Below are 51223 nucleotides of genomic sequence, written 5' to 3'. Positions count from 1 at the left end.
CCCCCGCGGCTCTCGCGTGTTTGCCGTTCCCGCTCGCGTGTTGGCCGCCCGCGTTGGTGTGTTGGTCCTTCCCGCGGGAGTGTTTGCCGTTCCGGGTCGTTGTGCCCGCCGCCGAGGGGCCAACACACGCACCCTGGCGGCCAACACACGCACCCTGGCGGCCAACACGCCGACGGGCGGGGCAAACACGCGCGCGGGAGGGGCAAACACGCGTGCGGGCTCGCGGGTTAAGCGACGATCGCCGGGAGCACCTCGCTCAGGGGATCGCGCAGCACGACATCCGCGACGTCGTCGTACGGCGTTTCGGAGGCGTTGCACACGATGACGCTCGCGCCCGCCGCGGCCGCGACATCGACGAGACCGGCGGCCGGGTGCACGCTCAGTGAACTCCCGACGGCCAGCATCAGGTCGCAGCTCAACGCCGCCAGCCGGGCGCGGTCGAGCACCTCGGCGTCCAGTGGCTGCCCGAAGGAAATCGTCGCGGACTTCAGGAGTCCGCCGCACACCTGGCAATCCGGGTCGGCCTCGCCGGCGCGCACCCGGTCCAGCGTCTCCTGCATGTCACGCCGGTCGCCGCAGGACAGGCAGATCGAATCGGCGATCGTGCCGTGCAGTTCGACGACCTTCGCGGGATCCGACCCCGCCTGCTGGTGCAACCCGTCGATGTTCTGGGTCAGCAACGTGTCCAGCCGCCCGGAACGCTCCAGGCTGACCAGCGCGAGGTGCGCCGCGTTCGGCTTCGCCTGCCACGCCGGGTGGTCCAGCCGCGCGCGCCAGGATTCCTCCCGCACTTCGCCGCTGGCCACGTACTCGTCGATGTGCGACTGCTTCTCCGCGGCCGGGTTCTTCGTCCACACGCCTTGCGGGCCACGGAAGTCCGGGATGCCCGAGTCCGTCGAAACCCCCGCGCCGGACAGCACCACCACCCGGCTCGCGTCCCGCAGCAGCTGCCGCGCCGTCTCCACCTCGCTCATACCCCCATCATGACGGCGCGGGGCGCCGCACACGGAGTTTTTCCGCGGCGACGCCCCGCACACGGGGGAGCCGGGTCACTTGAGGGCGGAACCCGCCTGCCACTGGGACCAGGACAACGCCCAGTCGCCGTAGAGGTCCCACACCGGCAGCTGCTTGCCGCCGGAGTTGCTCACTTCGACCACGTCACCGAGGCCGAGGTTGTTGTAGAACCATTCCGCGTTCTCGGCGTTGAGGTTGATACAGCCGTGCGACACGTTCGAACTGCCCTGCGCGCCGACGCTGTTCGGGTTCTCGTGCACGAACTCGCCGTCGTTGGACATTCGCTCGGTCCACTTCTCCTCGGAGCGATACCAGTTCGGATCGCCCTGGCAGACCCCGTAGGTGCACGAGTCCATCGTGTAGTTCTCGGCCTTGAACGAGATGACGTGCGCGCCGACGTGCGTCGGGGTGGCGTCCTTGCCCATCGAAATGGGCATGGTCTTGACCAGCTGTCCGTTGTGGAAGATCTGCATCTGCTCGGTGTTGCCGTCCGCCTTGGCGATCCACGAGTCGTGCACGTGGTAGGTCTCCGTGCGGTCCTCCGCGCCGTACACGCCGTTGCCGAAGTCGACGCCGTAGATCTTCGCGCTCACCGTCAGCGTGGTGCCCGGCTGCCAGTAGTCCTTGGGCCGGTAGTGCACGTTCTTGTCGTCGACCCAGTACCAGCTGCCCTCCTGCGCGGGGCTGGACTTGACCGAGAGCTGCTTTTCGACGTCGGCCTTGTTCTTCACCGCGTAGCTGAACTGGAAGACGATCGGCTGGCCGACGCCGACCCCCGTGGACGCGACCGCGGACGGCGCCGGGATCAGGTTCGCGTTGGCCTGCTTGGCCGGGCTCACCGTGGTGATCTTGCTCTGCTGCTCGGTGGCCTTGCCCGAGCTGTCCGCGCCCTTCGCGTCGATCTGGTACGTCGCGCCGTACCCCAGCACGTCCTTCGACGTCCACGTGGTCTTGTCGGAAGACAGCGTGCCGTCGACCTTCGTGCCCTTCGCGGTGTTGGTGACCGTCACGTCGGTGACCGTGCCGTTGGTCGCCTTCACGACGATCGGCGTGGTCGGGTTGACGTTCGTCGAGTCGGCGGCGGGCTCGATGGCCAGCGAAACGGCCGGGGCCGCCGACGTCTCGCCGCCGGTACCATTCGTTCCGTTGGTGCCACTTGTGCCCGAATTACCGGAACTGCACGCCGAAATCGCGAGTGCGACCGCCATGAGCCCGGCGACCAGGCCGGATCGAGTTCTGCCGGAGGACGGGAAAACCTTCTTCAACACCATGTCGTCTCTTTTTGGAGGTCTGGACGGGCACGCCTGACGTTCAAAACTACCGCGCTGGGAGAGACGCCCTGTCACCCGGTTTGTTGTGCCGGAGTGGCGTGCGTCACCCGGTATTCCTGGAGCTTCACGGGATTTTCACGCCAGGTCCGCCATAGAGTCCCGGCCCGTCGACGACGAGCCCTGCCAGGTATTCGCGGGCCGCTTCGCAAGCGCCGGCCGCGAGCTCTTCGGTGTGGCTGAAATCCAATGGGCTCAACCGTACCGGCGCCGGGCCGGGCAGGTAGACGACGGGTACCGACCCCGCCGCCAGCGGTGCTTCGAGGACGGCTTGGTTGCGCATACTCACCATTGCCGTGTACATCAGCACCTCCGCCATCGTCCGCGGCGGGGACGGGATCTGCCCCGGAAAAGCGCAATCCAGCACCACCAAGGATTTCGCGCCCATCGCGAGTGCCTGGCGCATCGGCACGTTCGCCACCAGCCCGCCGTCGTAGAGCAGTTTCCCGCCGTGCGAAACGGGCGGGTAAATACCCGGAATGGCCGAACTGGCGAGCAATGTGGGGTGCAGGTCACCGGAGGAGAACAACAGCGGCTCGGCGGTGTCCACATCGGTCGTCACGACGCCGAGCGGGATTTTCAGGTCTTCGAACGTCGTGTCCGCGCCGAGCTGTCCGGTGATGATCGTGGCCAGTCCGGAGTTGGGGAACAGATGCGTTTTCGCGTGCCGCAGCGTGCGTACCTGGCTGAAGACGCCGCCGGGGAACGCTTCGTGCCGCGTCATGTGCACCCAGGTCTCGCGCAGCCGGGGCACCGCGTCGGCCGGGTCGGCCGCGAGCACCGCCCCGTTGAGCGAGCCGACCGACGTGCCGACGACAAGGTCCGGGACCACCCCGGCCTCGGTGAGCGCGCGCAGCATGCCCACCTGCATCGCGCCGAGGCTGCCACCGCCACCGAGCACGAATCCGACCGGGCGGGGCAGGTTCACCTCGGGCATCGGCCGGCCTTTCGTGCGGGTGGCTTTCCGCTGCCATCGTGCCCCGGGCGTGCCGTCCCGGCCATTCCATGTGACGCGGCCGGAATCGGGACTTTTGCCGGACGCTACCGAGGGGTAACACTGGAGAGTAACGCGGGTCACATCAGCTCGACGAGGAGGCCGGCCGATGACTGTGCAACCGAAGGTGACGGAAAAGGAAGCTCGTGCCCTCGCCGAGGAGTCGAGGGAGGCCGACTGGCGGAAACCGTCTTTCGCCAAGGAGCTCTACCTCGGCCGGTTCCGCCTCGACCTGGTGCACCCGCATCCGCGTCCCACCCCCGAGGCCGGCGAGCGGGCCGAGCGGTTCCTCCACGCGCTGCGGGAGTACTGCGCGACTCTGGACGGCACGGTGATCGAACGCGAGTCACGGATCCCGGACGAGTACGTCAAGGGGCTGGCCGGGCTGGGCTGTTTCGGCATCAAGATCCCCGAGTCCTACGGCGGTCTCGGGCTCACGCAGGTCGCCTACAACCGGGCGCTGATGCTCGTCGGCTCGGTGCATCCCACGCTCGGCGTGCTGCTGTCCGCGCACCAGTCGATCGGCGTGCCCGAGCCGCTGAAGCTCGCGGGCACGCCCGAGCAGAAGGAGAAGTTCCTGCCGCGCTGCGCGAAAGGCGCGGTGACGGCGTTCCTGCTCACCGAGCCCGACGTCGGCTCGGACCCCGCGCGGCTGGCCACCACGGCGGTGCCGACCGAGGACGGCGAAGCCTACGAGCTGGACGGCGTGAAGCTGTGGACCACCAACGGGGTCGTGGCGGAGCTGGTCGTCGTGATGGCGCGGGTGCCGAAGTCCGAAGGGCACCGGGGCGGGGTGACGGCGTTCATCGTCGAGATGGACACCCCGGGCATCACGGTGGAGCGGCGCAACGCGTTCATGGGGCTGCGCGGGATCGAAAACGGAGTCACGCGGTTCCACCACGTGCGGGTGCCCAAGGAGAACGTCGTGGGTGGGGAAGGCAAGGGCCTCAAGATCGCGCTGGCGACGCTGAACACCGGGCGTTTGTCGATCCCGTCGATGTGCGCGGGCGCCGGCAAATGGTGCCTGAAGATCGCGCGGGAGTGGTCGGCGGAACGCGTGCAGTGGGGCAAGCCGCTCGCGCAGCATGCCGCGGTGGCGAACAAGATCGCGTTCATCGCGGCGACGACCTACGCGATGGAGAGCGTGCAGGAGCTGTCCGGGCACATGAGCGACGAGGGCCGCAACGACATCCGTATCGAGGCGGCGCTGGCGAAGCTGTGGGCGAGCGAGATGTCCTGCCAGGTCGCCGACGAGCTGATGCAGATCCGGGGCGGCCGCGGTTACGAGACGGCCGCTTCGCTGGCGGCGCGCGGCGAACGCGCCGTCGGGGTCGAGCAGCTGGTGCGGGACCTGCGGATCAACCGGATCTTCGAGGGTTCCACGGAGATCATGCACCTGCTGATCGCCCGCGAGGCCGTCGACGCGCACCTGTCCGCGGCGGGCGCGCTCGCCGACGCGGAAGCGGACCTGCAGGCGAAGGCCAAGGCGGCGGCGAAGGCGAGTGGTTTCTACGCGAAGTGGTTGCCGCAGCTGGTTTCCGGGCGCGGGCAGAACCCGGGCGCGTTCCGTGAGTTCGGCATGCTGGCGTCGCACGTGCGCTACATCGAGCGGACGGCGCGCAAGCTGGCGCGCTCGACGTTCTACGGGATGGCGCGGTGGCAGGCGGCGTTGGAGAAGCGGCAGGGGTTCCTGGGCCGCATCGTGGACATCGGCGCGGAGCTGTTCGCGATGTCGGCATGCTGCGTGCGGGCGGAGATGGAGGACACGGCGGCGGCGCGGGAGCTGGCCGACGTGTTCTGCCGCCAGTCGCGGCTGCGGATCGAAAACCTCTTCGATGCGTTGTGGGACAACACCGACGACGCCGACTACGAGCTGACGTCGCGCGTGCTCGACGGTCGGTATGGCTGGCTCGAGGAGGGGATCTTCGACCCGAGCGAAGGCACCGGGCCGTGGATCGCGGACTGGCGCGCGGGGGCTTCGGCGGAGCAAAGCGTGGCGCGGCGGATCCTCCGGTAGACAGGTGGGGTGAGGCTGCGTATCGAACTGAGCACGGACACCGTCGAGGGTGCCATCGCCGCGGACGGGTTGGGTGCGGACCGCATCGAGCTGTGCTCGGCGGGTGTGGTCGTCGGTGCGCTGACTCCCGAGGGCAAGCTCGACGAGGTGGTTCTCGGGGAGCTAATCCCGACACGCCCCCATGGCAACCGTGCGAGTCAAAAGCGAGATGCCCTGCTCCGCCCGAGCTGAGGATGCGGTGAAAGTCAAGCGTGCCAAGGGATTCCATCGCGGCGACGGGATCAGCGCACGCATCGACAGCGCGGTGGCCGGAGTTCGGGGCACACGCGGCGCTGGACGTGAAAACGGCGCGGGCGCTGGTCGCCCTCAGACGTTGACCTTTTCCTCGGCTTCCTCGGCCTTGTTTTTGGTGCGGCGCCTGAGGAAAACGAACACCCCGGCGGCGACCAGGACCCCGAGGACGATCAGGCCGCCCGTGTTGATCAGGCCCTCGATGCGCTTCGCGGCCTCGCCCAGTGCGACGCCGATGCTGATGTGCAACGCCGACCAGCACAGGGCCCCGGCGAGGGCGGCGGGCAGGAACTTCCGGTACGGCAGGCCCGACGCGCCCGCCGCTGCCGGTGTCAGCGTGCGGACCACCGGCAGGAACCGCGCGAAGAACACCGCCCACGCGCCGCGGCGGTGCAGGATCCCGGTGGCCTTGTCCCAGCCGTCGACCCCGTATTTCCGGATCAGCTTCGTTTCGCGCAGCCGCGGCCCCCAGCGCCTGCCGATGCCGTAGCCGATCGAATCCCCGGCCACCGCGCAGACCGTGACGACCGCCCAGAGGATCAGGAAGCGGGGCACGGTGTGCGCCGTCGTCGCCGCGATCAGCAGGCCCGACTCGCCCGGCGCCAGGAAGCCGAGGCCGATCGTGCACTCGAAGAACACCAGCGCGCCCGTCGCACCGACGAGGGCGGGCTGCGGCAGGCTCTGCAGCCAGTCCAGGACTTCCGTTACCAGTGCCACGCGATCCCCTGTCCGTTTTGCCCGTGTCGACTCGGCAACCGTAACGTGGGGAAGGGAAGGGGCGGCTCAGGGCAGCGCCCTGAGCGAACCCTGAATCGGCGTGGCGGACCCGCTCCGCCCCTGGCGTCAGCGGGTGAGCAGGCTGCTGGCCTCCTGCGCCGCGGGCCCGGCGGCCGCGAGGTGCGCCAGGTTCTCCGGGAGCTCCTCGCCGCGGTGCGCCTTCGTCTGCGCGTACAGCCGCCCGGCCCGGTACGACGAGCGGACCAGCGGGCCCGCCATCACACCAGCGAACCCGAGCGCCTCGGCCGCCTTCGAGTGCTCCACGAACTCCTCCGGCTTGACCCACCGGTCGACCGGGTGGTGGCGCACCGACGGGCGCAGGTACTGGGTGATCGTCAGGATCTCGCAGCCCGCGTTCACCAGGTCACGCATCGCGGGCTCGACCTCGTCCGGGGTCTCGCCCATGCCGAGGATCAGGTTCGACTTCGTGACCAGCCCGGCCTCGCGGGCCTTGGTGATCACCTCGAGCGAGCGCGCGTAGCGGAAGCCGGGGCGGATGCGCTTGAAGATCCGCGGCACGGTCTCCACGTTGTGCGCCAGCACCTCCGGCCGCGACGAGAACACCTCGGCCAGCTGGCCGGGGTCCGCGTTGAAGTCCGGGATCAGCAGCTCGACGCCGGTGCCCGGGTTCATCGCGTGGATCTGGCGGACCGTCTCGGCGTACAGCCAGGCGCCGCCGTCCTCCAGGTCGTCGCGGGCGACGCCGGTGACGGTCGAGTAGCGCAGGCCCATCGCCTGCACGCTCTCCGCCACCCGGCGCGGCTCCTCGACGTCCAGCTCGGCCGGCTTGCCGGTGTCGATCTGGCAGAAGTCACAGCGGCGCGTGCACTGGTCACCGCCGATGAGGAAGGTGGCCTCGCGGTCTTCCCAGCACTCGTAGATGTTGGGACAGCCGGCTTCCTCGCAGACCGTGTGCAGGCCTTCCCGTTTCACCAGGCCCTTCAGCTCGGTGAACTCCGGGCCCATCTTGGCCCTGGTCTTGATCCAGGAGGGCTTCTTCTCGATCGGGGTCTCGCTGTTCCGGACTTCCAGGCGCAGCAGTTTCCGACCTTCAGGCACAACAGTCACGCGCCCCAGCGTACGCCGGATGATCCGGAAACCAGGCCTATGCCGGGTCCGGGGTGATCCCCGTCAACTTCGCGGTCAGCTCCCACAACGCGACCCCGGCTTCGTGGTCCAGCGCGAGCTTCAACGGCTGCACGACGGCGGGCGTCCCGCGCATCTGGAAGAACTGCCCCGGGCCCACGTAGTCACCGCCGTTGACCCCCGGCATGGTGGACGCGTACAGCTGCGAAAGGGCGCCCATCTTGACGTCCTGCCCGATCAGGAAGTCACCGGCGGTGGTCACGCCGGCGATCACCGCGCGCAGCACCGGGTTCGGGTACGAGCGCGCCATCGACGCGTTCAGGTTGGTCGCCGTGTAACCGGGGTGCGCCGCGACGCTGATCACCCGCTCGCCCGCCGCGCGCAGCCTGCGGTCCAGCTCCAGGGCGAAAACCTGGTTCGCGATCTTGGACTGGCCGTAAGCGACGTTCGGCAGGTAGCGGCGGTGCTCGAAGTTCGGGTCCGCGAAATCGATGTGCCCGCCGATCGCGGCGAGGCTCGACATGGTGACCACGCGGGCGTCCTCGCCGCCGCGCAGCGCGGGCATGAGCAGCCAGGTCAGCGCCGCGTGCCCGAGGTGGTTGGTGCCGAACTGCAGCTCGAACCCGTCGGTGGTGAGGCCCTTGGGCGTGGCCATCAGCCCGGCGTTGTTCATCAGGACGTCCAGCGCGTCGCCGGTCAGTTCGCGGACCTCCGCGGCGGCGGCGCGGACCGAAGCGAGATCGGCCAGATCCAGCCGGACCAGCGCGGGCTCGGTCTTTGCGAACCGTTGGACGCTGTGCAGCGCCTCCTGGCCGCGCTCGGGCGAGCGGCAGGCCAGCAGCACTCTCGCGCCCTTGTGCGCCAATACTTGTGCGCTACGCAACCCGAGGCCGGAGTTGGCGCCCGTGATGAGCACCGTGCGGCCCGACTGGTCTGGAATGTCGGCGTCGGTCCACTTCATCCTGACACTTAACTACAGATCACGCGGTGGGCGCGAGCATCCTCAGCAAACCGCTCAAACCATTGCGGGCCTTCGGTTTGCCCCGCTCGTCGATCAGCGCGACGAACGCCGAACCGATCCTGGTGATCTCGTCCAGCGGCTCGCCCGGATCGGCGAGGCCGGCGCTCACGGCCAGCGTGCGCAGCTGTGTCTCGTGCACGCGCCGGAGTGATTCGTAGCGGCCGATGTTCGCGTCGAGGACTTCGTGCAGGTCGCGGTGCCGGGCGACGGCCTTGCGCCAGGCGTTGCGGGTGCCGTCGACGCTCTCGGTCTCGTCGCTCAGCTCGGCCCGCAGGTAGCCGCTGACCAGCTGGGCCCAGCGGTAGTGCAGGTACAGCAGGAGTTGCTCTTCGGTGCCGAAGGCCTGCTCGGCGCCACGGACCTCGGCGAAGGGCAGTGGGCCTTCGGGGTTGCTCGCGGCTTTGCGGAGTACGGAGTCGGCGATGTCTCGCCGCTGATGGAAGTCGTTCCAGCTCATGCGCGCACCTCGCTGACGCTCGGTGCGGCCTTCGCCGGAGGCGCAGCGTTGAATGATTCGCTCGCAAGCTCGCTCATGGGTCGTCCCCTCTGTGTGACCCTGGCCATACTCGGAGTTTCCGACATACCGGCGGTATGTCCAACACGCTCAACATACCACGGGTATGTGAAGCCCAAACCGGCGTAAGCTGTGAGCGTGGCGACAATGCGGTCCAGGCGGCTCGACTATTCGGAGTCCACTCGTTCGGCGCTGGTGGACAGCGCGGTCGAACTGTTCACCAAACGCGGATACGCCGGCACTTCGCTGGACGAGGTCGCCAAGCGCGCGCGGGTCACGAAAGGTGCCCTGTATCACCATTTCAGTGGTAAGCAGGCCCTTTTCGAGGCGGCTTTCGCGAAAGTCGAAAGCGCGGTGTTCGGGCGACTGGAAGAAATCATGCAGGGCCCGGAGAGCCCGTGGGATCGCGCTTTGCGCGGGCTGCGGGAATTCATTTCCAGCTGCCTCGATCCGGCCTATCAGCGGATAGCCATTCACGAGGGCCCGGTCGTAATGGGCTGGGAGCGCTGGCGCGAGGCGGAGGACAGGGCGAGCTTCGGGCTGATCCGCTCCAGCCTCGAGGACCTGATCGACGCCGGCGAGATCGAGCCGGTGCCCGTGGAGATCACCTCGCGACTGCTGTTCGGCGCGCTGTCCTCGGCGGCCACCGAAATCGCCGGCTCACCGGATCCGAAGAAGGTCGGCAGGCAGGTCGAAATGGTGATCGTGCAGCTGCTGACTCGGGTTCGTCGCGCGGGCTAGGGGGTGAGCCGCGCGGGCTAGGGTTCGCGGGCGTTGAGCCGGGCGGCTTGGCGGGTCAGGTGATCGCGCTCGGCGAGGTTCGTCGCTTTCGCCGCCGCTTCCGCGTAAAGCCTTGCCGCCATTGCCAAATCGCCGTCGCGCTCGTGGAGGTACGCGGCCACCGCGGTGTAGCGGGGCAGCGAGTCGTCCAATTCCGCCAGCGCCGCCAGACCCGCCCGCGCTCCGTCGGCCTCGCCGACGGCCACGGCGCGGTTGAGCCGCACGACGGGGCTGTCGGTCAGGCGCACGAGCTCGTCGTACCACTCGACGATCTGCACCCAATCGGTCTCTTCCGCCGTGAGCGCGTCCGCGTGGAGCGCCGCGATGGCCGCCTGCGCCTGGAACTCACCCAGCCGGTCGCGGGCGAGCGCCGCCTGCAGGATCTCGACCCCCTCGGCGATCGCCTTCGTGTCCCACCGGCTGCGATCCTGCTCCGCGAGCGGCACGAGACTCCCATCGGGCGCGGTGCGGGCCGCGCGCCGGGCGTGGTGCAGCAGCATGAGCGCGAGCAGCCCCGCCACTTCGGGATGGTCGATCACGGTCGCCAGCTGCCGGGTCAGCCGGATGGCCTCCGCGGCGAGGTCGAGATCGCCCGAGTAGCCCTCGTTGAACACCAGGTACAGCACGCGCACCACGGTGGCGACATCGCCGGCCTGGTCCAGTCGCACGCCGGAGACGGTGCGCTTGGCCCGGCTGATGCGCTGCGCCATCGTCGCCTCCGGCACCAGGTACGCCTGCGCGATCTGACGGGTGGTCAGGCCACCGACGGCCCGCAGGGTCAACGCGACCGCGGACGCCGGCGTCAACGACGGGTGCGCGCACAGGAAGTAGAGCTGGAGCGTGTCGTCCACTGTGGACGCCGGGCCCGCGGCGGGCTCGGCGTCCACAGTCAGTTCCCGCCCGCGCCGGGACGTCTCGGCGCGCGTGGCATCGAGGAACTTGCGCCACGCGGCCGCGACGAGCCACGCCTTCGGATCACGCGGCGGATCGTCCGGCCAGGTCTCCAGCGCCCGGATCAGCGCCTCCTGCACGGCGTCCTCGGCCGACGCGAAATCCGCTCCGCGCCGGACGAGGACGCCGATCACCGCGGGCACCAGCTCCCGCAGCAGGGACTCGTTCACTCCGTCACCGTGGGCATTTCGGTCAGGACCGGGCGCAGCTCGAGCCACTCGTGGATCGGCTCCCCGTTCTTGCCCGGCGCGGCCGAAAGCTCCGCCGCCAGCTCGAGCGCGCGCTCGTAGCTGTCGACGTCGATCACCATCCAGCCGGCGATGAGGTCCTTGGTCTCGGCGAACGGGCCGTCGGTGACCGGCGGCCGGCCTTCGCCGTCGTACTGGACCCACGTGCCCTCCGGGGCGAGCGCCTGCTCGCTGACGAACTCGCCGGTGCTTTCGAGTTTGGCCGCGAAGTCCTGCATGTACTGGATGTGGGCCGAGATCTCCTCGGGCGTCCACTGGTCCATCGGCACGAAACCGGCCGGGACGGGGGCGCCGCGGTAGTGCTTGAGAAGCAGGTACTTGGCCATGATGGCTCTCCCTCGGTTCTGGTGCGGTCCATTCTGGCCGCAGTCACCCCGGGGACGGAGCCGAAGACGGGTTCTCGACATCGCCCGCCGAGATTTTTTTCGGGCGCCGTTACCGATCCGACCGGAAGTAGGCGGAGACGGACCGCAACGGACCTGCATGCCGACACCCGTTTCCGCCGTGGCTGTAGTCGGATTGGTAACGAATTGGCGCAGTAGGGTGGCGCTGTGGACCTACGAATCTTCACCGAGCCCCAGCAGGGGGCCAGCTACGAAGACCTGCTCCGGGTCGCCAAAACCACCGAGGACGCCGGGTTCGACGCGTTCTTCCGGTCCGACCACTTCCTGAAGATGGGTTCGGTCTCCGGCCTGCCGGGGCCCACCGACGCCTGGGTCACCCTCGGCGCGCTCGCCCGCGAGACCTCCCGGGTCCGGCTGGGCACGCTGGTCACCGCGGCCACCTTCCGGCACCCCTCGGTGCTGGCCATCTCGGTCGCGCAGGTGGACCAGATGTCCGGCGGCCGCGTGGAGCTCGGCCTCGGTTCCGGCTGGTTCGACGCCGAGCACTCCGCCTATGGCATCGACCTGCCGCCGCTGAAGGAGCGGTTCGACCGCTACGCCGAGCAGCTGGAGATCATCACCGGCCTGTGGGAAACCCCGGAGGGGCAGACCTTCGACTTCGCCGGGCAGCACTACCGGCTCAAGGACGCGCCGGGCCTCCCGAAGCCCGCGCAGACCCCGCGCCCGCCGGTGATCATCGGCGGCCAGGGCAAGAAGCGCACCCCCGAGCTCGCCGCCCGGTTCGCCGACGAGTTCAACCTGCCGTTCGCGCCGGCGGACGCCGCCAAGGCGCAGTTCGAGCGCGTCGACGCCGCGGCGCGGGAGATCGGGCGTGACCCCAAGGAGATCACCCGTTCCCTCGCGCACGTCGTCTGCCTGGGCCGGGACGACGCCGAGATCGCCCGCCGTGCCGCCGCGATCGGCCGGGAAGTGGCCGAGCTCAAGGAGAACGGCCTGACCGGCACGCCTGCCGAAGTGGCCGACAAGATCGGCCGCATCCGCGAGGAAACCGGGATCACCCGGCTCTACTTCCAGGTGCTGGACCTCGCCGACCTCGACCACGTGCACCTGATCGCCTCGGACCTGGCCCCGCAGCTGGACTGAGTTCCCCTGAGGGGCACCCTTTCCCGGGTGTCCCTCAGGACAGGGCGAAGGTGACGCCGGGCGCGGCGGGTGCCTCCGGGCGGGGCAACCAGCGGTCGTCGCTCACCGGGAGTTCGCCGTCGAGCGCGGCCAGCACGGCGTCTCGCGCCAGCGGCAGCGCCTCGGCCACGGTCACGTCCCGCTCGAGTTCGAACGACAGCGAAGTGACGCCCGCGTCGCGGATCCCGCAGGGCACGATCTTGTCGAACGCCGTCAGGTCCGCGTTGCAGTTGAGCTCGAACCCGTGCATGGTCACGCCGCGTTGCACGCGGATGCCGATCGCGGCGATCTTGCGCTCCGGCCCGCGCTCGTCGGCGGGCACCCACACCCCGCTGCGGCCCTCGACCCGGCCGGTGTGCACGCCGAACTGGTCGCACACCTTGATCAGCGCCTCCTCCAGCCGCCGCACGTAGTGCACGACGTCGATCGGGTCGCCGAGCTTGATGATCGGGTACCCGACGAGCTGGCCGGGGCCGTGCCAGGTGATCTTGCCGCCGCGGTCGACGTCGATCACCGGGGTGCCGTCCTGCGGGCGGTCGTCCGGCTCGGTCCGCTTGCCCGCCGTGTACACCGACGGGTGCTCGAGCAGCAGCATGGTGTCCTGGCCGCCGTGGTCGACCCTCGCGTCGACGTAGGACCGCTGGAGCTCCCAGGCTTCGAGGTAGTCGATGCTGCCGATCGGACGGACTTCGACCGGTTCCTTCGTGGCACGGCAAGACGAAACACTCACAAGCCGCAGGTTACGCCGCGTCGGCGCGGGCGGATACGGGTCCCGGTAGGAGCCGCAGCACACTTGCCGCGACCAGGCCCACACCCAGCACCGCGAGTACCGCGCCGACCGTGTCCGTGAGCCAGTGCACGCCCAGCATCAGCCGGGTCAGCGCGACCACCGCTGTCCACACCGACGCCACGAGCGCGACCCGTTTCCCGTACTTCGGCGCCAGCCACACGCACAGCAGCACGGCCGCCAGCCCCGCGCTCGCGGCGGAAACCACGTGCCCGCTCGGGTACGAGAACTCCGCGTACACCCGTGGTCGCACCCGCAGGAACAACGGCTTCCCGACGGGACTGGTGAGCCGGCACAGCCCGTAGACCACGAGCACCCGCACGAGCACGAGCGCCTCGTGCCTGCGCCCGCGGTACACGCACAGGGCCGCCCCGAGCAGCATCCCGACGGCGAACACGGCGGGCAGCACGAGGCCGAGCCAGTCGCTGGCCACCTTCGTCAGCTCGCCGCCCGTGCCGCGCCACCAGCCCTGGAAAGCGCTTGCGACGGACAGGTCGACCCCGAGCGGATGCGCCGTGACCGCGGCTCCCAGTGCCACGAACAACGCCAGCGTCACCACGCCGGTGACGAGCCACCGGATCAACGCGTGGCCGCCAGCGCGGAGTCCAAAGTGGTGTCGGCGAAGGAAAAGCCGGCCTTGGTCAGCACTTCCGGCACCGCGCGCTGCGACACCAGCGCCATCTCGTCCGCGGTCTCGCCCAGCGCGGCCCGCAACGCGAACCCCGGCACCCACCACGGCGCGGGCCGGTGCAGCGCGCGGCCGAGCGCCCGGGTGAACTCGGCGTTCGTCGCCGGGTTCGGGTTGCACAGGTTCACCGGCCCCGCAACGCTTTCGTGCTCGAGCGCGAACCGGACGGCGGAAACCTGGTCGCGCAGGCTGATCCACGGCATGTACTGCCGCCCGGACCCGAGCCTGCCGCCCAAACCCAGCCAGAACAAGGGTTTCAGCGGCTCCAGCAGCCCGCCTCGTCCACTGAGGACCAGGCCGGTGCGCAGGTTCACCACGCGGCTCCCGGCACGCGCGGCGGCACCCGTCGCCGCCTCCCACGCCGCCGCGAGATCGGCCAGAAAGCCTTGCCCGCGCGGGGATTCCTCGGTGACCACGCGATCACCGGTGTCGCCGTAGAAGCCGACCGCGGAAGCGTTCAGCAGCACCGGGATCCGGTGTTCGGCCACGGCCTCGGCGAGCACCTCGGTCGGCTCGACGCGGCTGTCCACGATCATCTGCTTGCGCGCCGCGCTCCAGCGCAGCCCCATCGGCGAACCGCACAGGTTGATCACCGCGTCCACGCCGTCGAGTGCGGTGGCGTCGATCCGCCCGGCAGGCGGATCCCAGGTGTACCGGCCTTTTCCGCGGACCAGCCTGCGCACCTCGTGCCCGGCCCCGCGCAACGCCTCGACCAACGGATCGCCGATGAGCCCGCGGGAGCCCGCGACCAGCACTCGCATAGCCCCAACCTTAGGCGCAACAAAGGGGAGGCGCCCCGCCAACCACGGCGGAGCGCCTCCCCTTCGCTTGACTCAGAGCCCGAGCTCGTCCTCGAAGTGGCCTTCTTCCAGGCGGTTCTTGATCGTCGTCAGGAACCGGCCCGCGTCGGCACCGTCGATGAGGCGGTGGTCGTAGGTCAGCGCCAGGTAGGCCATCGACCGGATCGCGATCGTGTCCTGCCCTTCGGCGTCGGTGACCACGACCGGGCGCTTGACGACCGCGCCGACACCCAGGATCCCGGACTGGGGCTGGTTGATGATCGGCGTGTCGAACAGGGCGCCGTTGCTGCCCAGGTTGGTCACCGTGAAGGTGCCGCCCGAGAGCTCGTCCGGCTTGATCTTGTTGGTGCGCGTGCGGTTCGCGACGTCGGCGATCGCCTGCGCGAGCCCGGCCAGGTTCAGCCCGCCCGCGTTGTGGATCACCGGGGAGACCAGGCCGCGCTCGGTGTCCACCGCGACGGCGAGGTGCTCCTCGCCGAAGTAGGTGATCTCCTTGGTCTCCTCGTTGAGGTAGGCGTTGATGTTCGGGTGCGCCTTGAGCGCCTCCACCGTCGCCTTGGCGAAGAACGGCAGGAACGTCAGCTTGACGCCCTCACGCTCCTGGAACGCGCCCTTGGCCTGCTGGCGCAGCCGCGCCACCTTGGTCACGTCCACTTCGAACACCTGCGTCAGCTGCGCCGAGGTCTGCAGCGACTCACGCGTGCGCTGCGCGATGACCTGCCGGATCCGGCTGGCCTTCTGCACGGTGCCGCGCAGCGCGGCCAGCTCCGGCGAAGCCGCCGGGGCCGGGGCACTCGGACGCTGCTGCTGCGCGGGTGCGCTCGGCGCCGCCGCGGCGGGCTGCTGCTTCTGCTTGGCCTCGGCCGCCGCGAGCACGTCCTGCTTGCGGATGCGGCCGCCGACGCCACTGCCCGTCAGCGAGGCGAGGTCGATGCCGTGCTCGGTGGCCAGCTTGCGGACCAGCGGCGTGACGTACGGGCCGGAACCGTCGCCGTCGGCCTGCGCGGCGGCCGGGGCCGGAGCCTGCGGGGCAGGAGCGGCGGGCTTCGGCGCGGGCGGAGCCGGGGGAGCCGCGGGAGCGGGCTTCGTCTCCTGAACCGGCGCGGGCGCCGGCTCCGGGGCCTTCTGCGGCTCCGGCTCGGGAGCGGGCGCCTGCTTCGCGGGCGCGGCCGAGGCGTCACCGATGACGGCGAGCTGTCCGCCGACCTCGACGGTCTCGTCCTCCGCCACGCTGATCTCCAGCACCGTGCCGGCGACCGGGGAGGGCACCTCGGTGTCGACCTTGTCGGTGGAGATCTCCAGCAGCGGCTCGTCGACCTCGACGGAGTCGCCGACCTGCTTGAGCCAGCGGGTGACGGTGCCTTCCGTGACGCTCTCGCCCAGCTCGGGCAGGGTCACCGGGGTGCCGCTCGCCGAACCGCCACCCGAAGCGGGCTGTGCGGCGGGAGCGGGCTCTTCGGCGGCCGGAGCCGCGGGAGCCTCCTGCTGAGCGGGCTCGGGCGCGGGCTCCGGCTTGCTTTCCTGAGCCGGGGCCGCCGCCTCGCCACCGCCGGAACCGTCGTCGATCACGGCGAGCTCGCCGCCGACCTCGACGGTGTCGTCCTCCTTGGCGACGATCCGGGCCACGACGCCGGCGACCGGCGAGGGAACCTCGGTGTCGACCTTGTCGGTGGAGATCTCCAGTAGCGGCTCGTCCACCGCCACGCTGTCACCTTCCTGCTTCAGCCACCGGGTGACTGTGCCCTCCGTGACGCTCTCCCCGAGCTCCGGCAATGTGACGGAGTAGGCCATCGTTCGCTGACTCCCTTTGAATCTCGTGTTGCTTGGTTTGTGGTCTCGAGAGGTTCGTCAGCTGTGCACGTGCAGCGGTTTGCCCGCGAGGGCAAGGTGTGCTTCGCCGAGGGCCTCGGTCTGGGTCGGGTGCGCGTGGATCAGCGGGGCGACGTCCTCCGGGAAGGCCTCCCAGTTGTAGATCAGCTGGGCCTCGCCGATGAGCTCGCCGACCCGGTCGCCGACCAGGTGCAGGCCGACCACGGGGCCGTCGGGCGCCTTCACCAGCTTCACCGCGCCCGAGGTCTTGAGGATCTGGCTCTTGCCGTTGCCGGCGAGGTCGTAGGTGAAGGTGGTGACGCCGGAGCCGTACTGCTCCTTCGCCGCCGCTTCGGTCAGCCCCACCGAGGCGACCTCCGGGTGCGAGTAGGTGACCCGCGGGATGCCGGCCTCGTCGATCGCGCGCGGGTTCAGCCCGGCGATCTCCTCGGCCACGAAGATGCCCTGCGCGAAGCCGCGGTGCGCGAGCTGCAGGCCGGGCACGATGTCTCCGACCGCGTACACGTTCGGGACGTTGGTGCGGAGCCGGTCGTCGGTCAGGACGAACCCGCGCTCCATGTTCACGCCGGCTTCCTCGTAGCCGTGGCCCGCGGTGTTGGGGCCGCGGCCGACGGCCACCAGCAGCAGATCCGCGTCGAGGGTCTCGCCGGATTCCAGCGAAACGCTCACGCCGTTGTCGTCCTGCTTCGCGCCGGTGAACTTCACGCCCGTCTTGAAGGCGATCTTGCGGCGGCGGAAGGCGCGCTCCAGCTGCTTCGAAGCGAACTCGTCCTCGTTGGGGACCAGCCGCGGCAGCGCCTCGACGATGGTCACGTCCACCCCGAAGGAGGCCCACACGCTGGCGAACTCGACCCCGATCACGCCGCCGCCGAGCACGACGACCTTCTCCGGGATGTAGTCCAGCGACAGCGCCTGCTCGCTCGCGATGATCCGGCCGCCGAGTTCGAGCCCCGGCAGGCTCTTCGAGTACGAACCGGTGGCCAGGATCAGGTTCTTACCGGTGTAGCGCTGGCCGTCGACCTCGACGGTGGTGCCGCCGACGTAGCTCCCGGTGCCCTCGACGAGGGTCACCTTGTGTGCCTTCGCCAGCCCCTGCAGCCCCTTGTAGAGGCGCGAGATGATGGTGTCCTTGTACTTGTTGACGCCCGCGATGTCGACGCCCTCGAGGATGGTCTTGACGCCGAACTGCTCGCCGTCGCGCGCCGAATCGGCGACCTCCGCGGCGTGCAGCAGTGCCTTCGTCGGGATGCAGCCGCGATGCAGGCAGGTGCCGCCCAGTTTGTCCTTCTCCACCAGAATCACGGATTGGCCCAGCTCCGCGGCCCGGAAGGCCGCTGCGTAGCCGCCTGATCCGCCACCAAGGATCACCAGGTCGGCGCCAGCGTCGGTCACTTCATCTCTCCTCGAAGAGCTCGTCGGCGATGCTCGTCTTGTCGGCCGCCCGACGTCGTGTTACGTCGGGGCCCTCATCATCTTGTCACTTGCGCGTTCGCGTCTGCGACCGAGGCGGTAGTGCCGGTGACCACAGCAGGGGGCACTCCGCGGAGTCGGGATAATGGGGGTTGACCGAGGTCGGAGATGGGGTGGTCGAGGTGGGACTATTCAGTTCCCTCCGCAGGAAGAACAGACCGGGCACGATGCGCGGCGCCAGCGAGCGTGACACGAAGCACCTCGAAGAATGGGCCGCCACGCGGCGCGGCGTCGAAGCCTACGTGGAACCCCGCACCACCGTCACGGAGACCACAGTGGTGTTGATCGCCCACGACGGCGAGTGGACCCGCCGCCGCATCGGCAGCCCGGACGCGGCGCAGAGCTTCGGGCGCAAGCGGGGCATCCCGGTGTACGACGTGGCGAAGGTCGGTTATCCGAACCGGATGCGCGAGTACACCCGCCGCATGAAGAAAGCACAGGGCTGACCCCGGGGGCGGACGGAGCCGCCCCCGGCGCGACTCAGCCGTTTTCCGCGATGTCCGCCAAGACGGCGGCGATGGTGCGGACCGGGACACCGGTGCCGCCCTTGCCGGTGTAGCCCCACGGGGAACCGGTGTTGAACGACGGGCCCGCGATGTCGATGTGCGCCCACGGCAGGCCGTCGGCGACGAACTCGCGCAGGAAGATCCCGGCCGCGAGCATCCCGCCCCAGCGTTGTCCCGTCACGTTCGCCAGATCCGCCAGCCGCGAGTCCAGCTCGCCGCGCAGCTCTTCCGGCAGCGGCATCGGCCAGCCGCCCTCACCGGTGGCCTGCGCGGACGCGGCCACCCGGTCCCGGAACTCGTCCGAACCCATGATCCCGGCCGTGCGGTTGCCCAGCGCCACCACCTGCGCGCCGGTCAGCGTGGACGTTTCGATCAGGTAGTCCGGGTCCTCCTCGGCGGCGCGCACGATCGCGTCGGCAAGCACGAGCCTGCCCTCGGCGTCGGTGTTGAGCACCTCGACGGTCTTGCCGCCGTACATGTTCAGCACGTCACCGGGCCGGTACGAGGTGCCGGAAGGCAGGTTCTCCGCCAGCGGGATGTGCGCGGTGACCTCGAGCGGGTACTTGAGCTTCGCCGCCAGCACCACCGAGGCCAGCACGGCGGCCGCGCCGGACATGTCCGAGGTCATGTGGTCCATGCCCGCGGCCGGCTTGATCGAGATGCCGCCCGAGTCGAACGTGATGCCCTTGCCGACGAGCGCGACCTTCTTGGCCGCCTTCGGCCCCTTGTAGCTCACCCGCAGCAGCCGCGGTGGCCGCGAGGAACCGCCGCCGACGCCGAGGATGCCGCCGAAACCCTTGCGCTTCAACGCTTTCTCGTCGAGCACCTCGAACTCGAGGTCGGCCGCCTCGGCGAGCTTCTTCGCGCGCTCGGCGAACGAGGCGGGGAACAGGTCGTTGGGCGGGGTGTTGATCAGGTCGCGCGTGGTGAGCACCGCTTCGGCGATCGCGGTGGCCGCCTTCAGCGTCGCCTTGTGCGCCTTGGTCTGGCCTCCGGCCGGCTGCACGAAGTCCACCGCCGCCACCGGCGCGTCCCCCGGGGACGACTTGTACTCGGTGAACTTGTAGGCGCCCAGCGCGATCCCTTCGACCGCGCCCTGCAGGTCCAGCGAGGACAGCACGACCAGCGCGCGGGCGCTGCCCGCCAGCGCGCGGCCGGCGGCACCGGCGGCGCGGCGGATCTGCTCCTGCGTGACCGAGCCGTCGTCGTCGGGCTTCCCGAGGCCGACGGCCAGCACCACGTCGGCGGTCAGCTTGCCCAGCGCGGGCAGCTTGGTGATCTCTTCGGCCTTGCCGCTCGCGCCGAGCGCGGACAGCACGCTCTCCAGCTTGCCGTCGAAGGCGGCGTCCACGGCTTCGGCGCCGGGCGCGAGCGCGGGTGCCTTCTCACCCTGGAGCACGCCGATCACGACGGCTTCGGCCTTGCTCTTGCCCAGAGCGGCCTCGGCGTTTTCGTACAGGGCAAACTTCGGCACGGTCACTTATGGCTCCTCGCGCGCGGACGTCAGGTGATGGTGAGCCATGCTAATGACGGCGGGGGGAACGCAGAAAGGCAGGTGGCGGGCGTGCAGGTCGGCGCGGGGCTGCTCATCGCGCTGGCCGCGGGAGCGGCGGCCGGCGGCTGGTGGCTGCTGGCCGGGGCGGTGCTGGCCGGCGCGCTCGCCTGGCTCAGGCCGAAGCCCGAAGTCCCGCCTCGCGCGGAGCCGCTCGTCGCGGGCGCGCGGATGGCCGTGCGGCTGGCCGGAGTCCCGTTGTTCGCCTCGGCTTTCGGGGCGTACCTGGTGCCGGAGCAACCCAGGATCGCCGCCGTGGCAGCCGTTCTCGTGGTGGTGATCGCGGACGCGCTCGGCCTCGAGCTGCCCCGGTACGCGCGCGGCTGGCTGCTCGGGATCCTGCTCGCCGGTGCGGCCGGGATCGTGGCGTTGTGCCTGGCGATCTCGCCCGAACGCGGGGTGGGCGGCAACCCGGCCTTCACCGGGATGTTCGCGGCCGGGGCGGTGCTCTTCCCCTTGCTGCGCAAGCGGAATCCCGGCGCGCTCGCCGTTGCGCTCGCGGTCTGCGCCGCCGCGCTCTACCAGCTCGGGCCGGTCCGGCTCGGACTGTCCAAAGTGCCCTTCCGGGACCTGCTGGCCGCTGTGGACGGACAGGCGCTGTACCCGCTGCTGGCCGGAATCGTGGTGATCGCCGTCTTCCCCGCGGCGTTGCAGGCGCTGAGTGAAGCCCGCGCCGAGCTGCCCCGGCGGCAGGGTGCCGTCGCATGTGGACTGGCGGCCGCGGTGGGGGCCGCGCTGCTCGAACCCGAGCAGGCCCTGTTGCTGGCGGCGGCATTGGCGCTGGCCGAGGCGCTCATCGTCAGCTTGCTCACGCTTTCGGCCAAGGGGCGCGACGTGCGGGCCGTGCTCGCCGCCGCGCTGGCCATCACGCTGCTGGCCTGGGTGCCGCCGGTCTACCTGCTGCTGGCCGTGGTCGTGCTGGCCGTCGCCGTCACAGCACGAACGCGAGCACGCTCAGCACCACGTCCACCACGAGCAGGATGACCACCGACTTCACCGGCAGGTCGCGCGGGAAGATCTTGTCGTGCAGGCTCCGCCACCACACGACGCCGAAGACTGCGCCGACCAGGCCGAGGATGCCCCCGAACGCGCTGTCCAGCAGGAGGTAGCCGACCAGGATCAGCGTCCCGGCGCCGTACGTGAGCAACAGGGCGGCGGCGAAGGTGCGGACGTCCGAGCCGGTTCCGGCGGACACACTGTTTCCGGTCACGCCGCTGATCCTAGGGGAGGACGGACGCTCGGACGTCCGACTAAGGGATATCCTGGCCCGTATGACGACCACGATGCCCTTCACCCGTACCCCGAACCCGACTCCCGCTTCCGCGGCGCGGGTAGCCGAGGTACTGGCGAAGCCCGGCTTCGGGACGTACTTCACCGACAACATGGTCAGCGCGCGCTGGAGCACCGAACAGGGCTGGCACGACCTGGCCGTCCGGGCCTACGAGCCGATCACGCTCGACCCGGCCACGTCGGTGCTGCACTACGCGCAGGCGATCTTCGAAGGGCTCAAGGCGTACCGCCAGCCGGACGGCCGCATCGCCGCCTTCCGGCCGGAGGCCAACGCCGCGCGCTTCCGCGACTCGGCCCGCCGCATCGCGATGCCGGAGCTCCCGGACGAGATCTTCCTGGGTTCACTGCGCGAGCTGGTCACCCTCGACGAGCGCTGGGTGCCCACGAACGAGGGCGACACGCTGTACCTGCGCCCGTTCATGATCTCGACGTCGGTGGGCCTCGGCGTGAACGCGCCAGCCAGCGAGTACCTGTACCTGCTCATCGCTTCGCCCGCGGGCAGCTACTTCACCGGCGGCGTGAAGCCGGTGAGCGTGTGGCTGTCCACCGAGTACGTGCGGGCGGCGCCCGGCGGCACCGGGGCGGCGAAGTTCGCGGGCAACTACGCGGCGTCCTTCGTCGCGCAGACGCAGGCGGTGGAGCAGGGCTGCGACCAGGTGGTGTGGCTCGACGCCGCGGAGCGGTACTGGGTCGAGGAGATGGGCGGGATGAACCTGTTCTTCGTCTTCGGCTCCGGCGCGGACGCCCGCGTGGTGACCCCCGAGCTGAGCGGTTCGCTGCTGCCCGGGGTCACCCGCAGCTCGCTGCTGCAGGTGGCGCAGGACTTCGGCCACCAGGTCGAGGAACGCCGGATCTCCACCGAGGAGTGGGAGAAGGCGGCCGCCTCCGGTGAGCTCACCGAGGTGTTCGCCTGCGGCACCGCCGCGGTGATCACGCCGGTCGGCCGCGTCAAGCACGCCGGCGGCGAGTTCCTCGTCAACGGCGGCCAGCCCGGCGAGCTGACCATGAAGCTGCGCGCCGAGCTGACCGGCATCCAGGAGGGCACCCGCCCGGACCCGCACAACTGGATGACCACCTTGTCCTGAACCGTTTTCCCGTGAGGGCCCCGTCCACCAGGACGGGCCCTCACGGCGTTTCGGGCGGCGCGACCCCGGCGCTGTCGTAGGTGGCGACGTCGCTGAGCAGCCGGACAGCCATCGCCAGCACGGGCAGTGCGGTGAGCGCGCCCGCGGCTTCACCGAGCCGGATGCCCAGGTCGAGGATCGGCTTGAGGTCCAGGTGGTCCAGCGCCAGATCGTGCGCCGGCTCCGCGCAGCGGTGCGCGGCCGCCCACCAGCCGCGCGCGTTCGGCGCCAGCTCTTCCGCGACGAGCGCGGCGGCGCTCGCGGCGAGCCCGTCGAGCAGCACCGGCGTGCGGCGGATCGCGGCCTGGGCGAGGAATCCCGTCATAGCGGCGAGATCGGCCCCGGACGCCACGCGCAGCAGAGCCGTCGGGTCGGTCAGCACGGTGCGCGCGCGGCGTAGCGCGTCCCGGATCACGGCGGCCTTGCGCATCCACGCGTTGTCGTCGATGCCGGACCCGCGGCCGACCACGGCGACCGGCTCGGTGCCGGTCAATGCGGCGATCAGCACGGACGACGGCGTGCTCACGCCGACCCCGAGATCACCGGCGATGAGCAGGTCGGCGCCCGCGTCGACCTCGGCGTTGGCGATGTCCACCCCAGCCTGCAGGGCGGCTTCGGTTTCTTCGGGGGAGAGCGCGTCCTCCGTGTCGATCGAGCCGGATCCCTTGCGCACCTTGAATTCCTGCGCCGCCGTCTCGCCGTCGACGGAGATGTCCACCACACGCAGCCCGGCACCCGCGACGGGCGCGAGGGCCGTGGGTACGCCCTCGTCCTTCAGCAGCGCGTTCACCAGCTGCGCCGTCACGCCGGCGGGATAGGCCGAAACGCCTTTGGCCGCAACGCCGTGATCACCGGCGAACACGACCACCCGCGGCCGGGCGACCGGGCGCGGCGGGCAGGTGCCCTGGCACGCGGCGATCCACGCGCCCAGCTCCTCCAGCCTGCCCAGCGATTCCACGGGTTTGATCAGTGTCGCGTGCCGCCGCTTGGCCTCGGCGCGCACGAGCTCGTCGGGGTGGGGGACGTCGGCGAACTCGAGATGACTCACGGCGTCAACCTAGCGCTCTAGGATTTCCGTTGTGACGGAACCTCAGGCGGCCGGTGTCGTGCTCGCCAGCGGAGCGGGCACCAGGGTCGGCGCGAACCTCAACAAGGTGTACCTGCCGTTGTCCGGGCGGCGGGTCGTGTCGTGGTCGCTGGAGGCGTTCGACTCGGCCCCCGACGTGGGCGTGGTCCTGCTGGTGACGCGCCCGCAGGACGCGGAACTGGTGGAAAGCGTGCGGATCCCGGGCCTGGAGGTCGTGCACGGCGGCGCGACGCGGCAGGAGTCGGAGCTGCGCGCGCTGCGTCATCTCGCGGGGCGGATCGAAAGCGGCGAGATCGACTCGGTGCTCTTGCACGACGGAGCGCGGCCGCTCGTCAGCACGAAGCTCATCGAAGCCGTGCTGCGCACCGCGCGCGAGTACGGCGGTGCGATGCCGGGCCTTGCCGCGGACGACATCGTCGCCGCCGACGGCAGCCGCGTGGCCGGGAAGCTGGTGCGCGCCCAGACCCCGCAAGGATTCCGGGCGGCACCGCTGCTCGCCGCCTACGAACAGGCCGCGCGCGAAGGCTTCGACGGGACGGACACCGCGTCGGTCATGGAGCGCTACTCGTCGCTGCCGGTGCACTGGGTGCCGGGCGAGGAGCAGAACTTCAAGGTCACCTACGCGCACGACCTGGCCGTGGCGGAACAGATGCTGGCTTAGACGGGCGTCTCGCGTGGGTCGTCCACGACGACGCCTTCGAGGGCTTCGTCGATCGCCTTCAGCAGGTCGTCGTCCAGTTTCACGCCGGCGGCCTTGACGTTCTCGTGCACCTGCTCCGGGCGGGAGGCGCCGATGATCGCCGACGAGACGTTCGGGTTCTGCAGCACCCAGGCGACAGCCAGCTGCGCGAGCGACAACCCGGCCTGCGCGGCCAGCGGCTCCAGCTTCTGCACGCGCTCGAGGACCTCGTCGCGCAGGAACCGCGTCACGGTGCGCGCGCCGCCGTTCTCGTCCGTCGCCCGTGAACCGGCGGGCGGCGGCTGGCCCGGCTTGTACTTGCCGGTGAGCACGCCCTGCGCGATCGGGGACCAGACGATCTGGCCGAGCCCCTCCTGCTCCGATGCGGGCACCACCTTGGACTCGATGACCCGCCACAGCATGTTGTACTGCGGCTGGTTGGAGATCAGCGGAATCCGGAACTCGCGGGCGAGGGCCGCGCCGCGCATGATCTGCTCGGCCGTCCACTCCGAGACGCCGAGGTAGAGCACCTTGCCCTGGTGGACAAGGTCGGCGAAGGCGCTGAACGTCTCCTCCAGCGGGACCGTCTTGTCGAACCGGTGCGCCTGGTAGAGGTCGATGTGGTCGGTCTGCAGCCGCCGCAGCGAGGCGTTGCAGGACTCGATGATGTGCTTGCGGCTCAGGCCGCGGTCGTTCGGCCCCTTGGGCCCGGTCGGCGCGAAGACCTTCGTCGCGATCTCCAGGCTCTCCCGTCGCTGCCCGGCCAGCCCGCGCCCCAGCACGGACTCGGCGGCGGTGTTCGCGTAGACGTCAGCGGTGTCGAAGGTCGTGATGCCCGCTTCCAGCGCGGCCTTGATGCAGGCCTGCGCCTGCTCCTCCTCGATCTGCGAACCGTGGGTGAGCCAGTTCCCGTAGGAGATCTCACTCACGGAGAGGCCACTGCGGCCGAGACGGCGAAATTCCATGCCGCCAGCCTAGCCCAGACCTTTCGCATAGCTAACTACCTGGAGCTGCTCCAGGCGAGCTGCGTGAGATAGCGCTTCCGGACCCGGCCGCCGCCGATCAGCTCGGTGAGGCAGCGGAACAGCCCGGCCCGCGCGTCGGCCGGGAGCGCCCAGTGGCACACATGCCGTGCGAAACGGACGAACCCCGAAATAGTCGGAGGCCACGAATTCGCTTTCGTGGCAAGGAGTTCGGAGGGGGCTGGAGTAGCGCGTCATGTGCGACCTCGACCCCGGGGAATCCGGCGAGCTTGCGCCGCGCGACAGCCGCCATCCCGGCGCCGAGATCCACCGCCGTGATCGTGTGGCCCGCCCGCGCCAGTGGCACAGTCAGCTGGCCCGTGCCGCAGCCGATTTCGAGCACCCGCCGCCCGAGCAGGGGCTCCAGATCGCCGAACAGCGCGGCCGGATAGCCAGGACGGGCGCGGTCGTAGGCCTCCGCGTCCTCGTCGAAAGTGGTGCGCAGTCGCTCGCGGCTGATCACTCAGTTGACGGCGTCGCCGGGCTTCACGCGGGGTTTGGGCATCCGGAGCTTCCGCACCTGGCTAGCCCGCACGAACGCGTACCAGCCGATGGACCGGCCGTTGATCGTCTCCTTCGGGAACTTCTCCCGCGCGAGCTTCGCGATGCGGCGCCCGGACATGAAGCCCTCGACCACCATCCCGAGCAAAAGCAGCGTGCACAGCAGGGTGGCGTACTGCTGGATCGCCGGGTACGGCACGAGCAGCGCGATGAACACCAACACGGCCAGCGGCATGAACAGCCCCAGCAGGTTGCGCCGCGAGTCGACCAGGTCGCGCACGTACGCCTTGACCGGGCCCTTGTCCCGCGGCAGCAGGTAGCGCTCGTCACCCGCGGCCATCCGCGCCTGGCGTTCCTGCCGCTTCGCCCGCGCCTCTTCCTTGCTCTGCGGGTTCGACTTGCGCAGTTCCTTGTTGCGCTTCATCGCCTCACGCGTGGTGCGCGGGGGCGGCGCGATCGGGCCGCGGCGTTTGCCCTCGGCCTCGCGCCGGCTCGGGGTGGCCCGGCCCTTGCCCGGGGTGTACCCGCGATTGTGAGATTCGACGCTTTCGGCGCCCTCGGCGGCCTCGGCGTCCGGGGTGTCTTCGGTGGCAGTGCCGTTTCGGCGCAGGAACCTCACCCGTCCAGGATATTCCAGACCTTCGCGCTGGTGTTCGCCCGGTCGTGACATGTGCGACCATGAGGGCTGGGAACAGAACGGATGACCGCGGTGTTGACCTGGTTGCAGGAGGCATCCGTATTCGCCACAGCAACACCTGAGGGAGAGCCATGACGACCGCTGAGACCGGCGCCCCGCAGACCGAGGCCACTCACGGCGTGACCTTGACCGACGCGGCAGCCGCGAAGGCCAAGGCCCTGCTGGAGCAGGAGGGCCGCGACGACATGCACCTGCGCATCGCCGTTCAGCCCGGTGGCTGCGCCGGCCTGCGCTACCAGCTGTTCTTCGACGAGCGCGAGCTCGACGGCGACCTGTTCCGCGACTTCGACGGGCTGCGTGTGGCCGTCGACAGGATGAGCTCGCCGTACGTGCAGGACGCGGTGATCGACTTCGTGGACTCGATCGAGAAGCAGGGCTTCACGATCGACAACCCGAACGCCACCGGTTCCTGCGCCTGTGGAGATTCCTTCCACTGACACAAGGCACATAGAAAGAGGGGGCGCCGTCAGACGGTGCCCCCTCTTTCTATGTGCTCTCAGGCTTTCTATGTGCTCTCAGGCGTAGTCCTCCAGGCCGGCCACCTGGGAATGGCAGGTCTCGTCCACCGTCCACTGCCGCGGGGCGGGCGGCCGCGGCGCCACGTCGCGGCGAACCCGCAGGTCGGCCGGGATGTCGGCGCAGTCACTGATCAGCTCGGCCAGGTTTTCCGGCTCTGTCGTGGTTTCCACCCCGCGACGCTAAGCCGCCGCGACCGGGGCGCGACACCCTTACCAGACGGTAGTGTCGTTCCTCGGCAGTCAATTACCTCTGATGGGCGACACGACAGGGAGAACTGGTGACAGCCAACGCCCGAATCGCAGTGTCCGGAAGTATCGCGACAGACCACCTGATGCACTTCCCAGGCAGATTCGCCGAACAGCTCATCGCGGAGCAACTGCACCGCGTCTCCCTCAGTTTCCTGGCCGACGACCTGGTCGTCCGGCGTGGCGGCATCGGCGCGAACGTGGCTTTCGGGCTCGGGGTGCTCGGCGTCAACCCGATCCTCGTCGGCGCGGTGGGCGCCGATTTCGCCGACTACCGGTCCTGGCTCGAACGGCACGGGGTGGACACCTCGGGCGTGCTGGTCTCCGAGGTCGCGCACACCGCCCGGTTCGTCTGCACCACCGACGAAGACCTTTGCCAGATAGCCACCTTCTACGCCGGCGCGATGGCCGAGGCGCGCAACATCGAACTCCGCCCGGTCGCCGAGCGCGCGGGCGGGCTCGGGCTCGTGCTGATCAGCCCGGACGACCCCGACGGTATGCTGCGGCACGCCGAGGAATGCCGGGAACGCGGCTACACCTTCGGCGTCGACCCGTCCCAGCAGCTGGCCCGGATGGACGGCGAGCAGGCCCGCGCCTTCGTCACCGGCGCGAAGTACCTGTTCACCAACGACTACGAGTGGGAGCTGCTACGCCAGAAGACCGGCTGGTCCGAGGAGGAGGTGCTCCAGCACGTCGGCATCCGGGTCACCACGCTCGGCGCCGACGGGGTGGAGATCATCGGCCCGGACGGCGCCATCAAGGTGAGCGCCATCCCGGAGACCACCAAGGCCGACCCGACCGGCGTCGGCGACGGGTTCCGCGCCGGGTTCCTCGCGGGGCTCGACGGCGGGCTCTCGCTGGAGCGGGCCGCCCAGCTCGGTTCGCTGATCGCCGTGCTGGTGCTGGAAACCATCGGCACCCAGGAGTGGACCCTGGACCGCAAGGAAGGGCTCAAGCGCATCGCGGACGCCTACGGCAACGACGCCGCCGTGGAGATCGGCGCGGTGCTCGGCGCCTGAGCGGCGACGAAGAAGGCCCCCTGCAGCCTCGGCAGGGGGCCTTCTTCACGTCCGCGTCAGATCCGCACCGGGTAGACCGGCTCGGGGATCTCCGGCTTGATCCGGTTCTCGATGAAGATCCCGTGCCACAGCATGAACACCAGCAGCGCCCAGATCCGGCGGCTGTGGTCGAGCGAGCCCGCCTTGTGCTCGTCCAGCAGCCGCAGCACGGCCGTCTTGTCGATCAGCTGCTCGGTGCGCGAGTCGTTGATGATCCCGCGCGCCCAGTCGTACATCTCGTCGCGCAGCCAGAGCCGGATCGGCACCGGGAAGCCGAGCTTGCGCCGGTTCAGCACGTGCGCGGGCACGATCCCGTCGAGCGCGCGGCGCAGCGCGTACTTCGTGGTCTCCTTGGTCACCTTCTGGTCCAGCGGGATCCCGGCCGCGACCTTGAACACCTCGGCGTCCAGGAACGGCACCCGCAGCTCCAGCGAGTTCGCCATGGTCATCTTGTCCGCCTTGACCAGGATGTCCCCGCGCAGCCACGTGAACAGGTCCACGTGCTGCATCCGGGCGACCGGGTCCCAGCCCGCCGATGTCCGGTAGTGCTCGGCCGTGACGTCCTTGTGCCCGACGCCCTCCTGGAAGGTGCGCAGCACGCCGCGCAGCTGGTCGTCGCGGAAGATCCGCGCGTTGCCGTAGTAGCGCTCTTCCAGCGACAGCGCGCCGCGCCGGAGGAGGTCCTTGCCGCGGGTGCCCTCCGGGATCCGCTCGGAGACCTTGCCGATCAGTTTGCGCACGCCGCCGGGCACCTTTTCGAACGGCGCCAGCGAAATCGGCTCGTTGTAGATCGTGTAGCCGCCGAACAGCTCGTCCGAGCCTTCGCCGGACAGCACGGCCTTCACGTGCTTGCGGGCCTCGCGTGCGATGAACCACAGCGGCACCAGCGCCGGGTCGGCCACCGGATCGTCGAGGTACCAGACGATCAGCGGGAGCGCGTCCATCATCTCGTCCGCGGACACCGTGCGGATCACGTGCTTGACGCCGATCGCCGCCGCCGACTCGGCCGCGACGTCCACCTCGGAGTAGCCCTCGCGCTCGAACCCGGTGGTGAACGCGATGAGGTTCGGGTTGTGCTCCTTGGCCAGCGCGGCGATCGCGGTGGAGTCGATGCCGCCGGAGAGGAACGCGCCGACCGTGATGTCCGGGTCGGCGATCATGTGCTTGCCCACCGAATCGCGCATCACGTCGGCGATCCGCTCGTGCAGCGCCTTCGCCTCGGCGTCGGTGTGCACCGGCTGGGCGTTGAAGCGCGGGAAGAAGTACCGCTCGATCTTCGGCTCGCCGCCGGGGGAGACGGTGAACTGCGTGCCCGATTCGATGCGGCGCACGCCCGAGTGCAAGGACTCCGGCTCGGGCACGTACTGCAGCGTCAGGTAGTGCTGCAGCGCGGTGGTGTCCAGTTCGGACTCCAGCCCGAGCGTCCCGGTCAGCTCCAGCAGGCTCTTCTTCTCGCTGGAGAACGCCACTCCGTGCGGGCCCGCGGAGTAGAACAGCGGCTTGATGCCGAACGGGTCCCGCGCGCCGCGGAGCACCTTTTCGTCCGCGTCCCACAACAGGAAGGCGAACATTCCGCGCAACCGGGACACCGCTTCCGGTCCCCAGTAGTGGAAAGCGGCCGCGATCGCCTCGCCGTCGCCCTCTGTGGCGAACTTCGCATCGTGTTCTTCGACGAGCTGCTCGCGCAGTTCGCGGTAGTTGTAGATCTCGCCGTTGAAGTTCAGCGTGTACCGGGCAGGCGACTCCGGCGGGCCCCAGACCAGCGGCTGGTGCGCGTGCTCGACGTCGATGAAGGCGAGCCGGTTGAACCCGTAGACGATTTCGGCATCGGCCCAGGTGTCGGTCTCGTCGGGGCCGCGGTGGCGCTGGCAGCGCAGCGCGGAGCCGACGGCGTCGCGGGCCTTCGCCGCCTCGTTCTCAGTGGGACAGACCAGTCCGAGCAGGCCGCACACGTGTACTCACACACCTCTAGGTCGTGACCGGATATCGAGGGTCAGTATGCCGGGTGGACTTGCCACGAACGGTTACCCCTTGCTCAGCGGGGAACACGGAACTCAGCCGGCCCCTCCCGCCGGCCCACCACCACCCTCAACCGACACGCTCCGCGTGGCTCGCTTAGACTCCCGCTGTCACGCCAGAATTCGAGGAGGCCGGGGTTGAAGAGGGTCGGTAAGGTCGCCGCGCTGGCCGGGCTGGTCGCCCTGTTCGCGACCGGGTGTTCCGGAGACGAGGTGCTGCGCTTCGGCTGGCCGGTCGGTGTCACCGAGCAGGCAGACAAGATGCGCTGGCTCTGGACCTGGTCCGTGATCGCCGCGCTCGTCGTCGGCGTCATCGTGTGGGGGCTCATCTTCTGGGCTTCGGCGTTCCACCGCAAGAAGAAGAACGCGGACCCGACCGAGCTGCCCCGCCAGTTCCAGTACAACGTGCCGCTCGAGCTGTTCTGCGTCATCGTGCCGCTGGTCATGGTCTGCGTGCTGTTCTTCTTCACCGCGACCACCGAGAACCAGGTGCTCGACAAGGTCGACGACCCGGACGTCACGATCAACGTCACCGCGTTCCAGTGGAACTGGGAGTTCGACTACCCGGACGAGGCCAAGGACGCGACGGGCCAGATGATCCGCACGGTCGGCAGCTCGACGGAGATCCCGCTGCTGGTGGTGCCGGTCGGCAAGACCATCCAGTACAACCTGCGCTCGACCGACGTCATCCACTCCTTCTGGGTGCCGGAGTTCCACTTCAAGCGCGACGTCTTCCCGTACCCGGAGAAGAACAACCAGGACTCGTCCTTCCAGAACACGATCGACAAGTCCGGTTCGTTCGTCGGCCGCTGCGCGGAGCTGTGCGGCACCTACCACTCGGCGATGAACTTCGAGGTCCGTGCCCTGCCGGACAACCTGTACACGCAGTACATTCAGTTGCGGACGCAGGTCAACCCGGCCACCGGGGTGCCGAACACGGCGTCCGAGGCGCTGAGCGCGATGAACTGCGGTGAGCTGTGCACCCCGCACGCGGTCACCACGCAGCCGTTCAACACCGACCGCACCGCGCGCTGACGCAGGGCTCTGGGAACACAGGAGTGAGGACAGCTTCATGAAGGTCGAAGCCCGGATTTTCGACATCGTCACGGTGTTTGCCTTCTTCATCGCCATCGTCTACGGCGTGACCACGTACTACTGGAGCGGGTTCGGCGTCGAGCCGGTCGGCCTGGTCGCGCTGATCCTGACCGGGGGCCTGGCGCTCATCGCGGGCAGCTACATGCGGTTCATCTCGCGCCGCATCGACGCCCGCCCGGAGGACCGCGAGGACGCCGAGATCAGCGACGGCGCCGGCGAGCTCGGCTTCTTCAGCCCGGGCAGCTACTGGCCGATCGGGCTGGCAGGCGCGGCCGCGTTCACCGGCCTGTCGCTGGCGTTCTTCCACGTCTGGATGATCGTGGTCGGTGGCGTGCTGATCCTCGTCGCCGTCGGTGGCCTGGTGTTCGAGTACCACACCGGCCCCGACCACGAATGACCTGACAGCAACGGAAGAAGGCCCCCGCCGGGATCGGCGGGGGCCTTCTTCGTGATACGGCTCAGCGGAAGGCGGCCCAGCGGGCCAGCAGATCGGCGGCGGCGCCGGAGTCGATCGAGCGCGCGGCCTTGTCCAGCCCGGCCCGGAGATCGTCGGTGAGCGAGCCGGAGAAGCCGGCGTGCGCGGCCAGCGCGCCGGCCGCGTTGAGCAGCACCGCGTCCCGCACCGGGCCGGTCTTGCCCGCCACCAGCTCCCGCACCACTTCGGCGTTCACCACGGGGTCCCCGCCGCGCAGATCCTCCGCCGTGGCAAGGGAAATCCCGAACGCGGCCGGGTCGAGGTGCTCCTCGGTGACCTCGCCGTCGCGGACCACCCACACCGTGCTGGTGGTCGTGGTGGTGATCTCGTCCAGGCCGTCGTCCCCGCGGACGACGAGCGTGGAGGTGCCGCGGCGGGCGAACACCCCGGCCAGCACCGGCGCCTTGTCCGGGTACGCGCAGCCGATCAGCCCCGCCGACGGCTGCGCCGGGTTGGTGAGCGGCCCGAGCAGGTTGAACGTGGTCGGCACGCCGAGCTGGCTGCGCACCGGTCCGGCGTGGCGGAACGACGGGTGGAACACCGCCGCGAAGCAGAACCCGATGCCGAGCTCCGACACGCACTTTTCGACGCGGTCCGCCGGCAGGTCGATCGCGACGCCGAGCGCCTCCAGCGTGTCGGCGGTGCCCGCCTTCGACGACGCCGCCCTGTTGCCGTGCTTGACGACCGGAACTCCCGCGCCCGCAACGACTATCGAGGCCATCGTGGAGATGTTCACCGAACCGGAACGATCACCGCCGGTGCCGACGATGTCGACCGCGCGGCCCTCGACGTGCACGCGATGGGCGTGCGCGAGCATCGAGTCGGCCATCCCGGAGATCTCGGCCGGCGTCTCGCCCTTGGCGCGCAGGCCGATCGCGAACGCGCCGATCTGCGCGGGGGTGGCCTCGCCGGACATCACCTGGTCCATCGCCCAGGCGGTGTCCTCCTCGGACAGGTCAACGCCGTCGATGAGCTGAGTCAGCAGCCGGGGCCAGGTCTGAAGGCTCATGTGAAGATCACGCGCGCACGGCCGGGACCCGCTGGCCCCGCAACACGTCCGCGACGGTCTCCGCGGCGGTCAGGGGGTCGAGCGGGTGCACGAGAACGGCGTCGGCCTGCGACCAGGTGGCCAGCCAGCGATCGTCCTTGCGGCGCACCGCGATCACGATGGGCGGGCAGTCGTCGATCTCGTTCTTCAGCTGACGGCACAGGCCGATCCCGCCGGTGGGCTGCGCCTCGCCGTCCAGGATCGCCAGATCGACCGTGCCCTCGTCCATCTCGGACAGCACGTCGGCCACGCCGGCGGCCTCGACGTACTCCACCCGGCCGAGGTCGGTGGCCGGGCGGCGGCCGATCGCGTTGGTGATCGACTCACGGACTTCCGCCCGGTGGCTGAACACCAGGATCCTCATCGGCTGCTCGGTCACGTCAAGCCTCCGGCCTCGTCGCGTACTTGATTTCTCAGATGCTAGCCGCAACGGCGGAGCTCACCCAGAGCCAGTCGGTTGCAAAGCGTCCCAGCCGAGCGATTCGCCGCCGAGCCGCTGCGCGAGCCCGGCCATCCGCGACCGCTCCTGCGCGCAGTGCAGCGCGTCGAGCACCTGGACACGCAAAGCGTGCAAGCGTGCCGTCTCCTCCGTTTGCGACACGGTGCGCAATTCCCACCCGTCCTGGGCCAGAATCCCCGTCGCCTCAGCGATTCGCGCCACCGGCAGCGTCAGATGATGGCGCAGCACAGCGGGTTTCGCGGCGGCCCAATTATGTGATCTCGCCAGCACTGCCGAGTCCGCTTCGGCGATGTCGAAGGCTTCGGCCACCACGACGAGCCCGGGCGCGTCCACGGACAATTCGGGCTCCGCCTCACGTCTGAGCAGGTCACGAAGCCGGCCGAGCAGACTCACCACTGTCCTTCACCCTCCGCGTTCGTGCTGGGGACCAACTCTCCGGGCGACCCTGCCGGGCAGGTCGGATCGCCGGAGGACATAATGCGACTCGTGACAACGGCAGCTCCCAACATCAGCCAGCGGGTGCACTCGCTGAACCGGCCGAACATGGTCAGCGTCGGCACCATCGTGTGGCTCTCCAGCGAGCTCATGTTCTTCGCCGGGCTGTTCGCGATGTTCTTCACGGTCAAGGCGCAGAACTCCACGGGGCTGTGGCCCCCGGTCAACGCCGCCACCGGTGAGCCGATCCATCTCGACATCCCGTACGCGCTGCCCTTCACCATCATCCTGGTGGCGTCGTCGTTCACCTGCCAGCTCGGCGTGTTCGCCGCCGAGCGCGGTGACGTGTACGGGCTGCGCCGCTGGTACGTGCTGACGCTGATCATGGGAGCGATCTTCATCGGTGGCCAGGCCGGGGAGTACACCAGCCTGATCAAAGAGGGCGTCACGATCCCGTCGGGCGCATGGGGCACGGTCTTCTTCCTCGCCACCGGCTTCCACGGTCTGCACGTCATGGGCGGGCTCGTCGCGTTCGTGTTCCTGCTCATCCGCACCAAGCTGAGCAAGTTCACGCCCGCGCAGGCCACCTCCGCGATCGTCGTGTCCTACTACTGGCACTTCGTCGACATCGTGTGGGTAGGCCTGTTCGCGGTCATCTACATCATTCCCTGACCGCCCAGCCCGTCCCGGACTCTCACACAGCAAGGGTTGCCGCAAGATGACCACCACGAAGAAGTCCTCCAAGCGCCGCTTCGGCGCGCGCACCAAGCTGCGCAGGCGGATCGCCGGCCTGCTGGCGCTGGGCGTCGCGCTGATCGGGGCCGGCGCGATCTACGCGGTCTTCGTGCCCAAGGCACAGACCGCGCAGGCGCAGGAGGACCCGGCACAGCTGCGGCTGGGCCAGCAGGTCTACAACAACACCTGCATCACCTGCCACGGCGCGAACCTGCAGGGCGTGCAGGACCGCGGGCCGAGCCTGATCGGCGTCGGTGACGCCGCGGTCTACTTCCAGACTTCCTCCGGCCGGATGCCGATGGTCCGCCAGGAGGCGCAGGCCGAGCGCAAGCCGCCGAAGCTGACTCCCGAGGAGATCGACGCCGTCGGCGCCTACGTGCAGGCCAACGGCGGCGGCCCGGAGCGCCCGGCCGAGACCGGCGCGGCGCTGCAGGGCTCGGACCCGGCCCGTGGTGGCGAGCTGTTCCGGCTGAACTGCGCGTCCTGCCACAACTTCACCGGCCGCGGCGGCGCGCTCTCCGCGGGCAAGTTCGCGCCCGATCTGGACCCGGCCACCGAGGACCAGATCTACACCGCGATGCTGACCGGCCCGCAGAACATGCCGAAGTTCTCCGACCGGCAGCTCACGCCGGACGAGAAGAAGGACATCATCGCCTACATCAAGTCGGTGTCGGACAACAACAACAACCCGGGCGGCGACTCGCTTGGCGGGTTCGGTCCGGCGTCCGAGGGCGTCATCGCCTGGATCGTGGGTATCGCGGCGCTGGTCGGGGTGACCCTGTGGATTGGTTCGAAGGCATGAGCGGCGTGGGTCGCGGCATGGACCTGTGGATTGGATCGAGGGCATGAGTAACGAGGGGCAGCAGGACCTGCCTTCGGACGCGGAGCTGGCCGAGATGGACCGCGATGAGCTGGTCAAGCTGGGCGGCAAGCTCGACGGCGTCGAGATCGTCGACTATCCGGACCCGTGGCCGGTCAAGGGCACGCGCGCGGAGAAGCGCGCGGAGCGGGGCATCGCGCTGTGGTTCACGCTGGCGGGCCTGTTCGGCCTGGCGTTCGTGGTCGGGCTGATCTGGTGGCCGTGGCAGTACAAGTCGCCGAACGAGAGCGGCACCTTCCTGTACTCGCTGTACACCCCGGTGCTGGGCGTGACGCTGGGCATCACGATCCTGGCGCTCGGGATCGGCGTGGTGCAGTACACCAAGAAGTTCGTCCCGCACGAGATCGCGGTGCAGCAGCGCAGCGACAACGGCGGCGAGGGCTCGGCGGAGATCGACCGCAAGACGATCGTCGCCCACCTCGAGGACGCCGGTGCCCGCAGCACCATCGCCCGCCGTTCGCTGGTCAAGCGCAGCCTCGGCTTCGCGGGTGGCGCGATGGGCCTCGGCCTGGTCGCGCTGCCGGTCGCGTCCTTCATCAAGGACCCGTGGGCCGACTCCGAGGGCCCGGACTCGCTGTGGCACACCGCGTGGCAGCCGCAGCACGAGGGTGAAGTCGTCTACATGCGGCGCAACACCGGCAAGTCCGACGAGGTCCGCCTCGTCCGCCCCGAGGACCTCGACGCGGGCGCCATGGAAACGGTGTTCCCGTTCCGCGAGACCGACCGGAACAACGCGGAAGCCCTCTCCGCGGTCTTCATGCGCTCCGACGCCCCCGTCATGCTGATCCGCCTGCGTCCCGAGGACGCCGCGCGCGTGGTCAAGCGCGAGGGCCAGGAGGACTTCAACTTCGGTGAGTACTACGCGTACACGAAGGTCTGCAGCCACGTGGGCTGCCCGACTTCGCTGTACGAGCAGCGGACCAACCGGATCCTCTGCCCGTGCCACCAGTCGCAGTTCGACGCGCTGCACTACGCGAAGCCGATTTTCGGACCGGCGACTCGCGCTCTGGCCCAGTTGCCTATTACCGTGAACGAAGAGGGGTACCTGGTCGCGCGGGGCGACTTCATCGAACCCGTGGGCCCGGCCTTTTGGGAGCGCAGGTCATGAGTTCACTTACCACGCCGACAAAGGGTGAGAGCCTGGTCCAGCGGCAGGTCAACGAGGCCGCCGAGAACATGGACCAGCGATACCACCTGGCCAAGGGCCTGCGGCACCAGATGAACAAGGTGTTCCCGACGCACTGGTCCTTCCTGCTCGGGGAGATCGCGCTCTACAGCTTCCTGATCCTGATCCTGTCGGGCGTCTACCTCACGTTGTTCTTCGACCCGTCGATGGCCGAGGTCACCTACAACGGGAGCTTCCCGAACCTGCAGGGCGTGGAGATGTCCCGCGCGTTCGCCACCACGCTGGACATTTCGTTCGACGTGCGCGGCGGCCTGTTCGTCCGGCAGCTGCACCACTGGGCCGCGCTGGTGTTCGTCGCCGCGATGATGGTCCACATGTTCCGGATCTTCTTCACCGGAGCGTTCCGCAGGCCGCGTGAGGCCAACTGGATCATCGGTGTGCTGCTGCTGGTGCTGGGCATGTTCGAGGGCTTCTTCGGCTACTCGCTGCCGGACGACCTGCTCTCCGGTACCGGTATCCGCGCCACCCTGTCCGGCATCGTGCTCTCGGTGCCGATCATGGGCACCTGGCTGCACTGGGCGCTGTTCGGCGGGGAGTTCCCCGGCAACCAGATCATCCCCAGGCTGTACACGATCCACATCCTGCTGCTACCGGGGATCATGCTGGCGCTGGTCGGCGTGCACCTGGCGCTGGTCTGGTACCAGAAGCACACGCAGTTCCCCGGCGTGCGCCGCAAGGAGACCAACGTCGTCGGCATCCGGATCATGCCGGTGTTCGCCCTCAAGGGCGGCGCGTTCTTCGCGATGGTCACCGGCATCATCGCCCTGCTGGCAGGCATCTTCCAGATCAACCCGATCTGGAACATCGGCCCGTACAACCCGTCCCAGGTGTCCGCCGGCTCGCAGCCGGACTGGTACATGGCCTGGGCGGACGGCATGCTCCGTATTTTCCCGGCGTGGGAGCTCTATCTGGGCAACTACACGATCCCGGCGGTGTTCTTCGCCGGTGCGGTCGGGATGCCGATCCTGATCGGGCTGCTGCTGGCGTACCCGTTCATCGAGCGCAAGCTCTCCGGGGACACGGCGCACCACAACCTGTTGCAGCGGCCGCGTGACGTCCCGGTGCGCACCAGCATCGGCATCATGGCGCTGTCGTTCTTCATGGTGATCGAGGCTTCGGGCTTCAACGACATCATCGCCGACCAGTTCGACATCTCGCTGAACGCGACCACGTGGGCCGGCCGCATCGGGGTGCTGATCGTGCCGCCGCTGGCGTACTTCATCACCTACCGGCTGTGCCTCGGCCTGCAGCGCGCCGACCGTGAGGTGCTCGAGCACGGCATCGAGACGGGCATCATCAAGCGGCTGCCGCACGGTGAGTTCATCGAGATCCACCAGCCGCTCGGCGGTGTGGACAGCCACGGCCACGCGATCCCGCTGGAGTACCAGGCGGCACCGGTGCCGAAGAAGATGAACAAGCTCGGCGCGGCGGGCAGGCCGGTGCCCGGCACGCTGCTGGCGCCGGACCCGGCGGACGAGGTCGCGGCTCTCGACAGGGCCCGCGGCAACGGCCACGGCGGCAATGGCTCCGGCAACGGCGAGGTGTCCGGCAGCGAAGAGGTTTCCGCGGGCAGGCACGCGGAGCACTGACGTACGAAAACGAACAGCCGCCCTTCCCGTGCTGGGAGGGGCGGCTGTTTTTCGTGCCGGGGCTCAGTCCTCGGCGCCGATCGCGAACGCGGATTCGGTGTCGGCCGTGGAGTACGAGCGGAACGCGATGTGGGTGTCGGTGTCGATGACGCCCGAGACGCGGCCGATCTTGCCGGGGATCAGGTCGGCGAGGTCCTCGTGGGTGTGCACGCGGACCATCGCGATCAGGTCGACGTCGCCGGCGCACGAGTAGACCTCGGCGACTCCGTCGATGTCCGCGATCGCCTGCGCGGTCTCGGGAATGCTGTCCGCCACGGCATGAATCAGCACGAACGCGGTGATCACTGGGGCCTCCTCGGCGAGTCTCGGTCACCGCGATGGTATCCGGGCGATCAGCTCACGGCTTGCTCCAACGCCGCGGCCGTCGAAGCGCGTTCCAGCCAGCCCTGCCAGCCGCCGACGCCACGCGCGGGCTCCGCCCACGGCACCGCCGTGCGGACCAGGCGGACGCCGCCGCGGGTGAGCCATCGCAGCAGCAACGCCGTCTCTTCCGCGGGCGCGCCGTAGAGCGGGCCGGCGTCGGGCGTCACCGTCTCCGCCGAGGCGACGAGCGCGTCGACCACCGGCATCGGCGGCACGCCGCGCCGGGCCACGCCCGCCGACGCGAGCCTGCCGTGGCGGATCACCGCGAACTCCCAGCCACCGGACCCGTCCGGCGACGCGGCGACGAGCTCCGGGATTGCCGCCAACGCGGTGAGCCGATGCGCTTTGCCGATCGCGCGCACGAGGATGGCCAGCTCGTCCCTGCGCCGGGCCGCCTGCTCGAAGTGCTCGGCCGCGGCCAGCTCTTCCAGCTGCCGCAGCGCCGCCTCCAGCGGGACGGTGTCCTGGCCGTCGATGAGGCTCTGCACGCCGTGCACCGAAGGGCTGTACTCGTCGACGCTCTGCAGGCCCGCGCACGGCGCCTTGCAGCGGCCTATCTCGGCCAGCGCGCAGGGCTTGGCCGACGGGGCCGTCGCCGGGATCCGCAGCGTGCAGGTGCGCAACCCGGCGGCGCCGGCGAGGGTGTCCGCCGCGAGCTTCGCCATCGCCTGCGAGGTGAACGGGCCGAGCGCGCCGTCCTTCGGCAGCCGGACCACGGACAGCCGGGGAAACGCTTCCTCGGTCAGGGCGACCCACCACGACTTGCGCGGATTCTTCGAGCGCCGGTTGTACGCGGGCTTGTGTGCCGCCAGCAACCGGAGCTCCCGCACCTGCGCCTCCAGCGCGTGCGAGCATTCGATGCCGTCCACGCGCTCGGCCAGCGCGACCATTTCGCGGATCCGGCCGCGGCTCTCCGAGCCCGTGAAGTACTGCCGGACGCGGCGCCGGAGATTGCGCGTTGTGCCGACGTAGAGCACTTCTTCGCTGGGGCTGCGGAACAAGTACACCCCGGGCAGCTCCGGCAGATGCGCAGCCATCCCGCGTTTGCGGCGCTGGGCGGGGGTGACCTCGGGCAGGTAGTCGACCAGCTCCTCCAGCGAGTGCACGCCCTGCGGTCCGAGCCGCTCGAACAACGCGTGCAGTACGTCGACAGTGGCCCGGGCGTCCTGCAACGCGCGGTGGTTGGGCGTGGTCTGGGAGCCGAAGAGAGCGGCCAGCGCACCGAGCCGGAAGCTCGGGGTGTCCTGCCTGGTGAGTACCCTCCTGGCGAGCCGGACCGTGCATACGACCGCGGGTTTCGGCCAGGGATAGCCATATTCGAGGCAGGCCGCGCGCAGGAATCCCGTGTCGAACGGCGCGTTGTGCGCCACCAGCACGGCCCCGCGGGCGAATTCCAGGAAAGCGGCCAGGACCTCCTCCACCGGCGGCGCCTCGTAAACCATGGCGCCGGTGATCCCGGTCAGCGCGACGATCTGCGGCGGGATCGGCATTCCCGGGTTCACCAGGGTGGCGAACTCGCCGAGCACCTCGCCCCCGCGCACCTTCACGGCGCCGATCTCGGTGATCCCGTCGGTGCCCGGCCGGGTACCGGTTGTCTCCAGGTCGAACACGACGAACGTGGTGTCTTTCAGTGGCGTGCCCAGCTCGTCGAAGGTCAGCTGATCCTGCGCCGCGTGCATGATCGGCACCCTAGGTAAGGGCACCGACAATTCCGGGGCGCGCCATCCCACGACAGGAGATCCGCGATGGGAAGCGACTACCCTGGACGGATGCCGCCCTCAGCGCACGCCGAACAGCACGAAGACCCTGGTCTTCGTGCCGCGGCCGGTGCAGAGCTGCCGGAAGAGGATCCGGCCGCGCCGCTCGACTGGCAGGAAATGCCGGAGCCGGTGCGCACCAGACTGGCCGAGCTCGCCGCGGACGCGCTGGGCCGGATGCCCAGAACCGACGTGCCCCAGCAGCTGCGCCCGGTGGCCAAGTTCGCTCCGGCGAAGCGGGCCCGCCTCGGCGCGACGGCGTTGCTGAACACCCTCCGCGAGTCGATGGCGTTCCGCACGGCTGTCCTCGAGTGGCTGCGTGAACACCGCCAGGACGCGCTGGACCCGAACGACGACGATTCGGTCGCCGCCGCGACGGCCGCTGTGCTCCTCGGCGAGGCGAGCGCCAGCACGCGGGTGCGGCTGGTCGCGAAGAACGCGGCGGAGACGGCGTTGCGCGCGGAGCGGGACGCGGCGGTGGCGCGTAACCAGAAGCTGGAGGCCGAGCTGGCGCGCACGCGCGAGGAGCTGGCCTTGGCGCAGGAGTCGGTGGAGCTGGCGCGCAAGGAGCGCGAGGACGAGCTGAACAAGCTGCGCGGGCGGTTGCGGGAGCAGGGCGTGCAGTTGCGCCAGGCGAAGGACGCCGCGGCGATGGCGTTGAGCAACGCGACCGAAGCGGGGCATCAGCGTGCGGACGAGCTGGAAGCGCTGACGGCGCAACTCGAGCGTGAGCGGCAGCGTGTGGCGACGGAACGGGCCCGGGCGGAGCGGGCGCTGGCCGAGGCGGAGATCGCCCGTCAGTCGGCGCGTGAGGCCCGGGAAGCGGACGAGGTGCGGCTCGCGCTTCTCGTGGACACGTTGGACGGAGCGGTTTCCGGGCTGCGCCGCGAGCTTTCCCTCGGCGCCAGCACCCGCCGCCCCGCCGATCACGTGCGCGGCGCGTCGTCCGGCGGCGGTACGGGTTTGCAGGTGCGTGATCCGGTGGCGCTGGACAGGGTGCTGGGGCTGCCGAACGTGCATCTGATCGTGGACGGCTACAACGTCACGAAGACCGGCTATCCGGAACTGGCGCTGGCCGATCAGCGGGACAGGCTGGTGCAGCAGCTGGGCGCGCTGGCTTCGCGCACCGGTGCCGAGGTGACGGTGGTGTTCGACGGCGCGGGAGTGCTGTCGGTGCCGACGGCCGCGCCACGTGGGGTGCGGGTGCTGTTCTCGGACCCCGGCGTGCTGGCCGACGACGTCATCCGCGCGCTGGTGGCCGCGGAGCCGCCCGGCAGGCCGATGGTGGTCGCGACGTCGGACAAGGCGGTCGCCGACTCCTGCCGCGGCGCCGGCGCGCATCCCGTCGCTTCCGCCGTGCTGCTGCGGAGGCTCGGCCGGGTCTGAAATCACGGAATTGTCGGTGGGTGTCTCTACCGTGCTTCTCATGAACGAACTGGTGTTCGACAGGGAGGCCGGAATGACCGAAGACACTGAGCTCGTGGACTGCGGCCGCTGTGTCGTGCGCGGGGTCGGCTGCGCGGACTGCGCGGTCAGCGTGCTGCTGAACGCGCCACCGTCCATCGAGTGGGACCAGGACGAACTGCGCGCCATCGACGCGCTGGCCGAAGGCGGGTTGATCCCGAGCCTGCGGCATGTGCCGATGGTGGAAAAGCGCCGGGACCGAGCTGCCTGAAGGGGACAACACACCGAGCGCGACAAACGGTCGATCTGGGCGGCGAACGGTCAGTAGTCGTAACCCCACGAATTGAGATGCTGGTCACACCCACAGTGTCGTCGCTGGTCCGAACGGGGTGCGGGCAGGTCACACAGAGTTTTTGTGGGGTACCTCCTGGACGAGCAGGCGGGGGTTTCGTAACCTAGCCGAGATCTCGCGACCGGTAGCCGTCGCACCAGTGACGGCGACGCGGGATTGCCGCCGAAGCAGCTTTGTCGGGGAGTTGCGCCGGAACCACTGTCGCAGGGACATAGGTGGGATACCGCCTTGCCCGCGCACGGTGGGAAGTGCCGTTCGCCGGGAGTTGGCGCGTGTCCGCCCGCGCCCGGCGGCAGAGGGCCCCCGACCTCTGCGCGCGGCGCCGGCAGGCGGCCGAATGCAAAGGAGACACGCGCGGCGTGCAGTCGCAACCCATCAAGCGCGTGATCGCAGGCGCCCTTTCCGCGGCAGCGGTGATCACCGCGGTGAGCGCAGGCGTCCCAGCCAGCGCCGTCACCGCCCCCGCCCTCCAGTCCCCCCCGACCAACTCGGCCGACGCCTTGGCCCAGTACCGCGCGGCCGCTCAGCAGGCTGAGCAGCTGAACGAGGACAAGCTCAAGGCGCAGGACGACTTCAACGCCAAGCAGGCCGACCTCGCCAAGGCGAACGCCGACCTCGCGGCGGCCAACCAGAAGGTCGCTTCCGCGCAGGCGGACGCGGCGAAGTTCCAGACGGTCGTCGACCAGTTCGCCGACGCGTCGTTCGTCAGCGGCGCCCAGTACAACCGGCTGTCCGCACTGCTGACCACCACCTCGGCGCAGGACTTCCTGGACCGCTCCTCCGCGCTTTCGGTGCTGGCGGACCAGAAGAACCGCGCGCTCGGTGACTACACCGGTGCCGTGCAGGCGGCCGCCGCGGCGCAGGCGCAGGCCAACGACGCGAAGAACCGCGCGCAGTCCGCTTCGGACGCTTCGGCCCAGCTGCTGAACGACCTCAACTCCCGCAAGGCCGCGCTGGACAAGCAGGTCGCCGACCTGGCGCAGCTGAGCAACCGGCTGAGCGCTTCGGACAAGGCGGCGCAGAAGGACACCGGCGGCGCGAACCCGAACCTGCCCGCCCCGTCGCAGGCCGCGCAGACCGCGATCAACGTCGCGCTGTCCAAGCTGGGCAGCGACTACGTGTGGGGCGACACGGGTCCGAGCACGTTCGACTGCTCGGGCCTGACGATGTACTCGTACGGCAAGGCCGGGATCACGCTCCCGCGGACGTCCTCGGCGCAGTCCACCACCGGCATGGCCGTTTCGCGGTCCCAGCTGCAGCCGGGTGACCTCGTGTTCTTCGGCAGCCCGGTGCACCACGTCGGGATCTACCTCGGCGACGGCAAGATGGTGCACGCGCCGGACACCGGCGACGTGGTGAAGATTTCGCCGCTGCAGAACGACTATTCGGGCGCTCGCCGGGTCGCCTACTGACCTGCGCGACTCCCACGGGAAGGGCGGCACCCCAGCGGTGCCGCCCTTCTCGTTTTCCGGGGCCGGTAATCTCCCACCGTGCCTCGGACCCTGCTGGTGACCAACGATTTCCCGCCGCGGCCAGGGGGGATCCAGAACTACCTCGACTCGCTGGCCCGGCGGCTGCCGCCGGACGAGCTGGTGGTCTACGCGCCTTCGTGGCACGCGTCCTCGGGCTCGCATCCCGAGTTCGACGCGGCGGCGCCGTTCGAGGTGGTCCGGCACCCGACTTCGCTGATGTTGCCGACGCCGGACGTCTTGCGACGGGCGAAGGACATCCTGCGCGCCCGTGAGTGCGAGTCCGTGTGGTTCGGCGCCGCGGCGCCGCTGGCGCTGCTCTCGAAGCCACTGCGGGCCGCCGGGGCACAGCGGATCGTCGCGTGCACCCACGGGCACGAGGTGGGCTGGTCGATGCTTCCGGCGGCGCGCCAGGCGTTGCGGCGCATCGGCGACACCACGGACGTCGTGACGTACGTCAGCAAGTACACGCGGCGCCGGTTCGCTTCGGCGTTCGGCCCGATGGCCGGGCTGGAGCACCTGCCGTCCGGAGTGGACACCGAGCTGTTCCGGCCCGATCCCGCCGCGCGCGAGGAAATCCGGGCCCGGCACGGGCTCGGCGACCGGCCGACGGTGGTGTGCGTGTCGAGGCTGGTGCCGCGCAAGGGGCAGGACATGCTGATCCGCGCGATGCCGGAACTGCGCAAACTGGTGCCCGGCGCGGCGTTGCTGATCGTGGGCGGCGGCCCTTACCGCAAAAGGCTTTCCCAGCTGGTGTCTTCGCTCGACCTCGAGGGTGACGTCGTGATCACCGGCTCCGTGCCGTGGCCGGAGCTGCCCGCGCATTACGCGGCGGGCGACGTCTTCGCGATGCCCGCGCGCACGCGCGGCAAGGGGCTCGACGTGGAGGGGCTCGGGATCGTGTACCTGGAAGCCTCGGCCACCGGGCTGCCCGTTGTGGCGGGGCGTTCCGGCGGTGCGCCGGAGACGGTGCTGGACGAGGTGACCGGGCATGTCGTGGACGGCCGCGACGTCGAGCAGCTGGTGGACACTCTGGCGCCGCTGCTGAACGATCCGCCGCGCGCCCGCAAGATGGGCGAGGCGGGCCGGACGTGGGTGCGCGAGCACTGGCGCTGGGATCTGCACGCTCGGCGGCTCACCGAGCTGCTCACGCCCTGATCAGGCGGCGACGGCCGGATGGCGCGGGTCGTCGGCGCGCACGAGCACGTCGGCGGTCTCGGCGGGGTGCACTTCTTGTTCGTAGCGCTCGAAAGCGGGCAGGGCCCAGTGCTCCGCCTCGGGCAGCCGGCGGCGCAGCGCTCCGGTGGACAGGGACAGGTGGACGGTCAGTTCGAAGGGCAGGCCGCGGCCGAGGAGTAGCTCGCCGTCGGCGATGAGCACCCCGCCCGGCGGCAGTTCCACGCGGTCCGCGCGGGTGGCGCGATCCCGTTCCGCGTCCCAGAGCGCGGGCAGCACCAGGCCGGTGCCGCCGGGGGAGAGCGGGTCGAGGACCTCGCGGCGGAGGGCGTTTTCGTCCAGCCAGTCGTAATAGCGCGCTTCGGGGTCTTCCCTGCCTTTCTCGAACCGCAGCGACGCCGGCTTCAGGAAGTCCACAGTGGACACCCGCTGGGCCGGTCGCCCGTTGACCCGCAAGGGATCCACCATCGCGTCCGCCAGCGACGCCGTGCCGGCCGCACCGTCGACCGCGATCCGCACCCACGGCGTGCCCGGCAGCGCGAGCACGCGCTCGACCAGTTCGGCGGCGAGCAGCTCGAAGGAGATCGGCCGGTACCTCATGGTCCCCGATCCTAGGGTGCCGGAATTGTCGTACCCCGCCGCTGCCGCGCTGAGAGAACGCTGAGCCCGGGCACGATCCCGGGCGGCGATCCGTTGTCGGTAGGTCAACCGCGCCACTGGGAGGCCGAAGAATGCGGGTGCTCGACGAACCCATCACGTTCGACGAAGACTTCGTGAACCAGCCGCACGCGATCTACGAGCAGCTCCGGGTGCAGGCGCCGGTCCGGCGGGCGATCATGCGCCGCGGGCTGGCCGTCTGGCTCGTCACGGGATACTCCGAAGCGAGGTCCCTGCTGTCGGATCCCCGGCTGAGCAAGGACAACCGCAAGGCGAGGGAGCTGTTCGAAACCAGGATCACGGCCACCGGCACGCCGAACGCGTTCGAGTCTTCGCTGGCCTCGCACCTGCTGAACATGGACCCGCCGGATCACACCAGGCTGCGCAAGCTGGTGAACAAGGCGTTCACCGCGCGGACGGTGTCCCGGCTGCGGCCGCGGATCGAGCAGATCGCCGACGAGCTGCTCGATTCGATCACCGCGCCGGGATCGGTGGACCTGCTGGAGGCGTTCGCCTTCCCGCTGCCGATCACGGTGATCTGCGAGCTGCTCGGGATCCCGGTCGCCGACCGGGACGACTTCCGCACCTGGTCGAACTCGATCGTCTCGGCGAGCGCGCCGGAGGTGCTGCAGGAGCATTCCGCCGCGCTGGCCGGGTACCTGAACGCGCTGATCGCGGTCAAACGGTCCGAACCGTCCGAGGACCTGCTCTCGGATCTGGTGCACGTCTCCGAGGAGGGTGACCAGCTCTCCGACGTCGAGCTGATCTCGATGGCGTTCCTGTTGCTGGTGGCCGGGCACGAGACCACGGTCAACCTGATCGGCAACGGCGTGCTGGCCCTGCTCGAGCATCCGGACCAGCTGGCGGCGTTGCGCGAGGATCCGTCGTTGCTGCCGGGCGCGGTCGAGGAGCTGCTGCGCTACGACGGCCCGATCAACATCGCGACGCTGCGCTTCACCACCGAGCCCGTGGTGGTCGGGGAGGTCGAGATCCCGGCCGACGAGTTCGTGATGGTGTCGCTGCTGGCCGCGAACCGCGACGGTGCGCGCTTCGAGGATCCGGACCGGCTGGACGTGCGCCGTCAGGCCGGCGGGCATCTGGCGTTCGGGCACGGCCTCCACTACTGCGTCGGGGCTCCGCTCGCGCGGCTCGAGGCCGAAATCGCGCTGGGCAAGTTGTTCGGCCGGTTCGGCACGCTGGAGCTGAACGGCGCCGCCACGTCGCTGCGCTACCGGGACAGCACGCTGGTGCGCGGGCTGGAGAAGCTGCCGGTGAAGCTGGCCTGAAGCCGCCGCTGTCCGGCCGGTCCCGTGTCGTTCCCGGGGTCGGCCGGGCAGTGTCGCGCCGTTCGCGGCGTCGCGCAGGGCGTGAATTCGAAGTTCACCGGATGTGGTGTGACGGCGGCCACGGCGCCGCGGCCCGTGACATAGTGTTGATCTTGGTTCCGCGTGGCGACCGGATCGGATGAGAATGGCCGCGTGCAGCCCCGGTCCGGCGTCACTGCCCGCTGTGGCGGGAACGTGAGCATGATCCACATACACGACTTTCGTCCGGTTTTTCGGTATCCCTGGGTGGTCCGGCGAACACGCCGGGTCGCGAAACCCCTGGGAGACCAAGATGATCGACCTGTCCGCGCGTGAACGCGAGCACGCGCCACCGGCACGGGCGTGGCTGACGAACCTGCGCCACGACGTTCCCGCTTCGCTCGTCGTTTTCCTTGTCGCTGTACCGCTTTCGCTCGGCATCGCGCTCGCGTCGGGCGCGCCCGTGGTCGCCGGGCTCGTCGCCGCCGTCGTCGGTGGCCTCGTCGCCGGCGCGCTCGGCGGTTCCCCGTTGCAGGTCAGCGGTCCCGCCGCCGGGCTGACCGTGATCATGGCCGAAACCGTCGCCCAGTTCGGCTGGGCCACCACCTGCGCCATCACCATGCTCGCCGGCGCGCTGCAGATCCTGCTCGGGCTGAGCCGGATAGCGCGCGCCGCGCTCGCCATCTCGCCGGCCATCGTGCACGGCATGCTCGCCGGGATCGGCCTGACCATCGTGCTGGCCCAGCTGCACGTGGTTTTCGGTGGCACCGCGCAGAGTTCTCCGCTGGACAACCTGCTGCAGCTGCCACACCAACTGCTCAACGCGCACGGCGCGGCCACCGCGCTCGGCCTGGCCACGCTCGCGATCCTGATCGTCTGGGGCAAACTGCCCGCCGCCGTCCGGAAGATCCCCGCTCCGCTCGCCGCGATCGGCGTGGTCACCGGCGCGTCCGTCCTTTTCGGACTGAACGTGCCGCGGGTCGAGGTGCCCGCGAACGTACTGGAAGTCCACTTCGTCCCGCTGTTCCCGAACGGCGGCTGGATGAGCTTCGCCGTCGCCGTGGTCACCGTCGCGCTCGTGACGAGCGTGCAGAGCCTGCTTTCGGCGATGGCGACCGACAAGATGCACGGCGGCCGCACGAACCTCGACCGTGAGCTGACCGGCCAGGGCGCGGCGAACGTCGTCTCCGGCGCGCTGGGCGGGCTGCCCGTCGCCGGGGTGATCGTGCGCAGCTCGGCCAACATCGCGTCCGGCGCGCGCACCCGGATGTCGGCGATCCTGCACGGGGTCTGGATCCTGCTGTTCGTCGCGCTGCTCGCCGGTGCGCTGCGCGCCATCCCGCTCGCCGCGCTCGCGGGGCTGCTGGTGCACGTCGGCGCGAAGCTCGTGAACTTCGGCCAGATCAAGGAGATCCGCCGCCACGGTGACCTGTCCGTGTACCTCGTCACGATCACCGGGGTGGTCGTGCTCGACCTGCTCACCGGCGTACTGCTCGGAATCGCGGCCGCCGCGTTGCTGATGCTGCACCGCGCCCTGTGGTCCGGAATCCACGCCGAACAGGACGGGGACGGCTGGCGGGTGGTGGTCGAGGGCGCACTGTCGGCGTTGTCGATTCCGCGGCTTTCCGCCGTGCTGGGCGGAATTCCGCGTGGCACGAGGGTCGCACTGGAACTGGTCGTCGACTACCTCGACCACGCCGCGTTCGACACGCTGTCGGCCTGGCAGCATTCGCACGAGGGCTCCGGCGGCACGGTCATCGTCGACGAGATCGGGCATCCCTGGTTCGAGCGCGGCAAGTCCGGCGCCCCGACCGTCCACAAAGGACAGGCGAGGCGGGTGCTGCCGCGCTGGTTCGCGCCGTGGTCGGAATGGCAGCTCGCGCACGAGGAGCCCCGCATTCCCGCGCAGCGCACGGACAGTTCGATGCGCCGTGGCGTAGCCGAGTTCGAGCGCCGCACCTCGGAGCTGGTGAAGCCGATCCTGGGCAGGCTGGCCGACGTGCACGAGCCGCAGACGCTGTTCCTCACCTGCGGTGACGCGCGGATCGTGCCGAACCTGATCACCAGCAGCGGCCCCGGTGACCTGTTCACCATCCGCAACATCGGCAACCTGGTGCCGGATCACGCGACCTGCGCCGGCGGCGCGGACGCCTCGATCGGCGCGTCACTGGAGTTCGCGGTGGACGTGCTGAAGGTGCGGGAGATCGTGGTGTGCGGGCATTCCTCGTGCGGGGCGATGAAGGCGTTGCTCAAGGGCGCGCCCGAGGGGGCTTCGGCGCTGCAGTCGTGGTTGCGGCACGCGGAGCCGAGCCTGCGCCGCGCGAGGCAGAATCCACCGCTGTCGGTCGAAGGCAGGCTGCCCGCGTCGGATGCCGACCAGCTGGCGCTGCACAACGTGTTGCAGCAGCTGGAAAGGCTGCGTGAGTACCCGACGATCGCGCGCGCCGAGGCGCGTGGGGACGTCGAACTGCTCGGGATGTACTTCGACGTCGGCGCCGCCAGGGTGCATTTGTACGACGCGGAGAGCGGAGCGTTCGGGGAGGCTGATCGCGTGCTGGCGGACGACTGAGGCCGGAGTCGTCCGGTGGGCCGCGTGTGGGAGGCGGGTGAGGCAGTCGGCGGGCGCGGCGAACCTGCTGGTCGAGAACGGGTTCGAGGCGGTCGGCCTGAGCAGTTCACCACCTGCTGAGCGGAGCGGGCCACAAGCCGGTGTCGGGGTCGCGCCGGGGTGCGTACTACCGTTGAGTTCCGTGACCATGCTCGTGCTGACGGGGACCGGAACCGGGGTGGGCAAGACCGCCGTCACGGCCGCGATCGCCGCGCTGGCCGTGGCCGGGGGCCGTCGGGTCGCCGTGCTCAAACCCGCGCAGACCGGGCTCGCCCCCGGCGAGCAGGGCGACGTCGACGTGATCTCGCGGCTCGCGGGCCCGGTCACCACGCGCGAACTGCGGCGCTATCCGGACAGGCTGTCCCCGGAGGCGGCGGCGCGGCAGCGCGGCCTGCCCACGGTGAGCCCGGCCGACGTCGCGTCCGCGGCCACTGAGCTGGACGAGACCCACGACCTGGTGCTGATCGAGGGCGTCGGCGGGCTGCTGGTGCGGTTCGGGCCGGATGGCAGCACGCTGGCGGACTCGGCCTGGGCGCTGGGCGCGTTGCTGATCGTGGTCGCCGACGCCGGTCTCGGCACGCTGAACGCGACCGCGCTGACGGCCGAGGTCGCCAACGCGCGCGGGTTGCACGTGGCGGGGCTGGTGATCGGTTCGTGGCCGGAGGAGCCGGATCTGGCGAGCCTGTCCAACGTCGCCGACTTGCCCGTCGCGGCCGGTGCGCCGCTGCTCGGAGCGCTTGCCGCGGGCGCGCCGGGCCGTGCCCCGGCCGAGTTCGTCGAGCACGCGCGCGCCGGGCTGTCGCCGTGGTTCGGCGGCGAGTTCGACCCGGACAGCTTCCAGAAAGCGGCCGCGGCCCGGACCTGACGCGCGACGCGCTCGACACGGTGCGTGCACGAGCGCGGGCACCGGCTAGTCTCCCCTTGGCCAGGCAGGGTTGGCGGCGAACGGAGACGGAGTGGCTGAGGAAGCGGTCGGAGCCGGCGGCGCTTCGCGGCACGGCGACGAGCCGGCGTTGTCCAGGCTCGTGTTCAACCTTCCCCGCCCGCGCCCGCGAGTCGTGGTCAAGGCCGATCTGCTGCCGTCGGTGAGCGTGCTGTCGTTGATCGGCCTGGTCGGGATCCCGCTGGGCTGGCTCTGGTCGCGGCTCGCGCCGGGGCAGCGGGTGCGGGTGTTCGACGGCGGGCAGCTGATCCCGCTGCAGCTGGAAAGCTGGCACCGCTTCGACGCGCTGGCGATCTACGGGCTGCTCGGGATGGGCGCCGGGGTCGTGACCGGTTCGGTCGTCTGGCTGATGCGGGAACGCCGCGGCCCGGTGATCATGATCGCCGCCGTGCTGGGTTCGCTGCTGTCGGCCTGGCTCGGCGTCACGATGGGCGGCGCGTTCGCGGGCGGGATGTACACCGTGACCGGGTCGCCGAAGGTCGGCGACGTGCTCACCAAGGCGCCGGAGATCGAGTCGTGGTGGGTGCTGGTGGCGCAGCCGCTCGCCACCGCGCTCGTCTACGGACTGCTGGCGGGCTGGAACGGCCGCGACGACCTCGGCCGGAGACTGGGCTAGGAAGTGTTTCAAATGTGGTTTGCGTGGCGGTGCGGGTAGGGCCCCTCCCGTCGCCCGCCACCACCCTCAACGGACGCGCTCCCGCGCGGCCAGCCCGATTCAAGGCGGCCCCTGGCTGTGGGATCTCCTCCTCCAGAATTCCCACCCGCCAGCCCGACCACCACCCCCGGCGGACACGCTCCGCGCGACAG

The 51223-nt window shown here is 70.0% G+C and carries 52 protein-coding genes; 24 read left to right on the top strand and 28 right to left on the bottom strand.

What is annotated here, in order from left to right; translation table 11 throughout:
- Positions 1-227 precede the first annotated feature (227 nt).
- From FPZ12_RS32270 to FPZ12_RS32260, 3 genes are all read right to left on the bottom strand, one after another.
- A complete protein-coding gene (locus FPZ12_RS32270) occupies positions 228-974 on the bottom strand; it encodes an SIR2 family NAD-dependent protein deacylase (RefSeq protein ID WP_144750835.1) in 747 nt (248 codons plus the stop codon).
- 75 nt (positions 975-1049) lie between these two features.
- Entirely contained in the window at positions 1050-2285 is a 1236-nt protein-coding gene (locus FPZ12_RS32265) for a L,D-transpeptidase (protein ID WP_208026096.1), read from the bottom strand.
- A 124-nt stretch (positions 2286-2409) separates the two neighbouring features.
- A complete protein-coding gene (locus FPZ12_RS32260; protein WP_144750837.1) occupies positions 2410-3279 on the bottom strand; it encodes a patatin-like phospholipase family protein in 870 nt (289 codons plus the stop codon).
- 166 nt (positions 3280-3445) lie between these two features.
- Between FPZ12_RS32260 and FPZ12_RS32255 the strand changes: the two genes are divergently transcribed.
- Together FPZ12_RS32255 and FPZ12_RS32250 are read left to right on the top strand one after the other, a co-directional pair.
- Positions 3446-5353, top strand: coding sequence for an acyl-CoA dehydrogenase family protein (locus tag FPZ12_RS32255; RefSeq protein ID WP_144750839.1), 1908 nt, complete (start codon positions 3446-3448; stop codon positions 5351-5353).
- 9 nt (positions 5354-5362) lie between these two features.
- On the top strand, positions 5363-5584 hold the full coding sequence (locus FPZ12_RS32250) for a copper homeostasis protein CutC (RefSeq protein ID WP_243770140.1): 222 nt from the start codon (positions 5363-5365) through the stop codon (positions 5582-5584).
- A gap of 135 nt (positions 5585-5719) precedes the next feature.
- On the opposite strand, the gene FPZ12_RS32245 is transcribed toward FPZ12_RS32250, so the two are convergent.
- From FPZ12_RS32245 to FPZ12_RS32230, 4 genes are all read right to left on the bottom strand, one after another.
- Positions 5720-6361: a DedA family protein gene (locus FPZ12_RS32245; RefSeq protein ID WP_144750841.1), complete on the bottom strand. Its 642-nt coding sequence runs from the start codon at positions 6359-6361 to the stop codon at positions 5720-5722.
- 126 nt (positions 6362-6487) lie between these two features.
- Complete coding sequence (gene lipA, locus FPZ12_RS32240) at positions 6488-7489, bottom strand: lipoyl synthase (protein ID WP_144750843.1); 1002 nt, start codon at positions 7487-7489, stop codon at positions 6488-6490.
- Between the two features lie 37 nt (positions 7490-7526).
- Positions 7527-8468 carry an oxidoreductase gene (locus FPZ12_RS32235; protein ID WP_144750845.1) on the bottom strand — a complete coding sequence of 314 codons (942 nt, stop codon included), beginning with the start codon at positions 8466-8468 and terminating at the stop codon, positions 7527-7529.
- A gap of 19 nt (positions 8469-8487) precedes the next feature.
- Positions 8488-8985, bottom strand: coding sequence for a hypothetical protein (locus tag FPZ12_RS32230; protein ID WP_144750847.1), 498 nt, complete (start codon positions 8983-8985; stop codon positions 8488-8490).
- Between the two features lie 204 nt (positions 8986-9189).
- Between FPZ12_RS32230 and FPZ12_RS32225 the strand changes: the two genes are divergently transcribed.
- Positions 9190-9783, top strand: a complete 594-nt coding sequence (locus FPZ12_RS32225) for a TetR/AcrR family transcriptional regulator (RefSeq protein ID WP_144750849.1) — start codon at positions 9190-9192, stop codon at positions 9781-9783.
- A gap of 17 nt (positions 9784-9800) precedes the next feature.
- Here FPZ12_RS32225 and FPZ12_RS32220 read toward each other — a convergent pair whose 3' ends face one another.
- Both FPZ12_RS32220 and FPZ12_RS32215 read right to left on the bottom strand, forming a co-directional pair.
- Positions 9801-10943, bottom strand: coding sequence for an RNA polymerase sigma factor (locus FPZ12_RS32220; protein WP_144750851.1), 1143 nt, complete (start codon positions 10941-10943; stop codon positions 9801-9803).
- Positions 10940-11347, bottom strand: coding sequence for a YciI family protein (locus tag FPZ12_RS32215; RefSeq protein WP_144750853.1), 408 nt, complete (start codon positions 11345-11347; stop codon positions 10940-10942). The genes FPZ12_RS32220 and FPZ12_RS32215 overlap by 4 nt, the downstream gene beginning before the upstream one ends.
- Before the next feature lie 225 nt (positions 11348-11572).
- Between FPZ12_RS32215 and FPZ12_RS32210 the strand changes: the two genes are divergently transcribed.
- Positions 11573-12508 carry an LLM class F420-dependent oxidoreductase gene (locus FPZ12_RS32210; protein WP_144750855.1) on the top strand — a complete coding sequence of 312 codons (936 nt, stop codon included), beginning with the start codon at positions 11573-11575 and terminating at the stop codon, positions 12506-12508.
- A gap of 34 nt (positions 12509-12542) precedes the next feature.
- Here the strand turns inward: FPZ12_RS32210 and lipB are convergent, their stop codons facing one another.
- The 5 genes from lipB to lpdA all read right to left on the bottom strand — a co-directional run bounded on the left by lipB (position 12543) and on the right by lpdA (position 18044).
- On the bottom strand, positions 12543-13277 hold the full coding sequence (gene lipB, locus FPZ12_RS32205) for a lipoyl(octanoyl) transferase LipB (RefSeq protein ID WP_144750857.1): 735 nt from the start codon (positions 13275-13277) through the stop codon (positions 12543-12545).
- A 10-nt stretch (positions 13278-13287) separates the two neighbouring features.
- Positions 13288-13917: a phosphatase PAP2 family protein gene (locus tag FPZ12_RS32200; RefSeq protein WP_144750859.1), complete on the bottom strand. Its 630-nt coding sequence runs from the start codon at positions 13915-13917 to the stop codon at positions 13288-13290.
- A complete protein-coding gene (locus FPZ12_RS32195) occupies positions 13914-14783 on the bottom strand; it encodes a TIGR01777 family oxidoreductase (protein WP_144750861.1) in 870 nt (289 codons plus the stop codon). The genes FPZ12_RS32200 and FPZ12_RS32195 overlap by 4 nt, the downstream gene beginning before the upstream one ends.
- 72 nt (positions 14784-14855) lie before the next feature.
- The gene (gene sucB / locus FPZ12_RS32190) at positions 14856-16613 is read right to left on the bottom strand and encodes a 2-oxoglutarate dehydrogenase, E2 component, dihydrolipoamide succinyltransferase (protein ID WP_144750864.1); all 1758 of its coding nucleotides are present in this window, start codon (positions 16611-16613) and stop codon (positions 14856-14858) included.
- Between the two features lie 57 nt (positions 16614-16670).
- Entirely contained in the window at positions 16671-18044 is a 1374-nt protein-coding gene (lpdA, locus tag FPZ12_RS32185) for a dihydrolipoyl dehydrogenase (protein WP_144750865.1), read from the bottom strand.
- Positions 18045-18235: 191 nt separating this feature from the next.
- Here lpdA and FPZ12_RS32180 point away from each other — a divergent pair, with 191 nt between their 5' ends.
- Positions 18236-18568, top strand: a complete 333-nt coding sequence (locus FPZ12_RS32180) for an oxidoreductase (RefSeq protein ID WP_144750917.1) — start codon at positions 18236-18238, stop codon at positions 18566-18568.
- Positions 18569-18602: 34 nt separating this feature from the next.
- Here FPZ12_RS32180 and FPZ12_RS32175 read toward each other — a convergent pair whose 3' ends face one another.
- Positions 18603-20108, bottom strand: a complete 1506-nt coding sequence (locus tag FPZ12_RS32175; protein WP_144750868.1) for a leucyl aminopeptidase — start codon at positions 20106-20108, stop codon at positions 18603-18605.
- A gap of 84 nt (positions 20109-20192) precedes the next feature.
- Here FPZ12_RS32175 and FPZ12_RS32170 point away from each other — a divergent pair, with 84 nt between their 5' ends.
- The gene (locus FPZ12_RS32170; RefSeq protein WP_243770139.1) at positions 20193-21164 is read left to right on the top strand and encodes a hypothetical protein; all 972 of its coding nucleotides are present in this window, start codon (positions 20193-20195) and stop codon (positions 21162-21164) included.
- Here the strand turns inward: FPZ12_RS32170 and FPZ12_RS32165 are convergent.
- Entirely contained in the window at positions 21112-21390 is a 279-nt protein-coding gene (locus FPZ12_RS32165; protein ID WP_243770138.1) for a hypothetical protein, read from the bottom strand. The genes FPZ12_RS32170 and FPZ12_RS32165 overlap by 53 nt on opposite strands.
- A gap of 61 nt (positions 21391-21451) precedes the next feature.
- Here FPZ12_RS32165 and FPZ12_RS32160 point away from each other — a divergent pair, with 61 nt between their 5' ends.
- Complete coding sequence (locus FPZ12_RS32160) at positions 21452-22555, top strand: branched-chain amino acid aminotransferase (RefSeq protein ID WP_144750872.1); 1104 nt, start codon at positions 21452-21454, stop codon at positions 22553-22555.
- A gap of 40 nt (positions 22556-22595) precedes the next feature.
- Here the strand turns inward: FPZ12_RS32160 and cobT are convergent, their stop codons facing one another.
- Entirely contained in the window at positions 22596-23642 is a 1047-nt protein-coding gene (cobT, locus tag FPZ12_RS32155; RefSeq protein ID WP_144750874.1) for a nicotinate-nucleotide--dimethylbenzimidazole phosphoribosyltransferase, read from the bottom strand.
- A gap of 22 nt (positions 23643-23664) precedes the next feature.
- Between cobT and FPZ12_RS32150 the strand changes: the two genes are divergently transcribed.
- Positions 23665-24342: an IspD/TarI family cytidylyltransferase gene (locus FPZ12_RS32150; protein ID WP_144750876.1), complete on the top strand. Its 678-nt coding sequence runs from the start codon at positions 23665-23667 to the stop codon at positions 24340-24342.
- Here FPZ12_RS32150 and FPZ12_RS32145 read toward each other — a convergent pair.
- From FPZ12_RS32145 to FPZ12_RS32135, 3 genes are all read right to left on the bottom strand, one after another.
- Positions 24339-25325 (bottom strand): aldo/keto reductase family protein, encoded by a 987-nt coding sequence (locus tag FPZ12_RS32145; protein WP_144750878.1) that lies wholly within the window; start codon positions 25323-25325, stop codon positions 24339-24341. The genes FPZ12_RS32150 and FPZ12_RS32145 overlap by 4 nt on opposite strands.
- Before the next feature lie 97 nt (positions 25326-25422).
- Complete coding sequence (locus FPZ12_RS32140; RefSeq protein WP_144750880.1) at positions 25423-25845, bottom strand: class I SAM-dependent methyltransferase; 423 nt, start codon at positions 25843-25845, stop codon at positions 25423-25425.
- Positions 25846-26502 carry a DUF3043 domain-containing protein gene (locus tag FPZ12_RS32135; RefSeq protein ID WP_166462976.1) on the bottom strand — a complete coding sequence of 219 codons (657 nt, stop codon included), beginning with the start codon at positions 26500-26502 and terminating at the stop codon, positions 25846-25848.
- Positions 26503-26651: 149 nt separating this feature from the next.
- On the opposite strand from FPZ12_RS32135, the gene FPZ12_RS32130 reads away from it, so the two are divergent.
- Positions 26652-27017 (top strand): HesB/IscA family protein, encoded by a 366-nt coding sequence (locus FPZ12_RS32130; RefSeq protein WP_144750885.1) that lies wholly within the window; start codon positions 26652-26654, stop codon positions 27015-27017.
- A 78-nt stretch (positions 27018-27095) separates the two neighbouring features.
- Here the strand turns inward: FPZ12_RS32130 and FPZ12_RS45800 are convergent, their stop codons facing one another.
- The gene (locus FPZ12_RS45800; RefSeq protein ID WP_166462975.1) at positions 27096-27269 is read right to left on the bottom strand and encodes a hypothetical protein; all 174 of its coding nucleotides are present in this window, start codon (positions 27267-27269) and stop codon (positions 27096-27098) included.
- 107 nt (positions 27270-27376) lie between these two features.
- On the opposite strand from FPZ12_RS45800, the gene FPZ12_RS32125 reads away from it, so the two are divergent.
- Positions 27377-28363: a carbohydrate kinase family protein gene (locus tag FPZ12_RS32125; protein ID WP_144750886.1), complete on the top strand. Its 987-nt coding sequence runs from the start codon at positions 27377-27379 to the stop codon at positions 28361-28363.
- A gap of 56 nt (positions 28364-28419) precedes the next feature.
- Here the strand turns inward: FPZ12_RS32125 and asnB are convergent, their stop codons facing one another.
- Positions 28420-30354, bottom strand: coding sequence for an asparagine synthase (glutamine-hydrolyzing) (asnB, locus tag FPZ12_RS32120; protein WP_144750887.1), 1935 nt, complete (start codon positions 30352-30354; stop codon positions 28420-28422).
- Between the two features lie 204 nt (positions 30355-30558).
- Here asnB and ctaC point away from each other — a divergent pair, with 204 nt between their 5' ends.
- Together ctaC and FPZ12_RS32110 are read left to right on the top strand one after the other, a co-directional pair.
- Entirely contained in the window at positions 30559-31455 is an 897-nt protein-coding gene (gene ctaC / locus FPZ12_RS32115) for an aa3-type cytochrome oxidase subunit II (RefSeq protein ID WP_144750889.1), read from the top strand.
- Between the two features lie 37 nt (positions 31456-31492).
- On the top strand, positions 31493-31912 hold the full coding sequence (locus FPZ12_RS32110; RefSeq protein ID WP_144750890.1) for a cytochrome c oxidase subunit 4: 420 nt from the start codon (positions 31493-31495) through the stop codon (positions 31910-31912).
- A 61-nt stretch (positions 31913-31973) separates the two neighbouring features.
- Here the strand turns inward: FPZ12_RS32110 and trpD are convergent, their stop codons facing one another.
- From trpD to FPZ12_RS32095, 3 genes are read right to left on the bottom strand one after another with little or no spacing between them, the layout of a single operon-like run.
- On the bottom strand, positions 31974-32999 hold the full coding sequence (trpD, locus tag FPZ12_RS32105) for an anthranilate phosphoribosyltransferase (protein WP_144750893.1): 1026 nt from the start codon (positions 32997-32999) through the stop codon (positions 31974-31976).
- Between the two features lie 7 nt (positions 33000-33006).
- The gene (locus FPZ12_RS32100; RefSeq protein ID WP_144750895.1) at positions 33007-33417 is read right to left on the bottom strand and encodes a response regulator; all 411 of its coding nucleotides are present in this window, start codon (positions 33415-33417) and stop codon (positions 33007-33009) included.
- Between the two features lie 60 nt (positions 33418-33477).
- Complete coding sequence (locus FPZ12_RS32095; protein ID WP_144750897.1) at positions 33478-33891, bottom strand: hypothetical protein; 414 nt, start codon at positions 33889-33891, stop codon at positions 33478-33480.
- Between the two features lie 84 nt (positions 33892-33975).
- Between FPZ12_RS32095 and ctaE the strand changes: the two genes are divergently transcribed.
- The 4 genes from ctaE to qcrB are packed head-to-tail and all read left to right on the top strand — an operon-like array spanning position 33976 to position 38323.
- Positions 33976-34605 carry an aa3-type cytochrome oxidase subunit III gene (ctaE, locus tag FPZ12_RS32090; protein WP_144750899.1) on the top strand — a complete coding sequence of 210 codons (630 nt, stop codon included), beginning with the start codon at positions 33976-33978 and terminating at the stop codon, positions 34603-34605.
- Between the two features lie 46 nt (positions 34606-34651).
- Positions 34652-35470: a cytochrome bc1 complex diheme cytochrome c subunit gene (qcrC, locus tag FPZ12_RS32085; RefSeq protein ID WP_144750901.1), complete on the top strand. Its 819-nt coding sequence runs from the start codon at positions 34652-34654 to the stop codon at positions 35468-35470.
- Positions 35471-35513: 43 nt separating this feature from the next.
- The gene (qcrA, locus tag FPZ12_RS32080; RefSeq protein ID WP_144750903.1) at positions 35514-36656 is read left to right on the top strand and encodes a cytochrome bc1 complex Rieske iron-sulfur subunit; all 1143 of its coding nucleotides are present in this window, start codon (positions 35514-35516) and stop codon (positions 36654-36656) included.
- Positions 36653-38323, top strand: a complete 1671-nt coding sequence (gene qcrB, locus FPZ12_RS32075; RefSeq protein WP_144750905.1) for a cytochrome bc1 complex cytochrome b subunit — start codon at positions 36653-36655, stop codon at positions 38321-38323. Before qcrA ends, qcrB begins: the two co-directional genes overlap by 4 nt.
- Before the next feature lie 63 nt (positions 38324-38386).
- Here qcrB and FPZ12_RS32070 read toward each other — a convergent pair whose 3' ends face one another.
- On the bottom strand, positions 38387-38668 hold the full coding sequence (locus tag FPZ12_RS32070) for an Lrp/AsnC family transcriptional regulator (RefSeq protein WP_144750907.1): 282 nt from the start codon (positions 38666-38668) through the stop codon (positions 38387-38389).
- 47 nt (positions 38669-38715) lie between these two features.
- Positions 38716-40425 (bottom strand): DEDD exonuclease domain-containing protein, encoded by a 1710-nt coding sequence (locus FPZ12_RS32065; protein WP_144750909.1) that lies wholly within the window; start codon positions 40423-40425, stop codon positions 38716-38718.
- A 90-nt stretch (positions 40426-40515) separates the two neighbouring features.
- Between FPZ12_RS32065 and FPZ12_RS32060 the strand changes: the two genes are divergently transcribed.
- From FPZ12_RS32060 to FPZ12_RS32045, 4 genes are all read left to right on the top strand, one after another.
- Positions 40516-41889 carry an NYN domain-containing protein gene (locus tag FPZ12_RS32060; protein WP_144750911.1) on the top strand — a complete coding sequence of 458 codons (1374 nt, stop codon included), beginning with the start codon at positions 40516-40518 and terminating at the stop codon, positions 41887-41889.
- 40 nt (positions 41890-41929) lie between these two features.
- Positions 41930-42178: a hypothetical protein gene (locus FPZ12_RS32055; RefSeq protein WP_243770137.1), complete on the top strand. Its 249-nt coding sequence runs from the start codon at positions 41930-41932 to the stop codon at positions 42176-42178.
- Between the two features lie 440 nt (positions 42179-42618).
- Complete coding sequence (locus tag FPZ12_RS32050; RefSeq protein ID WP_150980576.1) at positions 42619-43671, top strand: C40 family peptidase; 1053 nt, start codon at positions 42619-42621, stop codon at positions 43669-43671.
- Between the two features lie 78 nt (positions 43672-43749).
- Positions 43750-44886 (top strand): glycosyltransferase family 4 protein, encoded by a 1137-nt coding sequence (locus tag FPZ12_RS32045; RefSeq protein WP_144761650.1) that lies wholly within the window; start codon positions 43750-43752, stop codon positions 44884-44886.
- Here FPZ12_RS32045 and FPZ12_RS32040 read toward each other — a convergent pair whose 3' ends face one another.
- Positions 44887-45504, bottom strand: coding sequence for a nucleoside/nucleotide kinase family protein (locus FPZ12_RS32040; RefSeq protein WP_144761651.1), 618 nt, complete (start codon positions 45502-45504; stop codon positions 44887-44889).
- 131 nt (positions 45505-45635) lie between these two features.
- Between FPZ12_RS32040 and FPZ12_RS32035 the strand changes: the two genes are divergently transcribed.
- The 4 genes from FPZ12_RS32035 to FPZ12_RS32020 all read left to right on the top strand — a co-directional run bounded on the left by FPZ12_RS32035 (position 45636) and on the right by FPZ12_RS32020 (position 51032).
- Positions 45636-46847, top strand: a complete 1212-nt coding sequence (locus FPZ12_RS32035; protein ID WP_144761652.1) for a cytochrome P450 family protein — start codon at positions 45636-45638, stop codon at positions 46845-46847.
- Positions 46848-47178: 331 nt separating this feature from the next.
- The gene (locus tag FPZ12_RS32030) at positions 47179-49434 is read left to right on the top strand and encodes a SulP family inorganic anion transporter (protein ID WP_144761653.1); all 2256 of its coding nucleotides are present in this window, start codon (positions 47179-47181) and stop codon (positions 49432-49434) included.
- Positions 49435-49621: 187 nt separating this feature from the next.
- On the top strand, positions 49622-50338 hold the full coding sequence (gene bioD, locus FPZ12_RS32025) for a dethiobiotin synthase (protein ID WP_208026097.1): 717 nt from the start codon (positions 49622-49624) through the stop codon (positions 50336-50338).
- 148 nt (positions 50339-50486) lie between these two features.
- Positions 50487-51032 (top strand): DUF2567 domain-containing protein, encoded by a 546-nt coding sequence (locus tag FPZ12_RS32020; protein WP_243770141.1) that lies wholly within the window; start codon positions 50487-50489, stop codon positions 51030-51032.
- Positions 51033-51223 lie beyond the last annotated feature (191 nt).

Origin of the sequence: Amycolatopsis acidicola (assembly GCF_007713735.2) — a bacterium.
Taxonomy (GTDB): Bacteria; Actinomycetota; Actinomycetes; order Mycobacteriales; family Pseudonocardiaceae; genus Amycolatopsis_E; species Amycolatopsis_E acidicola.
This window is presented reverse-complemented; position numbering and strand designations above follow the sequence as displayed.

Excerpts from the sequence above, each read along its gene's own strand:
- FPZ12_RS32065 (WP_144750909.1), bottom strand. The coding sequence starts at position 40,425 with ATGCACGCGGCGCAGGATCAGCTGACCTTCGACGAGCTGGGCACGCCA.
- FPZ12_RS32035 (WP_144761652.1), top strand. The coding sequence starts at position 45,636 with ATGCGGGTGCTCGACGAACCCATCACGTTCGACGAAGACTTCGTGAAC.
- ctaE (WP_144750899.1), top strand. The coding sequence starts at position 33,976 with ATGCGACTCGTGACAACGGCAGCTCCCAACATCAGCCAGCGGGTGCAC.
- FPZ12_RS32235 (WP_144750845.1), bottom strand. The coding sequence starts at position 8,468 with ATGAAGTGGACCGACGCCGACATTCCAGACCAGTCGGGCCGCACGGTG.
- qcrC (WP_144750901.1), top strand. The coding sequence starts at position 34,652 with ATGACCACCACGAAGAAGTCCTCCAAGCGCCGCTTCGGCGCGCGCACC.
- FPZ12_RS32055 (WP_243770137.1), top strand. The coding sequence starts at position 41,930 with ATGAACGAACTGGTGTTCGACAGGGAGGCCGGAATGACCGAAGACACT.
- sucB (WP_144750864.1), bottom strand. The coding sequence starts at position 16,613 with ATGGCCTACTCCGTCACATTGCCGGAGCTCGGGGAGAGCGTCACGGAG.
- FPZ12_RS32230 (WP_144750847.1), bottom strand. The coding sequence starts at position 8,985 with ATGAGCTGGAACGACTTCCATCAGCGGCGAGACATCGCCGACTCCGTA.
- FPZ12_RS32040 (WP_144761651.1), bottom strand. The coding sequence starts at position 45,504 with ATGAGGTACCGGCCGATCTCCTTCGAGCTGCTCGCCGCCGAACTGGTC.
- FPZ12_RS32110 (WP_144750890.1), top strand. The coding sequence starts at position 31,493 with ATGAAGGTCGAAGCCCGGATTTTCGACATCGTCACGGTGTTTGCCTTC.
- trpD (WP_144750893.1), bottom strand. The coding sequence starts at position 32,999 with ATGAGCCTTCAGACCTGGCCCCGGCTGCTGACTCAGCTCATCGACGGC.
- FPZ12_RS32060 (WP_144750911.1), top strand. The coding sequence starts at position 40,516 with ATGCCGCCCTCAGCGCACGCCGAACAGCACGAAGACCCTGGTCTTCGT.
- FPZ12_RS32255 (WP_144750839.1), top strand. The coding sequence starts at position 3,446 with ATGACTGTGCAACCGAAGGTGACGGAAAAGGAAGCTCGTGCCCTCGCC.
- FPZ12_RS32145 (WP_144750878.1), bottom strand. The coding sequence starts at position 25,325 with ATGGAATTTCGCCGTCTCGGCCGCAGTGGCCTCTCCGTGAGTGAGATC.
- bioD (WP_208026097.1), top strand. The coding sequence starts at position 49,622 with ATGCTCGTGCTGACGGGGACCGGAACCGGGGTGGGCAAGACCGCCGTC.
- FPZ12_RS32270 (WP_144750835.1), bottom strand. The coding sequence starts at position 974 with ATGAGCGAGGTGGAGACGGCGCGGCAGCTGCTGCGGGACGCGAGCCGG.
- FPZ12_RS32030 (WP_144761653.1), top strand. The coding sequence starts at position 47,179 with ATGATCGACCTGTCCGCGCGTGAACGCGAGCACGCGCCACCGGCACGG.
- FPZ12_RS32130 (WP_144750885.1), top strand. The coding sequence starts at position 26,652 with ATGACGACCGCTGAGACCGGCGCCCCGCAGACCGAGGCCACTCACGGC.
- qcrA (WP_144750903.1), top strand. The coding sequence starts at position 35,514 with ATGAGTAACGAGGGGCAGCAGGACCTGCCTTCGGACGCGGAGCTGGCC.
- FPZ12_RS32225 (WP_144750849.1), top strand. The coding sequence starts at position 9,190 with ATGCGGTCCAGGCGGCTCGACTATTCGGAGTCCACTCGTTCGGCGCTG.
- FPZ12_RS32265 (WP_208026096.1), bottom strand. The coding sequence starts at position 2,285 with ATGGTGTTGAAGAAGGTTTTCCCGTCCTCCGGCAGAACTCGATCCGGC.
- FPZ12_RS32195 (WP_144750861.1), bottom strand. The coding sequence starts at position 14,783 with ATGCGAGTGCTGGTCGCGGGCTCCCGCGGGCTCATCGGCGATCCGTTG.
- qcrB (WP_144750905.1), top strand. The coding sequence starts at position 36,653 with ATGAGTTCACTTACCACGCCGACAAAGGGTGAGAGCCTGGTCCAGCGG.
- FPZ12_RS32160 (WP_144750872.1), top strand. The coding sequence starts at position 21,452 with ATGACGACCACGATGCCCTTCACCCGTACCCCGAACCCGACTCCCGCT.
- FPZ12_RS32215 (WP_144750853.1), bottom strand. The coding sequence starts at position 11,347 with ATGGCCAAGTACCTGCTTCTCAAGCACTACCGCGGCGCCCCCGTCCCG.
- FPZ12_RS32260 (WP_144750837.1), bottom strand. The coding sequence starts at position 3,279 with ATGCCCGAGGTGAACCTGCCCCGCCCGGTCGGATTCGTGCTCGGTGGC.